We start from the raw sequence: 57,120 nt of genomic DNA on the forward strand, positions 1-57,120 counted from the left end.
GGGCCGCAACAGCCTCAAGGCGCGCGACCAGAAAGAATTATGGGATTTGGACTGTTGCTCGGGTCTAGACGGACTACTACCGTCGTCTGACGAGGAAGAGTCCGAACTATCCTTGCCCTCGCGGGCAGCATTGCTCGATAAATCGTTCATAAAATCCACACTACACTATCGGGTCTTGCCCCGCATAGGGGTCAGATAGGCCGAGACCAGCCAAAATACGAGTCTCCAGCGCTTCCATCTCTTCCGCTTCGTCGGTTTCCATATGGTCGTAACCGAACAGATGCAGGAAGCCGTGAACCAGAAGATGCGTCAGATGATCGTCGAAACTCTTGTCAAGATCAACCGCTTCACGCTCGACGGTCTCGCGGGCGATGACGATATCGCCCAGCATCGGGCCGGGCAAACCGCCCGGTTCCAGCGGAAAAGCCGGGAAAGACAAGACGTTGGTCGGTTTGTCCTTGCCGCGCCACTCGGCGTTGATTTCTTTGATCGCTTCGTCGTTGGTGAAGACGAGCGAAAGTTCCGGCGCCATTTCCGGGAAGGGTTGTTCCTCTTCCTTCGCCAGGAATTCTGCCGCGGCACCGAGCACTTTTTCGCTCAAGGCCAATAGGGCCGGCTCATCGGGCCAGCCCTCGTCTTCCACGCTGATCTGTATGTCGAGTTGGGGCATGAGGTTAAAAACGACCGGCGATTACCGGTCGGTTTCCTCGCTTTCCTCATGGACGGCATATTGCGCGTCATAGGCACGGACGATGCGGCCGACCAGCGGATGGCGCACGACATCGGTATCCTTGAAGCGGATCACCGAAATGCCTTCGACGCCCTTAAGGATCTGCAGCGCTTCCACCAGGCCGGATTTGACGCCGCGCGGCAGGTCCACCTGGCTCGGGTCGCCGGTGATGATCATCCGGCCGTTTTCGCCAAGGCGGGTCAGGAACATCTTCATCTGCATCGATGTCGTGTTCTGCGCCTCGTCGAGAATGATCGCTGCATTCGAAAGCGTGCGGCCACGCATGAAGGCGAGTGGCGCGATTTCGATAACGCCGGCGGTGATCGCTCTGTCCACCTTGTCGGCGGGGATCATGTCGTAAAGCGCATCGTAGAGCGGGCGCAGATACGGATCGACCTTCTCCTTCATATCGCCAGGCAGGAAGCCGAGGCGCTCGCCGGCTTCGACGGCCGGACGGGAAAGGATGATCTTGTCGACCGCGCCGCGCTCCAGAAGGGCGGCGGCATGAGCGCAGGCGAGATAGGTCTTGCCGGTACCGGCCGGACCAACGCCGAACACGAGTTCGGCGCGATCAAGCGCCCGCATGTAGGCGTCCTGCGTCGGGGTGCGGGCCTGGATCGTCTTCTTGCGGGTGGAAATCTGGTTCATGGAAAGCTTGGCTTTCTTTTCCATGGTCGGCAGCTGCAGCTGGTCGTCCGCCGCCTGCGCCATGCGGATGGCGCCCTCGACATCCGACGCTTCGATAGCGCCGCCCTTCTGAAGCCGTTCGTAGAGAAAATCGAGCGCCCGGCGCGCCTGGTTCGTCGCGACGAGTTCGCCGGAAATGCTGACCGAGTTTCCGCGAGCCGTAGCGTCAATGTGAAGACGCTGCTCCAGCAATTTCAGGTTTTGATCGAATTGACCGAAAAGCTCGCTGGCGAACCTATTGTTCTCGAACGTCAGGACAAAATGATTGGCGTCGGTCGCTGCGGTTTTGGGTTGGCGCGCGGATGAAGAAACCAATTCACGTCCGTTCAAGTAGGCATGCTCCCGATGTTTCAGGCCCCTATTAAACTCTCTGCCGGTTCGGCAAACAAGCTGTTCGGGCCGGTTCCGATGATTCGTACCTGGATAATGTCACCGATTTGCGATGTTTTTGCATCAACATTCACAGATTGCAGCCAGGGCGAACGGCCGATGACCTGTCCTGGCATGCGGCCGGGCTTTTCCAGCAACAGGTCGATGACCTTTCCGACGCAGGATTTGGCGAAGTCGGTCTGCTGTTTCAAGAGCAGTGCCTGAAGTCTTTCCAAGCGCTCGGCCTTCACCTCTTCGGCCACCTGATCGCCGAGATCGGCGCCGGGCGTGCCGGGACGGGTCGAATATTTGAACGAATAGGCCGAAGCGTAGTTCACCTCTTCGACGATACGCAGCGTATCCTCGAAATCCTGATCCGTCTCGCCCGGGAAACCGACGATGAAATCGCCGGACATGGCGATATCGCCCCGCATCGAGCGGATACGCTCGATCAGGCGGATATATTCCGCAGCCGTGTGGCGACGGTTCATCGCCTTCAGGATGCGGTCGGAGCCTGACTGGACCGGCAAATGCAGATAAGGCATCAAGGAGCGTAGGTCGCGATGCGCCTCGATCAGCCTGTCGTCCATGTCGCGCGGATGGCTGGTCGTATAACGCAGCCGGGCAAGTCCCGGAATTTCCGCCAGCCGGTAGAGCAGATCGCCGAGCCCCCATTCGCCGCCATTACGGCCTCTTGGCGGCCCCTCGGCCTGCCAGGCGTTGACGTTCTGGCCCAGCAGCGTGATTTCGCGCACGCCGGCATCGACCAGGCGCTCGGCCTCATCGATGATCTGCTGGACGGGACGGGAGACCTCCGAACCACGCGTGTAAGGCACAACGCAGAAGGTGCAGAACTTGTCGCAGCCTTCCTGCACGGTCAGGAACGAGGTGACGCCACGGGCGCGGACTTTGGCCTTTTCGACCGCCGGCAGGTGGGCGAACTTGTCCTCGACCGCATATTCCGTATCGACCACCCGCTTGCCGGTCCGCGCCTGTTTCAGCGCATCGGGAAGGCGGTGATAGGTCTGCGGGCCGATGACGACATCGACGGCCGGCTCGCGACGGGCGATTTCCTCGCCCTCGGCCTGCGCCACGCAGCCGGCAACGCCGATCATGAATTCGCGGCCTTCGGCAGCCCGCTTCTTTTTCATCTCGCGCAGACGGCCAAGCGCCGAATAGACCTTGTCGGCCGCCTTTTCGCGGATGTGACAGGTGTTGAGCAGGACGAGATCCGCCTCACCCATCTCTTCGGTCGTCTCATACCCCTCGCTCGCCAGCGCATCGCCCATGCGGGTCGAGTCGTAGACGTTCATCTGACAGCCGTAGGTCTTGATGAAGACTTTGCGGGTGTTTGAGCGCTGGATCGGCTCTTCGATGGGGGCGGAAAGGGAGACATGTTCGTTCATGGGCGTTTCCATAACGCAAGAAGGGCTGGAAATGAAGCGTTTCGTGATGGTGGGTGTGAGAGGCAGATACTGAAGGCAGCGAGTGTGGCCCCTCACCCGGCCTCCGGAGACGCTGCGGCAGCTTCCCTTCTCCCCTCGGGGAGAAGGTGCCGGCAGGCGGATGAGGGGGCTACATGGGATGACGTCAACGACGACCCAACTCAGCCGTCACCTCAAACCTCCTCATAATCCCTTCCGCGCAAATGCTTTACCAGCATCTGCCGCATCTGGCCGGTGACGTTCTGGCTCAAGATCTTGCGATTGTCGCCAGCGCGGAATTCCACCGTCTGACCGAAGGACACGATCACATCCAGCGCCCCTTCTTTCAGCACTCCGAGAAGATGCGGGCCGAGCGGGATATCTCCCGGCCAGGCGGCAATCGGGCGGTGGTAGTGGCCCATCGACATGCCATGAACCCGCGTATAGGCGATCGCCACCGGCTGGACATGCACGACACCGTCCGGCGTATGCGGCACGGCCGCCGCCGCGGCGCCGAACAGCGAGGATTTGACGTCGAGGATGCGGTTGCCATCAGACGTCGTGCCCTCCGGAAACAGCACCACGATTTCGCCGCCGGTCATGCGTTCGGCAATCTCGTTCACCTGGTCGCCGGTGCGGCGTTTCTGTTCGCGGGCAACGAAAATCGTCTTCTGCAGCTTGGCGAGAATGCCGAAGATCGGCCAGTTCGCCACTTCCGCCTTGGCGATATAGGCGACATCGGCAACCGCGCCGAGGACCATGATGTCCTTCCAGGAGACGTGGTTGGAAGCGAGCATCAACGGGCGGCGACGGTCGAGCTTGCCGTGAACATGGACGCGAATGCCCATCAGCCAACAGGCGGTGCGATGCCAGTAACGCGGAATATGGCGGCGGATTTTCAGGTCGAAGGCGAGGCCGACGAGCTGGAACGGCAAGAGGATCAGCGTAACTGCGACAAGGGTGAAAACGATAAAGCCGATCCGCAGCCAGGTGATCACTTATCAACCTTGCCGGTCTGAACTGCCTTACCAATCGCATCGCTTGGGGGCACATCGCTTTCGGGAGCGGGATCGTCCTTGTCGAGCGGAATGCCGTAAAGCTCCAGTCGATGTCCGACGAGGCGGAAGCCGTGCTCGCGGGCGATCCGCTCCTGCAGCGCCTCGATTTCCGCCGAGCGGAATTCGATGACGGTGCCGCTCGAGACGTCGATCATGTGATCATGGTGCTCTTCCGGCACCGTCTCGTAGCGCGAGCGGCCATCGCGGAAATCATGTTTTTCGATGATCCCCTCGTCCTCGAACAGTTTCACCGTGCGGTAGACGGTGGAAATCGAGATGCGCGGATCCACTTTGGAAGAGCGGCGGTAAAGCTCCTCGACATCCGGATGATCATCGGAATCCTGCAGAATGCGGGCAATCACGCGACGCTGATCGGTCATGCGCATGCCTTTTTCGGCACACAGCTCCTCCAGCGTTTTGGAAAGGTCTGTCATGTCGCTTTGGCCTTCGAAACATTACCGTAGAAATTCATCTGCTAGCGAAGATCGCGGCTCATGACAAGCGCGGCCGAACGACGCCCGTCAGTGCCTGCATAATAGGCCGGTCTTTCCCCGACTTTCCGAAACCCGAGTTTGCGGTAGAGATCAACGGCCGGGCGGTTTTCCGCCTCGACCTCGAGAAACATCTTTTCGCCCCCGCGCGACAGGGCCTCACGAAGGGCGGCCTGCATCAGCCGCCAGCCAAGCCCCTGCCGGCCGAATTTCTCGTTGACCGCCACCGTCAGGATTTCCGCCTCGCCGGCGACTTCGCGCGACAGAACAAAACCGCCAAGCGGCTTGGAAAAGAACGCGTTGGTCTGACGCGCCACGAAACCAAAGACATTGCCCTGCAAAAGCAGGTTCTGGAATTCGCCGTCACTCCACTGGCGCGGGAAACGCAGGCCATGCAGTTCAGAAATATCGATACAGTCGGCGAGTTCCATCGGCACGACTTCGAAAAAAGGCTTCCAGCTGAGGTAATCGTCGAACATCTATCTTCACGAACGGCGGTTGTTATTCAACATCCGCGAACCGGTCACGGCGCGCGGCGCTCCAAAGCGAATCCGGTCTGTGGTTTCGCATCAGGACCACGAAGATACAATGGTTTAGGGCGTTCCGCACCAACGACTTTTTCTGCGCCAATTCTTGCAACCATGGCGATGTCGAACCGGTCGCGATCGGCGAACTCGTCGGCTGCTCCGCCGGCGGAATGGTCGACCCACGAACCGGTCGCGGTGGCCGAAAGGCGCTCGATCAGAGACGATGCCTCTTCCGGAGAAAGCGCTGCCGGTTCCGTCAAGGACTTGCCGTCGGCCGAAAATGCCTGAGTGTAGACTTCGTTGCGCTTGGCATCCATAGCGGCCACGACGGATCTGCCCGAATGCTCGGCGAGACAGCTGCGGGCCAAGGTTTCGAGCGTCGTCACACCGATCGCTTCCCGGCCAAGCGCCAGAGCGAGACCCCGGGCTGCGGCGACGCCGACGCGGATGCCGGTGAAAGAGCCGGGGCCGATGACGACGGCAATCCGGTCGATCGCCTGAAGCTGCAGGCCGGCGTTCTCCAGGGCCTCGTCGACGATCGACATCAGTCGCTCGGCATGACCCTTGCCAATGGTCTCGGAAACTGCGGACAAGACTTTTCCCGCCGCGCTGTCATAAAGCGCAACGGAACAGTCCACTCCGGCGGTATCGATGGCGAGAACGATCATGAGCTTGGGTCGAACCGGGGCTCAGAGTGCTTCGACGGCCTGAACTTCCGGCACGAAATGCTTGAGGAGGTTCTGCACGCCGTGCTTCAGCGTCGCCGTTGACGACGGGCAGCCGGAGCATGCGCCCTTCATGTTGAGATAAACGGTGCCGTCGCGGAAACCCTTGAAGGTGATGTCGCCGCCATCCTGGGCCACGGCCGGGCGGACGCGGGTTTCGAGCAGTTCCTTGATCGTCGCGACCAGGGTTTCGTCGTCGGCATCGAAGAATTCGCCTTCTTCGTCGGACGCTTCAGCCAGGGTGGAATGTCCACCCATGACCGGCTGGCCGGACATAAAATGCTCCATGATCGAACCGAGGATCGCCGGCTTCAGGTGCTGCCATTCGGCGCTTTCCTTGGTGACGGTGATGAAGTCGTAGCCGAAATAAACGCCGGTAACGCCGGAAATGCCGAACAGGCGCTCCGCCAGCGGCGATGCTTCCGCTTCGCCGACATTGCGGAAATCCGCGGTGCCCTTGTCCATGACGACCTTACCCGGCAGGAACTTCAGGGTCGCCGGATTGGGCGTGGCTTCCGTCTGAATGAACATCGCGTCTCTCCTGGGGGTACATGACCCCACAAATTTAGAACTCTTCAAAAGAAGATAAGCTTTCTCAGCTTATCCTTCAAGTGCGCCTTTGCCGCATCCAGGTCAAGTGCAGGAAAAGGGCTCAAGCCAGCGCGTCGATTTCCTCGTCCGTCAGCGTATCAGGCAGGACGGTGACGGGGATGGGAAACATCGCGCCGCGGCCGGCGACGGCAGAAACCAACGGCCCCGGCCCTTCCTTGTTGGAACCTGCGGCAAGCACGAGGACGGCGATGTCACGGTCTTCGTCGACAAGCAGATTGATCTGTTCCGTCGCCATCCCCTCGCGGATCACGATTTCCGGATCGATGCCGGCCGTTTCGCGCACCTTCTGGGCAGCCTTGGCCATGATCGCCTCCGCCTCTTCACGGGCTTCGGCGCGCATGATCTGCTCGACACCCAGCCATTGCTGGAAATCGCCGTCCGGGATGACGAAAAGAAGCACCAGGCCCCCATTGGAATTCTTGGCGCGGCGGGCGGAGTAATGCACCGCCTTCTCGCATTCCGGCGTGCCATCGATGATCGCCATGAATTTGCGCCGATGTCCCTCAAGCCGCGAAAGTCGTTTCGAAACCATGCCGCCCCCATCTTTTCAACATGCCGACCGAACAGGTCGTGAAGCGGAACTTAGTGCCTCGCGGGACAAATGAAAACCCGCCACGGATGCCGTGGCGGGTATGCGAATTTTGCTTGGATGGGTTGTCCAGGTGGCCACCCCTCATCTGCCTGCCGGCACCTTCTCCCCGTTCGCGGGGAGAAGGACACGGGTTGCAACGTCTCCCAAATTTTCGGCCGTCGAACAGGGCACGTCCCCTCTCCCCGTTTACGGGGAGAGGGTTAGGGTGAGGGGCAACCTTTCAGCGCAGAAAGCCGACGATGTCGAACACTTCGCCCATGACCTTTTCGGCGCGGGCTCGAGCCCGCTCGCCGCCGTCGCGCAGGATGGCGTCGATATGGGTGGTGTCATCCATCAGGCGGCGCATTTCGGTGGTGATCGGCGCCAGGACATGCACGGCGAGGTCGGCAAGCGCCGGCTTGAAGACCGAGAACTGCTGGCCACCGAATTCGGCGATCACCTGCTCCTTGGTCTTGTCGGCCAGAGCTGCATAGATGCCGACGAGGTTGTCGGCTTCCGGACGGCCTTTCAGGCCTTCGACATCGCTCGGCAGGCCTTCAGGATCGGTCTTGGCCTTGCGGATCTTTTTCAGGATCTCGTCCTGATCGTCCATCAGGTTGATGCGCGACAGGTCCGACGGATCGGATTTCGACATCTTCTTGGTGCCGTCACGCAGCGACATGACGCGCGGTGCCGGGCCATCGATCAGCGGCTCGACCAGCGGGAAATAACCGTGGATCGGCTCTTCGCCAACGACCATATCGACGCCGGTATCGGTCAAGCGGATCTTGTCCTGGAAGTCGATGTTGAACTTCTGGGCGATGTCGCGGGCGAGTTCCAGATGCTGTTTCTGGTCGTCGCCGACCGGCACGTGGGTGGCGCGATAGACGAGAATGTCGGCGGCCATCAGGCTCGGATAGGCGAGCAGGCCGAGTGAGGCGTTCTCGCGGTCCTTGCCGGCCTTGTCCTTGAACTGGGTCATGCGGTTCATCCAGCCGATGCGGGCGACGCAGTTGAAGACCCAGGCGAGTTCCGCATGCTGCGGCACGGCCGACTGGTTGAAGACGATATGTTTCTTCGGGTCGATGCCCGAAGCGATGAAGGCTGCGGCAATCGAGCGGATCTGGCCGCGCAGATCGTCATGCACGAGCTGCGCGGTGATCGCATGCAGGTCGACGACGCAATAGATGCAGTCGTTGTTTTCCTGCAGCGCCACGAACTTGCGGATCGCGCCGAGATAATTGCCGAGATGCAGATTGCCGGTCGGCTGAACGCCGGAAAAGACAAGCGGTTTGAAGGTGTTCATATCGTCCTCGATAGGCTGGTGGAAGGCCTCCAGGCCCTGGATTCCGCGTCTCCGGAAGGTGTGAGATCCCCGGTGAACGCGGCCCGCGGGCCATGGTGCTAACGGGCGGGCTTATGCACGGCTCGTTCTTTGGGATCAAGGCCTCAACGTGCCGCGCGCTCAATCAAATCCAAGGTGTTGCCGTAGGATTTACAGAAATATACCGCCCGGAAAGCCGTCCTGAATTTACCCCGGAGATTGAAATGCAAATCAAGAATGAAGCTTGAATCTTATTTCCCAACCTTTTGAATTTATGTCTGAAATCATAGAAATTAAATATATTCTCGCTTCCTATTTCAAATATCTCCGTTCTTCATCTATGTTGCATTCAGTAATCTAGGCAATTTTCGGGAGGGGATTGATGTCTGGACGTCGGGGTATAGCTAAACTTATCGAGGTTTTATTCGGTATTCGCGGAATTAAGATATCAAAATATATCGCCTTACGATTAAAGACAATTTCAGGCAAAGCTCCTTATACGGCGCTGAACGATCTCGATAAGAAGATCATCCCGTATCTTCCAGAGAAAGGCTTTTTCATTGAAGCAGGCGGCAACGACGGCGTAGATCAGTCGAACACTTACTTTCTCGAAAAAAGAAAAGGATGGGATGGCGTTCTCATAGAGCCATTCCGGCCTCTGTCCGAATTATCCAAGGCGTTTCGGAGTGCCACCACCATCTGTGCAGCGCTGGGGCCTCCGGAAAATGAAGGCAGCGAAATACAGATGGATTTTCGTGATCTTCAATCATCCATGGTTTCCGACGTCGAAGCGCAATTCCGCTGGGGCGGCTGGCTCGGTTCAAATCCTTCGCAGGTGACGGCGCCGGTGCGGACGCTGTCGAGTATTCTGGATGACATTCGCGCTCCGCAGGTCACTCTTTTAAGCCTTGATGTCGAGGGCTTCGAGCTGGACGCCCTTCGCGGCCTGGATCTGACGCGCCACCGTCCGAGTTTCGTTCTGATCGAAACCAAGCAGATAGAAGAAGTCATCAAGGTCATCGGTCCGGAATATGTCATCGAAGGCAAACTATCGCACCATGATTACCTGCTGAGGGACACCGCCCCGATAAAAAGGGCTGCATAGCGACGGCGAACCGCGACATCCGGTCGGAAAGATTAACCCGCCTTAACCAATAGGGCACAACAAATCCCAATTTGGAGCAATTTACTCCTTATTCACGTCACTTTTAGAAACGAAATGCTCACCCTGAACCAGATGGCCCGCCATGACGGCAGGTCCTTCCTCGGGGGATACCCAAATGCGCATCATTTTTCGCGTCGCGCTCGCCTGCCTCATGACAGCCAGCATCGCTTTCCAGACAAACGCCGCGGAGGCCCAGAAACGCCGCGGCACGTCTTTCAAGCACGACTACTCCGCCTTCTATACCGTCCAGCGCATCAGCGTGCGCACCAGCTGTTTTCCCGAAAAGCTCGGGGCGATCCTTGCCCATATCGCCAAGGAAACCGGGCGCAAGCCGATGGTGACCTCCGGTCACCGTCCGCATTCGGGCGGTTCGCAGCACAGCCATTGTTATGCCGCCGATATCCGCGTGCCGGGCGTTTCCGAAAAGGCAGTTCTGGCTGCCGCAGCCAGCGCGCCGGGCATCGGTGGTATCGGCCGCTATTGCAACGGCATCGTACATGTGGATGTCGGGCCGAAGCGGGAATGGAATTATTGCGGCAAGGGCAAAGCCAAAGGCAGCCTTGCCAGTTTCAAACGCCATTCTTGAAATAGGGAAGCCTGATGCCGTTGCCGGCGCAGACAAGCTCATAGTGCGTTTGAACCTCTGTAAGCCGGGTTTTCATGTCATCGATCGCAATTGCGAGCTCCATGCCTTCGCTCTCGTCCAGCAGCCTTTTCATCTCGGTCAGATCGGTAATGAAGCTATGAAGGGTGTCACCCTGCATCACGACACCCGGATAAGCGCGGCCCGGCAATTGAACAACCGCGAAATTCTTCGGTTCGCTGAGGAGTTTTACATCGTCCTGCATGTCACTTCTGAGCCTTCGCTTTGCGCTTCAGGTTTCGCCGGATCATGCCGAGATCGGCGCCGCCGATGAGGAAAGCCGCAGCGAAATAAACGACGATCGCAACTGCCAGCAACGCGCCAAGCGCCAGCACCTGGTGCAGGATATGCGAACCCGGTGATAGCCATGGGCTGGCATAGGGCAGCGCATAGATGAGCGCCGCAGACATGATGGCGGTTGCGACGAGCAGCAGGGCCGTGCGTTTGGCCATTGTCCATTCCCAGACGAGATCGCCCCGCCAGACCAGCGTCGTGAACAGCAGAAACGTGTTCGTCCAGCCGGCGGCGGCTTCGGCGGTGGCGATGCCGCGTTCGGCGATCAGCGGGAAAAGCGAGATGGCGAGGCCGGAATTGATGACCACAGAGATCATCGTAAAGCGCATCGGCGTCTTGGTGTCTTCGCGAGCGTAAAAGCCCGGCTGCAGCGCCTTGATCAGCACGAAACCCGGAAGGCCGATGCCGTAAATGGCAAGGATCGAGGCAACGACTGCGGTGTTTTCGGCTGAGAAGGCGCCACGCTCGTAAAGCACGCGGATGATGGCGTCCGACAGGATCCAGAGGCCGGCTGCGGCCGGCAGGGTCAGGAACAGCACGAATTCGATCGAGCGGTTCTGGATATTGGCGGCCTCCCTGGCGTAACCGCCCTTTAGCGCGCGGGCGAGTTCCGGCAGCAGCACGACGCCCACCGCGACGCCGACGACGCCGAGCGGCAGCTGATAGATGCGGTCGGCATATTGCAGGGCGGCGATGGCGCCTTCCTTGCCCGATGCGATCGCCTGGCCGATGATCTGGTTGATCTGGGTAATGCCGCCGGTGACCGCAGCAGGCACGGCCAGCAGAAGCAGCCGCTTGACGTTCGGCGTCATGCGCGGGCGGCGAAAGCCGATATTGATGCCGGCGGCACGCACGCCGATATAAACGACGAGAAGCTGCAACAGGCCGGCAACCAGCACGCTCCACGACAGATACCAGGCGATCACCCGCGGCTCGGCGCCGATATAAAGGCCATAGAATAGTGCGGCGATCATCACCACGTTGAGGAAAACCGGGGCGATGGCGGCTGCGAAGAAATGGTGCAGCGAGTTCAGCATGCCCGACAGCATCGCCGTCAGCGACATGCACATCAGGTAGGGGAACATCACCGCCGCCATGCGGATGGTGAGCGAGGTCTTTTCCGCATCGTCGGCGAAGCCCGGCGCGATGACCCACTCGACCAGCCACGGCATCATCAGTTCCATGATGATGGTGATGATCAGCAGAGCGGAGAACAGGACCCCGAAGACCTCCTCCGAAAACCGCTTGGCGCCCTCGACGCCGTTGGCCTCGATCTCCTTGGAGAACAGCGGCACGAAGGCTGCGTTGAACGCGCCCTCGGCGAAAAGGCGGCGGAAGAGGTTGGGGAAACGGAAGGCGGCGTAGAAGACGTCCGCCATCGGGCCGGTGCCGAGTGCCGCGGCCATGAAGGTTTCGCGCGCGAAACCGAAGATGCGGCTGCCGAGGGTCGCGCCGCCGACGGTGGCGAATTTTTTGACGAGGCTCATGGGGTCGGCTCCGGCGCAAGATAGGTAATTGGCGGAGCGGCAAGACGCTTACCCCCCTCTGCCCTGCCGGGCATCTCCCCCTCAAGGGGGGAGATTGGCAAGACGGACCGACTTTCCCTGAAACGCGACGTTGGCGATGGGGGATAGGTCGCCTCGATTCGATCTCCCCCCTTGAGGGGGAGATGCCCGGCAGGGCAGAGGGGGGTACCCACAGACGCAAATCCGCTCATGAGAAACGTTCTCACACCCCGGCCCTGCTCTTGCGCGGCGTGACCTGCTCCGGGCTCGGCGCCGGTGCGATCATGCCGGCCGGCATGCCGGTTCTGAGCTCGTCTTCCTGTTCCGCCATGACAGCCTTCAGCCGCGCGGTGATATTGCCCTGACGGTGCTCGTTGGTCACCTTGTGGCCGAGGAGATCGGTGACGTAAAACGTATCGATGACCTTTTCGCCGAACGTGGTGATATGCGCCGAGTGGATGTCGAGCGACAGGTCGGCAAGCACGGCGGTGACTTCCGCCAGAAGGCCGGTGCGGTCCAGGCATTCCACCTCGATGACGGTGAACTTGTTGGACAGCGTGTTCGATATCGTCACCGAAGGCGGCAGGACAAAGGTCTTGTTGCGCTTGCGGGATTTGGCGCGCGTCGCGATGACTTCCGGCAGGCGTTTCTTGCCGGATAGCACGTCCTCGATCATCCGGCTGATCGTGCCGCCGCGGCGAAGCTCGTCTTCGTCCACCGGGAATTCGCGATTGACCAGGATCGAGTCGAGCGCCCGGCCGTCCGAAGTCGTGAAGATCTGCGCGTCGGCGATGTTGGCGCCGGCGGCGGCGCAGGCGCCGGCGATGATCGACAGGAGACGCGGATGGTCAGGTGCCAGAACGGTGATCTCGGTGATCGCGTGGAAACTGTCGGTGCGCACCATGGTGGCAAGCGCCTGGCCTGCCTTGTCGGCATCGCGGATGAATTTCGCATGCCGCACCTGGTCGTCGACCGAGACCGACAGGAGATATGGCTGGTAGTGCAGCTTCGAATAGACGCGGCGTTCCTTCTGGCTGAAGTTTTCCAGCGCCGCATAAAGCGCCTCTTCCGCCACCTTGGCGCGCTCCTTGCGCGACACTTCCGAGAACCCGCCTGACAATAGCAGCTCAGTCTCGTAATAGAGCGTGCGCAGCAGCTGGCCCTTCCAGCCGTTCCAGACGCCCGGACCGACGGCACGGATATCGCAGACGGTCAGCACCAGAAGCAGCTTCAGCCGGTCCATCGACTGCACCTTTTCGGCAAAGTCGGTGATTGTCTTGCGGTCGTGCAGGTCGCGGGTCTGGGCCGTCATCGACATGATCAGGTGTTCCTCGATCAGCCAGACGACCAGCTCGGTCTGTTTCGCGTTGAGGCCGAGCCTCGGGCAAAGTTTTCGGGCGATGCGGGCGCCGGCGATCGAATGATCCTCCTGGCGACCCTTGGCGATGTCGTGGATGAGGACCGCGACATAAAGCGCGGTGCGCTCCTCGATATTCGGCATCAGCGCGTTGGACAGCGGATGGATATCTGCCGCCTTGCCCTGGTCGAGTTCGGCCAGCGTCTCCACCGAGCGGATCAGGTGCTCGTCGACCGTATAGTGATGATACATGTTGAACTGCATCATCGCCACAACCTTGCCGAATTCCGGAATGAAGCGGCCGAGCACGCCCGCCTCGTTCATCCGCCGCAGCATCAGGCCCGGATCGCGACGCGAGGTGAGCATGGAGAGGAAAAGCCGGTTGGCCTCCTCGTTTTCGCGCACGTCGTTGTCGATCAACGCCAGCGAGCGGGTCATACGCTTCAGGGCGTCCGGATGCAGTTCCAGGCCGTTGATATCGGAAAGGTGGAAAAAGCGGATGATATTGATCGGATCGCGCTTGAAGACGTCCGGATCGGCAAGCGTGATGCGGCCGCGATCCTCGACGAAATCCAGCGTGCCGGGGATTTTGTGCAGCCGCTTGGTGAAGCGCGAGATGACGCGGCGGGTCAGCCCCGGAGCCGCCTTCGCCTGCTGCTCTTCGAGAGCCGCGCAGAGAATGCGGGTCAGGTCGCCGACATTCTTGGAGACGAGGAAATAGTGCTTCATGAAGCGCTCGACGGCCGAGAGGCCGGGGCGCGAATTATAGCCGAGGCTTTCGGCGATCTCCCGCTGGATATCGAAGGACAGCCGCTCTTCTGCCTTGTTGGTCAGGAAATGCATGTGGCAGCGCACGGCCCAGAGGAAATCGTCGGCCTTTTCGAAAGACCGCGCTTCTTCCTTCGACAAAACGTTGAGCTTCACCAGTTCGGTCGTCTCGCGCACCCGGTAGTAATATTTGGCGATCCAGAACAGCGTGTGCAGATCGCGCAGCCCGCCCTTGCCTTCCTTGACATTGGGTTCGACGAGATAACGCGTGTCGCCGGCCTTCTGATGACGGGTGTCGCGTTCGGCAAGCTTGGCAGCGATGAATTCGGGGCCTGTATCGGCGACAATTTCCTTGTCGAAGCGGCTTTCCAGGTCCTTCACCAGCTGCGCCTTGCCGCAGATATAGCGGCTTTCGAGGATGGCGGTGCGGATGGTGAAATCGGTCTTGGAAAGGCGGATACATTCCTCGACGGTACGGGTGGCGTGGCCGACCTTGAAGCCCAGATCCCACAATACGTAAAGCAGGAACTCGACGGCCTTGCGCATCGGGTCGGTATTCTTTTCCGGCAGCAGGAAAAGCAGGTCGATATCCGAGCCCGGCGCCAGCGTATCGCGCCCGTAACCGCCGACCGCGGCAATCGCGATATCCTTGCCTTCCAGCTGGATGCCGGCAACGATCGTTTCATACAGAACCGCGATGATCTGGTCCTGCAGCCAGGAAATCCGGCGGGCGCAGGCAAGACCGCTGCCGTCCTTTGCCAGCAGCGCGCGGGCTTTTTCGCGACCTTCGACGCTGGCGCGGCGCAAGACTGGCAGAAGGGCAGCGCGCAATTCCAGCTGCGGGCGATCACTGTCCGCGGTGATTGCCCTACAATCCGCTTTGAGACGGGAAACGTCGAGAATTTCGGAAAAATCGATGTCGTGTCTGGCCATGTTATCCTGCCGGTGCCGGCATGCCGGAGAGGCTATAGCGGTTGTGGGCTATAGCGCGTTTGGGCACCTTGACCAACGATTATCGCCGCTCAACGTTTCAAAGTTGTTGCATTGCGAGGCAAAGTTCAAGCCCGCGCTTTCGGCGCGGAGCCTTCCTGCCCGGCTCTCGCCCTGGCGCGGTATTGCGCCGGGCTGACGGCTGCGACGCGGCGGAATTCGCGGTTGAAATTCGACTTCGTGGCAAAACCCGATTCCAGCATGATGGCGGTGACCGTCTTTTCCGTATCGGCCAGCAGCCGGCGGGCCTCGGCCACCCGCCGATTATTCACATATTGCGATACGTTGAGGCCCGTCGCCCGGTTGATCGCCGCCGACACCTCACGGGCAGGCAGCCCGACTTTGCGGGCGAGCTTGGCAAGGCTCAGGTCTTCGTTCTTGTAAAGCTCGCGCTCGTCCAGCGCAGCCGCAATGCGGGCAAGGTTTGTCGTATCCGCATTGCTCGTCACGGCTTGGGACACGGCGGAGCCGGACGAGGTTACCGGTGCGAAATAATAGACAAGAACCGCGGCAATCGCCGCAATGTTCATGACGGTCACTGCCCTCGGCACCTCGCCTGCGCCATAAAACGCCGTATAGATGGCGATGGCCCAGTCGCTTGCGGCGAAAAAGAACATCAGCCCCGCCGTCAATCGCGCCGCTCGCAATGCCGGACGCATGCGCTGCAGCGAGGCCTCCGCCATCACATCGTCACCGCCGGACAGCGTCATCCGCCAGAGCGCGACGGCATATCCAAAGAAGACAAGGAACAACAGCAAATCGACCAGGTCGCGAAGAAAAGCCACGGCCAGAGCGACGGCAAGCGGCGCTGCAAGATGCAGCCAGGGTCTGCGCGGCACATCCGCCGTCAGGCCCCGAAACGCCAGAAAGGCGAGCGGCGGCATGAAGGACGCCGAGACCGGCAGAAACGGGATCAGTCCATCGACCCCGTAACCGAAACGCAGGCCGATGCCGATGCCCTGCAACGCATAAAGAATGAGGAATGCATGGAAATATCGCCGCGTCCCGGAAACCTCGACGCCTTTCAGGCTGTGATACAGCGTCAGCGCGAAAACGAGGCCGGCGAGGAATGGCAAGGGAACGGAGAGCACGGCGGGGTCCGGTGAAAACGATCACAAATTTTCGCGACGGATTTAGCATCTTCGCCGACAAAAGACATGGGATTTGCGGTCCGCGATCGTCTGAGAGGACGCTCTCTTTTCCCGGCTCAAGACGGTTCGTGCAGTTTTTCCGCCGAAAGCTGCGACAAGCAGGTTTCGTCTTCGCAAGGCATATTGACTGGAGCGTTGATATCCTTTGCGGTGGAAAACAGCGAATGGACCAGGACGTCCTTTCCGGTAAATTCCTCCGTCGATCGGCCACGAACGAACAGCAAGACGCGCCAGGCGCTTCGGCCTATGATCACCACAGTGATCTCCAGATGGGTATCGGCCACGTTGGTCTGAGTTGCCTTGGCTGTCGCAGCGGGGAAACCATCCACCATGACGGGCTTCCACTCGGAATCGACGGCGATATCCGTTGCAAGCGCTTCCTGAAGCGCCTCTCCGTAAACGACGGGATCCACACCGTTTTCCTCAAGCGGCTCGTAACCCAGCAAGGCTTCCACCAGAAGCTTGCTCGATTGGAAATAATAGAGCTTGCCAGCATCCGCCTTCCACTCTTCGGTCGCCCACATATTGGCGAATCTGGCTTGCTTGCCGGTTGCCGGATTGACCCAGGTCCGCACCTCCTGAGCCCTCGCCTCCTCGGCCTTATAGGCGATATTCCAGTAGGTCCCGATAGAGACGACGGCGATGGCGAAGAAGACGCCCACAGAATATTGAAGATCGGAGCTTTTGCGTCTGACGACCGCAAAACCGCGGTCGTATCCGGTTGATCCGGACTTGGAGAGCTTGGCCGCTTGCGTCGTGCCTGTCAGCAGATTGACCAGCGGAATCCCGAAACCCAGTCCGAATATCCACACCTTCAGTTCCCGCAGGAAATGGAATGCGACCGAACCTCTGCCCGAGATATTCTCGACCTTGATGCCGATTATGGCCTTGCCGATAGTCGTGCCGGTCACGCTCATCATGGCGGCGAAAACGAACATTGCAAAGGGCAGCACGACCACCTTTGAAATCAGCCCATCCAAAGCCGCCATGGTTCGCAAATAGAATGCAGGCGCATAAAGCGAAACGAGATAAGTAAAGCCAAATACCAACCCGTATGTGACGATATAGACATCGATCATGCGGGCCCATAAACGCGCCCACGGCCCCGCAAGCGTCGGATCACGCACCTCCACAGGCGCAACGGAAGGTGCCGTTGCAAGAGCTTCGGTCAGTTCAGCCGTTTCCGAAGCCTTTTGCCAATCACCAAGACCGAAATGCCAGAGCATCGTATCCGGCTTGATCGTGCCTGCCTTTGTCAGTTCTAAAAGCGTCTCGGTAGAAACAGGACCACCCTGTTTCTTGCCCAATCGATAATACCAATCAATCATTCAAATCCCCGGAACCCCGGTGACAGCTTCATGCATGAACGCGGAAATTGCAAATGCCAACTAGCGCCATTAAGGCCATAAGGGCAGTTGTCCGTTGATGATCGCCATCATGCAAAGCACCGCGACGCTCAGAAGCAGAAGAGCAGCCACCGCCAAGGCGAATCTCGAAGCCGAAGGCCTGCCTTCGACGACCGATGATTTTCCGTCGTAAATCGTCGGCTGGCCGAACCGCAGAAGAACATACTGCCTGCCAACCTGGAAAAGTGCGGTTGTGTGGAAGCCGAGGCAGATCACGAGCACCCAGATTTTCAACTCCCGCCGGAGATGCAATCGAAGCGGACTTTCATTCTTGAGACTGCGGACGTTCAGACCAAGGATCGCCTTGCCGGGGCTCGTTCCTGCGACGCCCATGCATAATGCCAACAGCAACTGCACGATCAGCCACATCAATGCGACCGGTCCGGCATAAACATAAAAAACGCGGACATAGGCTGCTGACGAGCCGAATACGTCCGCGGAAAAGATATCCTGGACGCCCGGCACTTCGACCATCAAGGTCATGCTCGCGGAGACGAGGATAACGTAATCGATCAATCTGGCGAGGAAGCGGGAATAAGGTCCCGCAAGCTTGGAATTGGCTTCTGCTCCGGCAAAAAAAACCGAGCCGACTTGCTCTTGGGAGGACGCCTCGGGCCGAGGACCAGTCGGGAAAAAATCCCGAACATGCTCGATCTCACAGGCGGGAAGCCAGCAGGACGCCCCTGGGAGAAGTATCAGCGTATTCGCGCGGATCTCGCCGGCTCGCGCCAGATCCCAGACCTTGCCCCAGGTGAGTGCCCCGCGCTTCCTGTCATCCGCAACAAAATATTGACCGGCCATTCGCCGCGACTTTCGGAAAGGCTTTATTTGGGAAGCTGCTTCTTCAGCGCATAAAGCGCGTCCAATGCCTCGCGCGGTGTCATATCGTCAGGGTTGAGGGTCTTCAAGGCCTCTTCAACCTTCGACGCGCCGGCCCGTTTTACTTCCTCCCTCCGCACTGCGACCTGGAAAAGCGGCAGGTCGTCGATCAGTTGGCTTGCGGGGTTCTTGCGGTCGGAGTCTTCGAGTTTGGTGAGCACGTCGCGGGCGCGGGCGACGACTGAATCCGGCAGGCCTGCAAGGCGGGCGACCTGGATGCCGTAGGAGCGGTCGGCGGCGCCGGGGCCGACTTCGTGGAGGAAGATCACCTCGCCGTCCCATTCCTTCACCTTCATCGTGGCGTTGGAAAGCCGGTTGAGCTTTTCCGAGAGCACGGTGAGTTCGTGGAAATGGGTTGCGAACAGGCCGCGGCAACGGTTGCCTTCGTGGAGATGTTCGACCGATGCCCAGGCGATCGACAGACCGTCGAACGTCGCGGTGCCGCGACCGATTTCGTCGAGGATGACCAGCGAGCGGTCGGTTGCCAGATTGAGGATCGCCGCCGTCTCGACCATTTCGACCATGAAAGTGGAGCGGCCCCGCGCCAGATCGTCGGAAGCGCCGACGCGGGAGAACAGACGGTCGACAATGCCGATATGGGCGGATGTCGCCGGCACGAACGAGCCCATCTGCGCAAGGATGGCGATCAGCGCGTTCTGGCGCAGGAAGGTCGACTTACCGCCCATGTTGGGGCCGGTGAGCAGCCAGAGGGCGCCGAATTCCGTTGTTCCCGCAGGACCGTCGATCGGCGAAAGGTCGCAATCGTTGGCGATGAACGGGCCAGACGACTGGCGGCGGAGCGCCTGTTCGACGACCGGATGGCGGCCGCCTTCAATGGCGAACATGCGCGACGCATCGACGGTCGGGCGACGGTAGTTCCATTCTTCGGCCAGCATGGCGAGGCCGGCGGCGACATCGATGATCGATAGGGCACGGGCGCCGGCCTTGATGGTTTCGGCTTCGGCGGTGACGGCCCTGACCATTCGGTCGAAGGCTTCGAGTTCGATCGTCAGGGCCTTGTCGGCGGCATTGGCGATGCGGCTTTCGAGGTCGGCAAGTTCGGTCGTCGTGAAGCGCATCGCATTCGCCATGGTCTGGCGGTGGATGAAGCGCGCCTTGCCTTCCGGCGTGTCGGTCATCGCGCCGGCATTGCCGGCCGTCACTTCGATGAAATAACCAAGCACGTTGTTGTGCTTGATCTTCAGCGACTTGATGGCCGTTTCGTCAGCATATTGCAGCTGCAGGCCGGCGATCACCTTGCGGGACTGGTCGCGCAATGCCCGAACCTCGTCCAGTTCGGCATTGGCGCCATCGGCGAGAAAACCGCCGTCACGCTTCAGGAGCGGCAGTTCAGGCGACAGCGTATTGCCGAGCAGGGATTCCAGAGCGAGCGGCAACGCCTTCAGGTCTCTCAGCGCATCGCCCAGTTCTTCCGGCAGCATTGCCGCTTCCAGAAAGGATGCGACGCCACGGGCGGCTTCCAGCCCCTGAAGGATGGCGCCGAGATCGCGCGGGCCGCCGCGATCGAGTGCCAGGCGCGAAAGGGCGCGCGGCATGTCCGGCACGTGTTTCAGGCTGGAGCGCAGGCCGGAGCAGAGATTGGGCTCTTCCATGAGGAAGGAGATGGAATCGAGGCGACGGGTGATGCGGTCGGGATCGGTCAGCGGCGACATCAGCCGTTCGGCCAGCAGACGGGCGCCGCCGCCGGTGACGGTGCGGTCGATCGCCTTCAGCAGCGTCCCGTCGCGCTCGCCGGACAGTGTGCGGGTGAGCTCGAGATTGCCGCGGGTGGCCGGATCAATGAAGAGGGTCGAGGCGCCACTTTCGCGTTCCGGCCGGCCAAGCGGCGGGCGTTCGGCGATCTGGGTCTTTTCGACATAAGCGACGGCGGCGGCAGCGGCGGCAAGCTCCGAGCGGGAAAAAGTGCCGAAGCCATCCAGCGTGCTGACGTTGAAATAGCGTGCTATGCGCCCTTCGGCGCTCGCGCTGTCGAACAGCACAGCCGGCTGTGGAACGGCAACCTTGCCCAGCACATCGAAGACCGGCTTCAGCTCAGCATCGTAGAAAGTGGTATCGGCCATGATCAGTTCGCGCGGATCGATGCGCAGGATATCGGCGAGCAGGCGCGTTTCGGTGGTCTCGGCCAGACGGAAGACGCCGGTGGAAATGTCGATCCAGGCCAGTGCCATCTGCGCTTCTGATGCGCCGCGAATACGGGCAAGCGTCATCAGATAGTTGGATTCGGAAGCGACGAGGAGTTTTTCCTCGGTGATTGTGCCGGGCGTCACTAGGCGCACGACGTCCCGCTTCACGACAGACTTCGAGCCGCGTTTCTTGGCCTCGGCCGGGTCTTCCACCTGTTCGCAGACGGCGACGCGGAAGCCGAGCGAGATCAGTTTCTGCAGATAGTCGTCGGCGGCATGCACCGGCACGCCGCACATCGGAATGTCCTGCCCCATATGCTGGCCGCGCTTGGTGAGCGTGATACCCAATGCACGCGATGCATCCACCGCATCCTCGAAGAACAGCTCGTAGAAATCGCCCATGCGGTAGAAGAGCAGCGAACCGGGGTTGGTCGCCTTGATCTCGATATACTGCTCCATCATCGGCGTCGCAGTTGCACGGCTTTCCTCTGAAGCAAGTTCAGCGGCACTCAGAGCGTCGCCCCTCTGAGACTGGGGGGAGAATCTTTCGAATTGGGTCACGGAACCGATTTTTTGTTGCGCGTAAGGATTGGCGACACTATCGATGAAGGTACCCGAAAGACAACATCTGCCGCGGCCTGGAGGAAGGCTGCCCACAAAAAGCTGGAGGACACATGCCTGCTAAGGACAAGGCCACGGAGAAGGCCGCACGCACGCGTGCTTCCGTCACCGAACAGGAAGCGCTCGATTTTCACTCGGAAGGCCGTCCCGGCAAGCTGGAAATCGTTCCCACCAAACCCATGGCGACGCAACGCGATCTGTCGCTCGCCTATTCGCCGGGCGTCGCGGTGCCGGTCCTGGCCATCGCCGCGAACCCGGATACCGCGTACGACTACACCACCCGCGGCAACATGGTCGCCGTCATTTCCAACGGCACGGCGATCCTCGGCCTCGGCAATCTCGGTGCGCTGGCCTCCAAGCCGGTGATGGAAGGCAAGTCCGTCCTCTTCAAGCGCTTTGCCGACGTGGACTCCATCGACCTTGAAGTCGATACGGAAAATGTCGACGAGTTCATCAACTGCGTTCGTTATCTAGGCCCTTCCTTCGGCGGCATCAATCTCGAGGACATCAAGGCGCCGGAATGTTTCATCATCGAAAGCCGCCTGCGCGAGCTTATGGACATCCCGGTCTTCCATGACGACCAGCACGGCACGGCGATCATCGCCGCCGCCGGCCTGATCAACGCGCTGGAACTGACCGGCCGCGATCTCAAGACCACCAAGCTTGTCTGCAACGGCGCCGGTGCCGCTGCTATCGCCTGCGTCGAACTCATCAAGGCGATGGGCTTCAACGGCGAGAACATCATTCTGGTCGATACCAAGGGCGTCATCTATCAGGGCCGCACCGAGGGCATGAACCAGTGGAAATCGGCGCATGCCTCCAAGACCAAGGTGCGGACGCTGGAAGAAGCCATGAAGGGCGCCGATGTCGTGTTCGGCCTGTCCCAGAAGGGCGCCTTCACCGAAGAGATGATCCGCTCGATGGCGGACAAGCCGATCATCTTCGCGATGGCCAACCCGGACCCGGAAATCACCCCGGAAGAAGTGGCCCGCGTCCGCGACGACGCGATCATGGCGACCGGCCGTTCGGACTATCCGAACCAGGTCAATAACGTGCTCGGTTTCCCCTATATCTTCCGCGGCGCGCTCGATGTGCGGGCCAGCCAGATCAACGATGCGATGAAAGTCGCCGCCGCCCAAGCGCTAGCCGATCTCGCCCGGGAAGACGTGCCGGATGACGTCGCCGCCGCCTATCAGGGCAACCGCCCGCGGTTCGGCGCGCAATATATCATCCCGGTCCCGTTCGACCCACGGCTGATCTCTGCGATTCCGGTCGCCGTTGCAAAGGCTGCGATGGAAAGCGGCGTTGCCCGCAAGGACATTCCCGATCTTGCCGCCTATGCCGCCGAGCTTTCTGCCCGCCGTGACCCGATCGCGGCAACGACGCAGGGCATCTACGAGCGCGTTCGCCGCTTCCCGAAGCGCGTCGTGTTCGCCGAAGCCGAGGAAGAGCAGGTCATGCGGGCGGCTGTCACCTTCACGCATCACAAGCTCGGCACAGCCATCCTTCTCGGCCGTGACGACGTGATCCGGGCGACCGCGGAAAAGGCCGGCATCGATCTCGACCGCCCCGGCATCGAGATCGTCAACGCCCGCCTTTCAACCCGCGTGGATGCCTATATCGACCACCTCTATGCCCGCCTGCAGCGCGAAGGCTTCCTGCATCGCGACGTGCAGCGCCTGATCCATAACGACCGCAACCACTTCGCCGCAACCATGGTGGCCGTCGGCGATGCGGATGCGATGGTGACTGGCACGACCCGCAACTATGCCACCGCACTCTCCGACGTGCGCCGCTGCATCGATGCGAAACCCGGCCATAAGGTGATCGGCGTTTCGATCGTCATCTCGCGCGGCCGGACGATCTTCGTCGCCGACACCGCGGTTCACGACATGCCGAATGCCGAGCAGATCGCCGATATCGCCGTGGAAGCGGCGCGTGTCGCCAAGCGGATGGGTTACGAGCCGCGCGTGGCATTGCTTGCCTATTCCACCTTCGGCCAGCCGATCGGCGAACGATCGGAGCGGGTGCGCGAGGCAGTGCGTATTCTCGACGGCCGCCGGGTCGATTTCGAATATGACGGGGAGATGGGGGCCGACGTGGCGCTCAATGCGCAGCGCATGGAGCAGTATCCGTTCTGCCGGCTTTCCGGCACCGCCAACGTGCTCGTCATGCCGGCCATCCATTCGGCCTCGATCTCGACCCGCATGCTGCAGGAAATCGGCGCTTCGACCGTGATCGGCCCGCTGCTTGTCGGCCTCGACAAGTCTGTCCAGATCACCCAGATGGGCGCCAAGGACAGTGACATCGTCAACATGGCGGCGATCGCGGCTTACAACGCCGGGACGTAATCCAGATTGAAAATATCGCTCGAGTGGACTAGGTTCAGTAAACTAAGTCCACTCGGGTGTTTTGTCATGAAGACCGTCAATATCCATGAAGCGAAGACCCATCTGTCGCGCCTCGTCGAGGATGCGGCGAAGGGGGAAGGTTTTGTCATCGCCAAGGCCGGCAAGCCGATGGTGAAGGTAGTGGCGCTGGAGGAAGCTCCGGCGGAGGAGCCGAAGAAGAAGCGCAGGATTGGTTTTCTCGACGGACAATTCTTTATTCCGGAAGACCTCGATAAGGCGCTCGATAAGGAAATCGAGGACCTCTTTTACGGCGAACACAAGTGAGAATCCTTTTGGATTCTCATCTTCTGATATGGCTTGTCGGTGCGTCCGACAGGCTTCCATCGGAAGCGCGAACGATGATCGAGAACCCGGAGAATGTCGTTTTCTTCAGTTCAGCCAGCATTTGGGAACTGTCGATCAAACATTCGACTGGGAGAGCCCGTCTGGCACTGCATCCGCAAGTTTTATACGAACAGCTGGTCAAGCATGAGTTTAACGAGATTCAGGTGACCGCCGCGCACGGACTGCTCGTTGCAAGTCTTGAGGCGATCCATAAAGATCCGTTCGACCGTATCCTGATCGCACAGAGCATAGCAGAAGGCATGCTTCTGCTCACGTCAGATGAAACGATCGGGCAATACAACGGGCCGATCCGGCTGATGAAATAGTTTCAGAGCCAGATGTCAGGAAAGGCGGTCCAAGCGCCTCTCCCTCTCAGACCACTCAGCTCCCAAACCGCCCAGCATCCGCACCGTAATAGTTCACATATCGGCTGGAGATCGAGGCGATCGGCAGGACCACCAGCACATCCGTCGTGTTGAACGCATGATCGACGACCGCGCCGTCGCCGATCATCGCGCCAAGGCGCAGATAACCCTTGATCAGCGGCGGAAGCGCGCTCAATGCTTGACGGGCATTGATGTCCTCGAAAGGCATCAGGTTCATGTTGGTGTAGAGTTCCCGCTTGGCGGAAACCGCCCACTCGTTCTTCACCGACACCGTGTGGTGCAGGAAGGACAGCGCTAGCGCATGTTCCTGCGGATCGACACCCGGGAAGGAGGCGCAGCCGAACATGGCGTTCATGCCGTGCTTAAGCGAATAGGCCCAGTTGCCCTGCCAGAGCAGCTCGACGGTGCGCTTGGTGCGATAGTCGGGCAGCACGCAGGAGCGGCCGAGCTCCATGAACTGCTTGTCCGGATGACGGGCGAGCAGCGGCTCGATGTCGAATTCGGATGCGGAATAGAAACCGCCATTGGCGAGCGCCACTTCCTGGCGCAGCAGCCGATAGGTGCCGACGATCTGGTCTTCGATCTCGCCCTCGATGGCGTTGTCGACGACGAGAAGATGGTCACAAATCGCGTCATAGGCATCGACGTCGCGCTGGATGCGCATCGCTTCTGGTGCGAGCGTCGCATTCATCTCTTCGACGAAGACACGGTAACGCACTGCCTGCGCGGCATCGATCTCGCGATCATTGCGGGCAAGACGCGTTTCGAGCGAACCGATCCGTCCGAACACATCGCCGACGATCTGGTCGCTTGCCGGGACTGGGGCCGGCGCCTGGGTTGTTTCAGAGGTCAATTCACGGTTCAGGAGTTCGATTGCCATGGTGATTTTGCCCGTACCGGTTCGATCACCGTCATAAATCACGTCTCTGCGACAAGAACGTGACATTTGCTGTCACAATAGGTTCCCGACGCGGCGCCGTCAACGGACCTGTTGTCGCCCCGAGACAAGTTCCGAAAGCGCCCTCACCTCTTCCAATAAGGTCAGCGGATCAACCGGTTTGCCAAGCACGAGGCTTGCCCCATTGAGCAGCGCTTCGCGGCGCATCGCCTCGCGCCCTTCGCCTGTTAGCACGATGACCGGCACTTTGGGACGGCCCGTGTCGCGTTCCGAACCTCTGAGTGCGGACAGCAGATCAAGTACGTTGCCGCCGGGCATATGCATGTCCGAGAGGATCATGTGAGGCTGCGCGCCGTCTTTCAGGGCAGCCGCCGTCAGCGTCGGGAAATCGTCGAACAGTCGCACCCTGTGGCCAGCCTTGGTCAGCATCGAGCGGATCAGCAGCGCGTTGACCGGATCGTCCTCACCAAGAAAGATATCCAGCCCGTCCTGTACCTTTTCCACGATCGGCGGAGGTGTCAGGTGCTGGTTATCGTTCAGCGCATCACGGGTTCCGAAGCCACGCAGGCGGCCGCTCAGGACGTCGATCAGGGATTTTTCGCGTAGCGGCCGGATGAGCCAGGCATCGAAGAAATCCTGCGGCTGCGAGGCGCGCTCCTCCGGGTTGACCAGGAGGATGCGATGCAACGGCGCATGCGCCTTTTCATTGGCATAGTCGGAGGCCAGCCGATGATCGACGATGAGATCGGTATAGGGAATGGCGCCGGTCTCGGCGCGATCGATCAGCATCTGTGCTTCGGCCGTGTTCCACACATGCCGGCAGCGGCCGCCAAGCGTTTCGATCGTCGCCACCGTCGCCCGTGCGGCGGGACCTTCCGGTGCCAGCAGCAGAACGCGAGACTTTGCCAGCAGCTGGTTGCGCTCTATATTTCCGGACAGAGCGGTCTCGGAAAGGTGCAGCGGGAAGCGGATGGTGAACGTGCTGCCGATTTCCTTGCGGCTTACGACGGACAGGGAGCCGCCGAATTCCGTCAGGATGCGGGATGCGATGCCGAGCCCAAGCCCGGTGCCTATGCTCCTCGCCTCTGCGGAGCCGGCCTGCTCGAATTCACCGAAAATACGCTCCTGCTCCTCGAGCGTCATGCCGGGGCCGGTATCGATGACGGCGATTGCCACATTGTCGTTTTCCAGAAAGGCGCGAACCAGCACGCCGCCTTCGGCGGTAAATTTTACCGCATTGCCGATGACGTTGAACAGAACCTGGCGTATGCGGGCCGGGTCGAAATCGAGAAGGTCCGGCAGGTCGGCGGCGACCGTGGCGGCGATCTCGATGCGTTTTTCATGGGCGCGGGGCGCCAGCATCTCAACGACGCTTTCGATCAGGTGGCGCAGGTGCTCGGCGCGATTGTTCAACCGGAACCGGCCGGCTTCCAACGTCGAATAATCGAGCAGGTCCTCGACCAGCTGCGCCAGCGCATAACCGGATTGGCGGATACCGCTCAGGTAATTCTGCTGTTCGGCCGTCAGCTTCGTCTGGCCGAGAAGATGGGTCATGCCGAGAATGCCGTTCAACGGCGTGCGGATTTCATGCACGACGGTGGCGATCTGGCGGGATTTTGCCGTACTTGCCGCTTCGGCATCCTTCCAGGCGCTGTAGAGTCTGGCCGTGGTGCGCCTGCTGCGCCATTCGCCGATCCGGGAAAACAGCGCCATCAGCGCATTGCGGGGCTTTGCCCCCTCCCCGCGCGACCTCAGCCCGAGCGCCGGCACGACATGTTCCACCGCCGGATCGGCGGTGTCAGCCGCTGGCTGCGGCGCGAACGCTTTGGAGATACGTTCATGTATTTCGGCGATATCGCGCATGCGGGAAAGACTAGCCGGGTTTCTTTCCCAATCCCTAGATCATTCGGGTAAAATTTTACTGATCGCTTGTTTTGGATTCGCTTTTTTTAGGCCCGAACAATTCGTCGAGGATCACAAAGCCGGCACCGACGGTAATAAAGCTGTCCGCCAGGTTAAAAACTGCGAAAGACCACGTCTCGGTGTGGAATAGAACATAGTCCACGACATGGCCGTAGATCAGGCCGTCGATCAGGTTGCCGATGGCACCGGCGATGATCAATGCGAAGCCGATATGGGCAAATGGCCGGTCTTTCGGCGTGCGGCGCCAGAGCCAGATCACGAAGGCGACGATGATCAGCCGCATGCCGATGATCCATTCCCGTTCCATGCCGGACAGGAGCGAGAAGGCGACGCCGAGATTATAGGTTCGATACAGCGCCAGAACCGGCAGGAGATGCACTGGCTCCTCCATCGGCAGGTAGTTCTCGACGGCGATCTTGACCGCCTGGTCGAGAAAAACGGCAATGATGATGACGATCACCGCCGTCAGGGGGCGCGAGAGAAACGCGGCGCGTCCGGTCATTTCTTTTCGTCCCCCGGTCATTTCTTTTCATCCAAGGTCAGGAGATGGCGGCGGGCTTCGAACAGCATCACGGCGGTGGCGACGGCGAGGTTGAGCGAATCCGCCCTGCCCTGCTGCGGAATGCGCACGGTGCGGTCGGCAGCCCTGGCAAGATTGTCCGGCAGGCCGGACTGTTCGTTGCCCATCAGGATGACGACCGGCTTCCTGGCATAATCCACGGTGCGGTAATCGACGGCGCCGGCGAGATGCGTGGCGACGACCGATACGCCGGAGCGTTTCTGCCAGGCGAGGAAGTCATCCGGGCTGCATTTGACGACCGGCATAGCGAAGACCGAACCCATCGTGGCGCGCACGGTTTCCAGCGAGAACGGATCAGTACAATCGCCGACGAGGATGACGCCGGAAGCGCCGGCCGCATCGGCGGTGCGAATGATCGTGCCGAGATTACCGGGATCGCGGACGCGGTCGAGCGCCACGAAGGTCTCATCCTTGCTCGGCTTCAGGTCGTCCAGCCTTTTCCAGCGCTGCTCGAAGATGCCGACCACCATTTGCGGATTGTCGCGGCGGGTGACGGAGGAGAGCACCTTTTCGCTGACTTCCAGCACCAGCCCGCCATGCGCGACGGTTTTTGCTGCCACCTGCTCGACAAGCGGCTTGCTTTTGGCGGCCTTGGCGTAAACCAGCGTGCGGATCGACCAGCCGAGTTCCAGCGCGTCGATGACCAGCTTCAGGCCTTCAGCCATGAAGGTGCTGGTCTCTTCACGGTGCTTCTTGTCTGTGAGGTTCTTGATATCCTTGATGATCGGATTGGAACGCGAGGTGACTTCCTTCACCTGGCCCACACGTCTTACTTCGGACCTATGGGGTCCTGATCTATTGTATTCGTCGGTCATGCCGGTACCCAGCGGGAGAAGAGGGAAGTGGAGAGAGCGCGGCCGGGGGTCTTGTTGTCCAGCCCGCCTTCGCGGATGACGAGTTCACCCGATTCCACCACGCCGCCTGCGCCGCGCATCGTTTCGCGCATCAGTTCATGGATGGAATAGAAGCTCGCCCGGATCGAATAGGCCGTCAGCACCAGGCCGATCGCCTTGGGAGACAAAAGCTCGCGGCAGATATCGAGCATCAGCGGCAGGTGATCGAACAGCTGCCAGACCTCGCCATTCGGGCCACGGCCGAATTTCGGCGGATCGGTGAGGATGATGTCGTATTTGCTGCCGCGACGTTCTTCGCGCAGGATGAACTTCATCGCGTCCTCGCGGATCCAGCGGATCGGCGCCTTGTCGAGCCTGGCCAGCGACTGGTTTTCGCGTGCCCAGCCGATCGCCTTTTTCGACGCATCGACATGGGTGACTTCGGCACCGGCGGCGGCGGCAACCAGCGAGGCGACGCCCGTATAACCGAACAGGTTAAGGACCCTGACCGGGCGTTTTGCATTTTCGACCTGGGTTTTCATCCAATCCCAGTGGACGATCTGTTCGGGGAAGACACCGACATGCCGGAACGCCGTGAAACGGCCGAGGAAATCGACACCGAGCAAGGACAGCGGCCAGGTTTCGCCGAGCGCGTCCTTGGAAAACCGCCAGCGGCCCATGCCGTCTTCGTCCGTATCGCCGGTAAAGACTGCGTCGGCATTATCCCAGACATGCCCGGGCAGCGAGGGACGCCAGAGTGCCTGGGCTTCCGGCCGCACGATGCGGTAGGGACCGTACTGCTCCAGCTTCAGCGCATTGCCGCTGTCGATCAGGTGAAAATCGCCGGCGCCGCTGGATTCCAGGATGACCGGAACGCGTTCGACCGGGCGATCGCCCTGCCGGGACAGAAGCGGGCGCGTCTCGACCGCGGGTGCCGGGGCAGCCGGTTTTTGAGCTCTTTCGGCGGCCCGCGATACAGGCTTTTCCGTCATGCGTGGGGCCGGTCGGGCCGTTTGCGCCGGTTTTGACGCTGCCGGTCGCGCGGGAGCACTCGCCCGGCCCGGCTTGCTGCCGGCCGGTGCCCGGCTCTTGTCGCCAGTTCTATCGCCAACCCTATCGCCCGACGAGCGCCTATCCTTGTTCTTCAATGCGTTTATCCGCCTGGGTTCTTATCTTTTTGCAGCAGATAACATCTGGCGGCCATTCTTCAAAGCGGCAGGAATCGACGAAAGCTGCGCTTTATTGTCTTGTCATACGATACTACATCGCTGTATTGTCCCTTCGCTTGTCCACCTTGGCAAACGAACCTGGCCTTGCGATAAGCCTGAGACACGCATTTTTCGGAGGATCATCACATGGATATGGGCGGCGAAGAGCGGATTGCGGCACCCCGCGAAGTGGTTTGGGCGGCCTTGAACGACCCGGAAATCCTCCGTCAGTGCATTCCCGGCTGCCAGACGCTGGAGCAGAAATCGCCGACCGAGCTTGCCGCAAGCGTCAAGCTGAAGATCGGTCCGGTTTCAGCAAGCTTTACCGGCGAAGTCACGCTTTCAGACATCAACCCGCCGGAAAGCTACATGATTTCGGGCGAAGGCAAGGGCGGCATTGCCGGTTTCGCCAAGGGTTCGGCGACGGTGACGCTGGTGGAAGACGGCAGCGATACGTTGCTCAGATATTCGACCAAGGCGCAGGTCGGCGGCAAGCTCGCGCAGCTTGGCTCGCGATTGATCGATTCGACCTCGCAGAAACTTGCCGGCCAGTTCTTTGCCGATTTCAACAAGGCCGTGGTCGCCAAGGCCAGCCAGAGCTGATCCGCGTCATTCCGATCGATAAGGCGCCGGCAGAACCAGGACATGGTTTTGCCGGCGTTTATCTGTCCGCGTTGTCTTTATTTCGTGACGAGTTGGGTCGAAGCAGGCCGTCCGCCGACCACTGCCTTATGCTCGTTCTTCCACTTCACCGCCTCGCGCGCCTCGATGCGGGCCTGTTTGCGATGGCGGCCCTGACCCCACCAGGTGACGGCGGCGCCGATCAGCATGCCGAAAAGCACGGCGCTGAACAGAAACAGGAACAATGGCGCGCTGATCGCCAGCAGGCTGTCTTCCGGGCGAAACGGGTTGAGCGCCAAGGTCACGGTCTGGCGATTGGCGACCGCCAGCACGATCAGCACGATGCCGAGCGGCACGAAAACCACGAGGCTGACGATCCTTTTGAGCTTGTCCATGTCCATCTCCCCGTTGATCTTCCAGGCAATCTCCGGCAACCAGATAATCGCCGCTTTTACAGCTTCTGTTGCAGAATAGGCGCGGTTTGAGAGGATTCAAGGGCGCGGAACGCCGCGGGCGTCAGATCAATCGTCTTCGTCGGCGAGGCCCGGGTTCAGGCGCTCGCGCAGTTCCTTGCCGGTCTTGAAGAAGGGAACCCACTTTTCCTCGACAAAAACGCTTTCGCCGGTGCGCGGATTGCGGCCGGAGCGGGAGGGGCGATTCTTGACCGAAAATGCGCCGAAACCGCGCAATTCAACGCGGTTTCCACCTGCCAGGGCATCGGTGATCTCGTCGAGCACGGCATTGACGATGTTCTCGACGTCTCGGTGGTAAAGATGCGGATTGCGAGCTGCAACGATCTGAACCAGTTCTGACTTGATCACGATTGCCCCCAGAAAAAATTGATTTTTATCAGTGCCTAACCTGCCAAACGGAGACAAGACCGTCAAGGAACAACTTGTCTGCACCGAAGGCGCGAAGCGCATCCGGCGAGATTGCCTCGCCAAGCCCGACCTGCTTGAAAAACTCCGCTGCGGCGCTGGCGAACCAGAAGGAAGACGACGACTTGCGCTCCTTCCATTCGACGACCGGCAGATCCTTGGAAATGCCGCGGGTTTCCAGATAGGCGCGGATGTCGTCGTCGCCGCCAAGCTTGTCGACCAACTTGACGTTAAGCGCCTGGCGACCGGTGAAGATCGTGCCGTCGGCGAGTTTCAGCACCTCGTCACGCGGCATCTTGCGACGGTCGGCGACGAGATCGACGAACCAGGCATAGCTGTCCAGCACCATATTGCGGATCATGGTCTTGGCTTCTTCGCTGGCCGGATGGAAAGGCGACGGCTCGGCCTTCAGCGGTGCCGACTTGATCTCCTCCATCGAGATGCCGATCTTCTTCATCACCTCGTCGATCTGCGGATACTGGAAAATGACGCCGATCGAGCCGGTGATCGAGCTTTCGCCGGCGACGATCTGGTCGGCGGCGGTGGCGATCATGTAACCGGCGGAAGCCGCCAGCGTGCGCACGTCGGAGACGACCGGCTTCTTTTCGGCCACCTTGCGGATCGCCTTGAAAATGCGCTCGCCGCCATAGGTCGTGCCGCCGGGCGAATTGATCGAGACGATCAGCGCCTTCGCCTGGCTGCTTTCGGCAATGCGGTCGAGCCGCTCCAGAAGATCCTTGTCGTCCATGATCATGCCGGAGATTTCGATCCGGGCGACATGCGGCACTGCCGATCCACCACCCTCGCCGCCGACATAACGATACAGCGCGAAGCCGATGCCGACCAGGAAGACCAGTGCCACGACGCGCCAGAAGCTCAGCTTGCGACGCAGCGACCGCCGGTCCGCGATTGCCATTTGATCCATGGAGATGCCCTTAAAAATATGCCCGATCGTTGCTAAATAGGCTCTGTAGCGCGTTTTGCAGCGGGCGACATCACGTTTTTATGTTGCCCATTATTGTTTGTTGATGAATAAAAACCATATTGGCGGACAAGAGAATGCCAGAACACGCCCCGGCGCCCGCGAGTGCGGACCATGCCGGCCGGCTTGAACGGGCAAACAGGGACCGATCCGGCACTCATGCTGCAGTATATTCGAAACACGGCAGGCCTTGCGGCGGCGCTGCAGCCGAATACGGACGCCTATCAGGCGGCGCTCGGCCATTCGGCGCTGGTGCGCAAGCTGAAGATCCTGCTGCCGATCCTGGCCGCCGTCATTTCGGCCGCCTTTATCGTGGTTTCGATCATCCGCACCTACCTGCCGGAAAGCCTGTCGGTCGAAAGCGCCCGCATCGAAAACGGCAAGATCGTCATGGAACGACCGGCGATTTCCGGCCGCAACAAGGACGGCATCAACTATTCGATGATCGCCAACCGCGCGCTGCAAGACATCCAGAACCCGAACATGATCTCGCTCGAAGACGTCAAGGCAGCCGTGCCGATCAATGACGACGTGATCGCGCGCGTGACGGCGAGCGGCGCCGATTTCGACCGCGGCTCCGATATGCTCGACCTCATCAAGCCTTTCGACGTCAACCTGTCGAACGGCATTACCGCCCGCTTCAAGTCCGCCCATCTCGACATCAATGCCGGCGTCATGGATACGCGCGATCCGGTCGATATCTCGATGAAAGAAGGCTCGATTGTTGCAGAGTCTTTAAAGATAACGGATAAGGGTCGAACCATCACATTCCAGGGCAAGGTTCGCCTTCATCTTGAACCTTCCACCATCCGCAACCAGGGCAAATGAGCCAGGCCGCCATGACCTATAGCCGCTATCTTACCCGCAATACCGCAGTTCTGATCGCGGCAGGCTTCGTGTCCTGTCTCGCCGTTGCGACTTCGGCACATGCCCAGTCCACCAGCCAGCTGGAAGGCCTTAAGCTTTCAGGCGACAAGCCGATCCAGATTGCCAGCGACCAGCTGGAGATCAAGGAACAGGAAAAGAAGGCTTTCTTCACCGGCAACGTCCAGGTCGTGCAGGGCACGACGACGATGAAGGCCGGCAAGATGACCGTGCTCTATACCGGCGAAGGCACGTCGGTGACGGCGGGCAATGCCAATATCGACAAGATCTTCCTCGACGACACGGTCTTCCTGACCTCCGGTACCCAGCAGGCGACCGCCGACAAGGGCGAGTTCGACATGGCATCCCAGACCTTCGTCCTCTCCGGCAAGCAGGTCGTGCTGTCGGAAGGCCCGAACGTCTTCAAGGGCTGCAAGCTGACGGTGCAGATGGCGACGGGACAGGCCAAACTTGATCCCTGCAATACCGGCCGCATCGAAATTCTGCTCGACCCGAAGTCGCAACAGCAGAAACCGAAGCCTTAACGACAAGACCTCATTGCCCGTGAAAATACCCCTGCTCTCCAGTCTGACGGCGAAAAAGCCGGCCGCGCCCGAGCCTTTCGTTGCACGCGACAAGGCGCGCTACGAGGGAACGCTCGTGGCACATGGCCTGTCGAAGACCTATGACACGCGCCGCGTCGTCAACGGCGTCTCCCTCGTGGTGCGCCGCGGCGAGGCCGTCGGCCTGCTCGGACCGAACGGCGCGGGCAAGACGACCTGCTTCTATATGATTACAGGCCTAGTACCGGTCGATGAAGGCATGATCGCCATCAACGGCAACGAGGTGACCCGCATGCCGATGTATCGGCGGGCACGTCTCGGCGTCGGTTACCTGCCGCAAGAAGCCTCGATCTTCCGCGGCCTGACGGTGGAAGAAAACATCCGTGCCGTCCTGGAAGTCCACCAGCCCGACAGAGACAAGCGCGAGAGCAAGCTCGACGAACTGCTGGAAGAATTCCACATCAGCCAGCTCCGGAAATCTGCGGCAGTCGCACTTTCCGGTGGCGAGCGCCGCCGGCTTGAAATCGCCCGCGCGCTGGCGACCGACCCGGCCTTCATGCTGCTTGACGAACCGTTTGCCGGTGTCGATCCGATCTCGGTCTCGGATATCCAGAACCTCGTTCGCCACTTGACGGCGCGCGGGATCGGCGTTCTGATAACCGACCATAACGTCCGCGAAACGCTCGGCCTGATCGACCGGGCCTATATCATCCACGCGGGCGAAGTGCTGACCCATGGCCGGGCCGATGATATCGTCAACAACCCGGACGTCCGCCGTCTCTATCTCGGCGACAAGTTCAGCCTGTAGCCGTATCGCAATGCGGCGAAGAAGTTTACCTTCCCCGCATTGCAGCGCTTGACCAAATCTTTCAAAAAAGCAATTCTTGTGCCAGTTGCGAATTCAACTGGTCATAACCAGGCGAATTCGTGCGTTGTCACCTCATGACCGAGGTGGACCGCAGAGGAGTTTTGCGTCTGACATGGGTTTATCCGCCAGCCTTTTTTTAAAGCAGACCCAGTCGCTGGTAATGACCCCGCAGCTGATGCAATCCATCCAGCTGCTGCAGATGACGCATTTCGAGCTTAACCAGTTCATTGCCCAGGAAGTCGAAAAGAACCCGCTGCTGGAAATAGCGTCAGGTGACGCGGAAAGTGGCGCCGAACAGGGCTTCGACGCGGAAGAGTCCTATGGCGACGAACTGGCAAGCCGCTCAGAGACGGCGGCCGCATCCGCGGAAACCGAATGGTATGAACACCCCTCTTCGATGACCGCCGAAAGCCTCGGCGAAGGGCTGGATACCGGCTTCGACAATGTTTTCCCGGATGATGGTCCGGCCAAACGCGCCGATGCGCCGGAACTGCTCAGCCAGTGGAAATCCATGCCGGGCGGTGAAGGCGGCGAGGATTACGATCTCGATGATTTTGTCGCCGGTCAGGTGACGTTGCGCGACCACCTGAACCAACAGATACCCTTCCTTTTCAATACTGCCGCCGATCGCCTCGTCGCCCAGCATCTCGTCGATCAACTCGACGATGCGGGTTATCTGCAAGGCGATATCGGCGAGACCGCCGAACGCCTCGGCAAGCGCGCTGCAGATGTCGAAACTATTCTTCGGGCGCTGCAGACGCTCGATCCGCCGGGTGTGTTCGCCCGTTCACTCGCCGAATGCCTGGCGATCCAGCTGCGCCAGAAGGACAGGCTGGATCCCGCCATGGAGGCGCTGGTCGCGCATCTCGAACTGCTCGCCAAGCGTGATTTCGCCTCGCTGCGCAAGATCTGCGGCGTCGACGACGAGGACCTTCTCGACATGCTGGCGGAAATCCGCATGCTCAACCCCAAGCCGGGCACCGGCTTCGAGGGCGGCATGTCGGAAACGATTTCGCCGGATATCGTTGTGCGCGCAGCACCCGACGGAAGCTGGATGATCGAGCTCAACCCGGACACGCTGCCACGGGTTCTGGTCAACCAGACCTATTTTCAGACCGTTTCGAAGTCGGTTTCCAAGACCGGGCCGAAGGGCGGCGAAGATCACAACTTTCTGGCCGAATGCATGCAGAACGCCAGCTGGCTGACCCGCAGCCTCGACCAGCGGGCCAAAACGATTATGAAGGTAGCGACCGAGATCGTCCGCCAGCAGGATGCGTTCCTGCTGCATGGCGTCGATCACCTGCGGCCGCTGAACCTGAAGACGGTGGCGGAAGCCATCAAGATGCATGAATCGACGGTGAGCCGCGTCACCTCCAACAAATACATGCTGACGCCGCGCGGCCTTTTCGAGCTCAAATATTTCTTCACCGTGTCGATCGGCTCGGCGGAGGAAGGCGGCGATACCCATTCGGCCGAAGCCGTGCGCCATCGCATCCGCCAGATGATCACCCAGGAGACGCCGGATGCCGTGCTTTCCGACGACGACATCGTCGACAGCCTGAAGCGCGGCGGGGTTGAACTGGCCCGCCGGACGGTCGCGAAATACCGCGAGGCGATGAACATCCCCTCCTCCGTGCAGCGCCGTCGCGAGAAGCGCGCTCTCGCCAAAGTAGCGGCTTTTTGACGTCTGCCGCCTGTTTCCACAGGCCTACGTAGAAACCACAGCCCCTGCGACCGTTGACATTTAAAGCATCCGAAGCTAGAAGCCCGCCGCAACTGCAGGGGCAAGGCTTTAAAAACCTGCCTCACCACCGAGACAGGCATGACCGCGCAGCAATTTGAACCTGCTTTGCGCGAATGGCTTGGATGAGGGGGCGGCTTGGCGTAGACTGGAACACGCAAGTCACGACAAGAAGGAAACAATTCCATGAGTGTGCGTGTATCCGGTAAACAAATGGAGATCGGTGAATCGTTCCGCCAGCGGATCGAGGACCACATCGGTGAAGCGGTTACGAAATACTTCGATGGAGGGTATTCGAGCCAGGTCATCGTGGAAAAGGCGGGTTCACGTTTCTCGGCAGACTGCAAGGTGCATCTCGATACAGGGATCGTCCTGCATGCGGCCGGTGAAGCAAATGATCCTCAGGCCAGTTTCGATGCCGCAGCACAACGGATCGAAAAGCGCCTGCGCCGCTACAAGCGGCGTCTGAAGGACCACCACGCCGGCAACCATGCGAATGGCTCTGCCGAGGTCGCCTATACCGTCATGGACAGCGTACCGGATGAGGATGAGGAAATTGCCGAGGATTTCGCGCCGACGATCGTCGCGGAAAGCTCCAAGCAGCTGAAGACCATGTCAGTCGCGACCGCCGTGATGGCCTTGGACATGACCGACGAACCGGTTCTCTTGTTCCGTAGCCCGGGCAAGGAACAACTGAATATCGTGTACCGCCGCAACGACGGCAATATTGGATGGATCGACTCCACCAATATAAAGAATTAACACTCTACGGGAGAGCGTCGGCAACGGCGCTCCCTCCGCCTGGAGCAAAAGCTCTGCCGGCACAAAGGATGACGAGAAATGGCGTTGGCAGATTTGCTGCAGCAAGATGCGATTATTCCTGCCCTCAAGGTGAATTCCAAAAAGCAGCTTCTGCAGGAACTGGCGGCCAAGGCCTCCAAGCTCACCGGAGTTGCGGAACGGGAAATCTTCGACGTCATCTTGCAGCGGGAACGCCTCGGCTCGACCGGCGTCGGTCACGGCATCGCCATCCCGCATGGCAAGCTCACCAGCATTTCCTCAATCAAGGGCATTTTTGCCCGCCTGGAATCACCGGTCGATTTCGAGGCGCTCGATGACGAGCCTGTCGATCTGGTCTTCCTGCTGCTCGCGCCTGAAGGTGCAGGCGCCGATCACCTGAAGGCCCTGTCTCGCATCGCCCGCGTTCTGCGCGACCAGGACCTTGTGGCGAAACTGCGCAAGACCGATTCGGCCACAGCCATTTACGCATTCCTGAACGAGCAGCAGGCCAATCACGCCGCCTGACGCATCCGATCATTTCGTGGGGACGAAACGAAGCCGCCCGGCCGCTGAATGAGCGCCGGGCGGTTTTGTTTTGGTGCTCAGGCAAGCGTCAACACAACCATGGACTGCCTTGCCTCCCGGAAAGCTCGGGCTCTGAACGAACCGGATGGCTATCGATCCGATTGTTCGCCTTGCGAATTGCGCTCTATCAATCTGGTTGGCGGCGCCGAACGCGCATGCCTTGGCGACATGCCGTACTGCGTCTTGAATGCCCGGCTGAAAGCCGCCTCGGAATCGTAACCGACATGGCGAGCAATATCTCCGATGCGCAGGTTTGACTTGCGCAGCAGATCCGACGCGACAGCCAGTCTCCAACCGTGAACATATCGCAGAGGTGGCTCACCGACGGCAGCCAGGAATACCTCCGCGAACCGGGAACGGGACATTCCCGCAATCGACGCCAAATCTCCTACCGACCAGGGCCGGCTGGGGTTTCGATGAACCGCGGAGAGTGCCCGGCTTACCCTCGCATCTGCCAATGCGCCGATCCAGCCCTGTTTCCCTCCCTGCAATTTTGACCAGGTCCGGATCGACCGGATGATCAGAATATCGATGACGCGGGAGATCATCAGGGCGGCTCCCGGCTCTTGCGCCTTTTTCTCGTAAACCAGAAACTGAGCGACGTCGCGGATGAGGACGGCGGACTGATCGCTGTCTCTCTCGATATGGATATAGTTCGGCAACAGGCTCAGGGCGGGCTGCAGGCCGCTGCTGTTTTCGAATTGAAACGTCGCGCTGAGCGTCCTTGCGACAACCTCACCGGTGCCGTCCCGAAGCACATCCAGCTTTATACCCGTTCCGTCGATTTCAAGTTGGTGTCGGGTCTGCTGCCAGCTCTTGCCGGGGCAAGCCAGGACATATCTGATGGGATGCGGCAGTACAAAAACGTCGCCTCTAGACAATCTTAGAGGCGGGTCGTCTTCGATGTAGATGTCGATCTCGCCTTCCTGGATGACATGGATACATGCTGAACTGGGTTGAAAAACAATATTGAACCCATCCGCGCATTCCGTCGTGAAAACCCGCTCGCCTCTCAGTTGCACGAAACGCAGAACATCCGACAACAGGTCTGTTGGTGCCTGATTATCGGACGCTGGAGCAAAAACTCCGTTGTTGCTGTCATGGGGTTCCAACGCTGTTTCCTCTAGTTTCCACTGCAAGCGATACAACGAAATTGCTTCCGATATCAGTCATTTAAGCCGACGATATCGGATTTGGCAACCGGCCATAACGGCGAAATCGCGAATTTGCTCAAACGCCCGTTTCCGTTCTGGAAGCGTGCATCGGTATATTCCTTGAGGAGAAATTGGAAATGCGTTCTCTCATCATGACAGCTGCCGCAACCTTGCTGGCCAGCGTTGCTTTTGCCGCCTCTGCCAATGCAGAAGTTCCGAAAGGGGTGGCACAGAATATCGTCCTCGTTCATGGCGCCTTCGTCGATCAGACGAGCTGGCAGCCTGTTGCGGATATCCTGACCGCCAAGGGCTACAAGGTAACCCTGGTGGAAAACCCGCTCACCTCGCTTGCCGCCGACGTTGCAGCGACCAAGAAGGCGCTGGCGGCGCAGATTGGCCCGACCGTTCTCGTCGGCCACTCATGGGGCGGCGTCGTCATCACCGAAGCCGGCAACGATCCCAAAGTAAAGTCGCTGGTGTTCGTCTCGGCGTTTGCGCCTGATGTCGGCGAGTCCCTCGCAGCGCTTGCCAAGTCCGGCCCGGCCACCGACGGCGCGAAGTCCATTCATCCCGACGACAAGGGCAACCTCTATCTCGACCAGAAGACCTTCCCGGAATTCGTCGCCCCTGAACTGCCGCTGAAAATTGCCGAGAAGCTTGCGGCCAATCAGCTGCCTCTGAACCACACGGCGTTCGAAGCTCCGGTCACTACGGCCGCCTGGCACGTCAAGCCGAACTATTTCGTCATCAGCACGAAGGACCGCGTCAATGCGCCGGAAGCTCAGCAGATGATGGCAGCACGGATCAAGGCCAAGGTCACCGAAGTCCCGGGCAGCCATGCGTCTCTGGTCGTGTTTGCCAAGGATGTCGCGGCCGTCATCGAAGAAGCCGCACTCGCCAAGTAGCGTCGAGCCCCCGAGGCCGTCCATCCGGTCGGGCAGCCTTATAGTCTCGCGCCGCAATCCCGGGCCACAGAACATAAAAAAAGCGGGCGAAGATCGCCCGCTTTCGTGTTTGCATTTCCTGCGATCAGGCGTTCTTTTCGCCTGCCGCCTCGGCCGAAACATCCTTCGGGCCGCCCTTGGCGACGCCGACCATGGCCGGGCGCAGGACGCGCTCGCCGATGGTGAAGCCGGCCTGGACGACCTGCACAACGGTGTTGTTCGGAACGTTCGGGTTCGGGATTTCGAACATGGCCTGGTGGAAGTTCGGATCGAACTTCTGGCCTTCGGCCTCGATCTTCTTGACGCCGTGGCGATCCAGGGCCGAAAGCATGGCACGTTCGGTCATTTCGACGCCCTCGAGCAGGGTTTCGAGCGTTGCTTCGGCGCCTGCCCGCTTTTCGGTCGGCACGGCATCCAGTGCACGGCGCAGGTTGTCGGATACGGCCAGCATGTCGCGCGCAAACCCGGCGACGGAATAGGACTTGGCATCCTTGACGTCGCGCTCGGTGCGGCGGCGCAGGTTGTCCATTTCAGCGGCAAGCCGCAGGAAGCGGTCGCGCAACTCGTTGTTTTCGTTCTTCAGGACTTCGAGCGCATCGGGCTCGGCAGCATTCTGGGTGGCCGCGTCCTCGAAAGCGGACGCTACGGCTTCCGCCGCGTCATCGGCGGTCGCGTCAGGTCCGTTCTTCTTGGTTTCGTCGGTCATGACGGTCTCCGGTTATGGTCGTGGGATTGTCAGAGCCGGTTTCCCTGGCCCTGGATTTGTGCCCGATATCGAGGTTTAAGCCGAAAAAATCAAGGCTTGGAAGGAAACTAGCGCGAGAAGCGTGACGATGGATTAACGCGACAGCCTCGCCAGAAGCTGGGCGGTGTAATCCACCATCGGCACGATGCGGGAATAATTGAGCCTTGTCGGCCCGATGACGCCCACCGCACCGACGATCCGGTCCTCGCCGTCGCGATAGGGTGCAACGATCAGCGACGAACCGGACAGCGAAAACAGCTTGTTTTCCGAGCCTATGAAGATGCGTACGCCCGGTCCTCGCTCGGCAAGTTCCATGATTTCGATCAGGCTGTCCTTCTTTTCGAGATCGTCGAACAGAAGCCTGAGGCGATCGAGATCGGTGACATCCGCGAGGCCCTGCAGAAGGTTGGCGCGGCCGCGCACGATCAATTGGCTGGGCTTGCCCTCTTCCGCATCGCCCGACCAGACCGCAAGGCCACGCTCCACGAGATCCTGCGACAGCGTGTAGAGTTCGACCGCGACCTGATCCTTGAGCTTCTTCAGCTCGTTGCGGAATTCCGGCAGGGTCTGGCCGGCCAGATGTGCATTGAGGAAATTGGCGGCCTCCGTTAGCTGCGAGGAGGTGACGCCGGCCGGTAGTTCGATGATGCGGTTTTCCACCTGGTTATGGTCGCCGACCAGCACGGCGAGCGCCTTGGTGGGCTCCAGGCGGATGAATTCCACATGTTTCAGCACCGGGTCGCTTTTGGCGGTGATGACGATGCCGGCGCCGCGCGAGACGCCGGACAGCATCAGGCTTGCCTCGGACATCAGCGTTTCGAGCGGCTGGTCGCGGTCGATGGGCCGGATCTGCCGGTCGATATTGGCGCGCTCTTCTTCCGACAGATTGCCGACCTGCATGAAGGCATCGACGAAAAAGCGCAGGCCCGTCTGGGTCGGCAGGCGGCCGGCGCTGATATGCGGCGAATAGATGAGGCCAAGCTCTTCGAGATCGCTCATGACATTGCGCACCGAGGCGGGCGACAGCGACATGGGCAGGATGCGCGACAGGTTGCGGGAGCCGAGCGGCTCGCCGGTTTCCAGATAGCTTTCGACGATGCGGCGGAAAATTTCGCGCGAACGGTCGTCGAGCACCGAATTGCTATCCCTGACCGGTCCCGAAAAATTCACCAATTCCCTCACCGCTTCGTTGATCATCGACGAGAAAATATAGTCATTCCGCCGCCCGGCGCAAAAGGGAAAATCGCGTGAGCCGCCGGCAGACAGCCGCAACAAGCCGCTTTCCCTTTGCAAAACCCCGGCCACCGTCCTAGAAGGACGCAAACATATATTAGGGAGCACGACATGCGGCCTTCAGGCAGACAGCTAAACCAGATGCGTAAGGTTTCTTTCGAGCGCAACTTCTCGAAGCACGCGGAAGGCTCCTGCCTTGTGAAGTTCGGCGATACGCATGTGCTCTGCACCGCAAGCCTTGAAGAAAAGACGCCGCCGTGGCTGCGCAATTCCGGCAAGGGCTGGGTCACCGCCGAATACGGCATGCTGCCGCGTGCCACCGGCGACCGCATGAAGCGCGAAGCCGCCGCCGGCAAACAGGGCGGCCGCACTCAGGAAATCCAGCGCCTGATCGGCCGCTCGCTGCGGGCCGTCGTCGATCTCGGAGCACTCGGCGAAAAGCAGATCACCGTCGACTGCGACGTCATCCAGGCGGATGGCGGCACCCGCACCGCCGCGATTACCGGCGGCTGGATCGCGCTTTACGATTGCCTGAAGTGGATGGAAGCCCGCTCGATGACCAAGGTCGAGAAGGTGCTGAAGGATCATGTCGCGGCGATTTCCTGCGGCATCTTCGCCAACCAGCCGGTGATCGACCTCGACTATCTCGAAGACTCGGCTGCCGAGACCGACGCCAATTTCGTGATGACCGGCTCGGGCGGCATCGTCGAGGTTCAGGGCACGGCGGAAGGTGCGCCGTTCAGCCAGGAAGAGTTCCTAAAGCTGCTCGCGCTGGCGCAGGATGGCACGCGGGAGCTGGTGGCGATGCAGAAGCAGGCGATCGGCGGCTGATAGCTCGACTTTTTATCTAAAGGCAGCCCCTCATCCGGCTGCCGCTACCTTCTCCCCGCTCGCGGGGAGAAGGACATGTGCCGCACCGGCCACCTCAACCACGAACGTCGCATAGGGCACGTCCCCTCGCCCCGTTTACGGGGAGAGGGTTAGGGTGAGGGGCACCTTTGAAAGATCAAATATGATCGAAGGCATTCTCGAAACCGCGCTCTACGTCGACGATATCAATGCCGCCGAAGCCTTCTACGGCAAAATCCTCGGCCTCGAAAAAGTCCTGCGTGCGGGCAACCGGCATGCATTCTTCCGCTGCGGCCTCGGCATTCTGCTGATCTTCAATCCCACCGAGACCATCAAACCACCCTCCTCCGATGCCCTGCCCGTGCCGCCGCATGGCGCGACCGGCCCCGGGCACGCCTGTTTCCGCATGAGCGGCGAGGCGATTGACAGGATGGTGGAAAAGCTCAACAAGGCGGGCATACCAATCGAAAGCGATTTTCGCTGGTCGAACGGCGCGCGGTCCATTTATTTCCGCGACCCCGCCGGCAACAGCCTCGAATGCGCAGAGCCGAAACTCTGGAATATCGAATAGGAATTTTCATGCGCAAGCTCGATACCAAGACCATCGTCGTTGCCAGCCACAATGCCGGGAAAATCCGCGAGATCGCCGAACTGATCGGCCCCTTCGGCTTTTCGGCGAAATCCGCCGCCGAACTGAAGTTCGAGGAGCCGGACGAGACGGGTACGACATTCGAGGAAAACGCCGCGATCAAGGCTCTTGCCTCCGCCAAGGCCTCCGGCATGCCGGCGCTGTCAGACGATTCAGGCATCGTCATCGATGCGCTGGACGGCGCGCCGGGCGTCTATACTGCCAACTGGGCGGAGCGCGAGGACGGCAGCCGCGATTTCCAGATGGCGATGGAAAAGGTCGAAAAGGCGCTGCAGGACAAGGGTGCGACCAAGCCGGAGCAGCGCACCTGCCGCTTCGTCAGCGTGCTCTGCCTCGCCTGGCCGGACGGCCATACGGAAATGTTCCGCGGCGAGGTCGAAGGCACATTCGCCTGGCCGCCGCGCGGAACCGAGGGTTTCGGTTACGATCCTATCTTTCAGCCGGTGGGTTATGATACTACCTTCGGCGAAATGAGCAGCGATCAGAAACACGGCTGGAAGCCGGGCGATGCGGAAGCACTTTCCCACCGCGCCCGCGCCTTTAAACGTTTCGTGGAAACATGCTTGGAAGCGTGACTTAGAGAAGCGTGAGTTAGACTTGAACCCCGCCGCACCCCTTCTGCCAGATACCGGAGAACCCGGGTTCGGCGTCTACGTTCATTGGCCCTTCTGTGCGGCCAAGTGTCCGTATTGCGATTTCAACAGCCATGTCCGCCATCAGCCGGTAGACCAGCCGCGCTTCACCGCCGCCTTCCTCAAGGAGATGGACGTGATGCGGAAGATGAGCGGGCCGAAGACGGTAACCAGCGTCTTCCTCGGCGGCGGCACACCTTCGCTGATGGACCCGGCCACCGTCGCGGCGATCCTCGACGGCATTGCCAGCCGCTGGCATATGCCGGATGGCATCGAGATCACCATGGAAGCCAACCCTTCCAGCGTCGAGGCAACCCGTTTCCGCGGTTATCGCGATGCCGGCGTCAATCGCGTGTCGCTCGGCGTGCAGGCGCTGAACGATCCGGACCTCAAGTTTCTCGGTCGATTGCATGACGTCGCCGATGCATTGAAGGCGATTAAACTGGCGCGCGACATCTTTCCGCGCATGTCCTTCGACCTCATCTATGCCCGGCCGAACCAGACGGTGGCGGCCTGGGAAGCGGAGCTGAAAGAGGCGATCTCCTATGCCGTCGATCATCTGTCGCTCTATCAGCTGACGATCGAGGAAGGCACGCCCTTTTTCGGCCTGCACAAGGCGGGAAAGCTGATCGTGCCGGATGGCGACCAATCGGCGGAACTCTACGAGGCGACGCAGGAGATCACCGCACAGCACGGCATGCCGGCCTATGAGGTTTCCAACCATGCGGTGCCCGGCGCCGAAAGCCGCCATAACCTGACCTATTGGCGTTACGGCGATTATGCCGGCATCGGCCCCGGCGCTCACGGCCGGCTGACGCGCGGATCAAGCAAGCTCGCCACCTCGACCGAACGGCGACCGGAAACCTGGCTCGAACAGGTGGAACGCATCGGCCACGGCATGCTGGAAGAGGAAGTGCTGGGCTATGAGGAACAGGCAGACGAATTGCTGCTGATGGGGCTTCGGCTGCGCGAAGGCGTCGATCTCGCCCGCTGGCAACAGCTTTCAGGTCGCGATCCGGACCCGATCCGCGAGGAGCGGCTCTTGGATCACGGGTTCATCGAGCGGCTGGGGAATTCCCGGCTGCGGTGCACGCCGTCGGGCATGCTGATCCTCGATGCGGTGGTGGCCGATCTGGCTTGTTGATAGGTGGCGCCGCATCCTCCTTTCTCCCCCCTTGCGGGGAGATGTCGCCAGAGGCGACAGAGGGGGGTGGTTCAGCAATCTCTACCGTCGGGTTCGTGGCACCACCCCCATCCGTCAGCTCCGCTGACATCTTCCCCGCAAGGGGGGAAGATGGGTGGGTGACGTACCGTGCCCCTTAATCCCTGACGCCGCGTGAGGCACATCCCCTCTCCCCATCAAAACAGGAAGAGGGTGAAGGGCGATCTCCCAACGGAGAGCTACTTCACCGCAATCACATGCAGCCAGTCGGTCGGGCGCTTATCGTAACCGCTGCCCTTGTCCTCGTCGATTTCGATCGAACCCCAGGGCATCGCCTCGTAAGCCGCCTGCAGCCAGTCCTTCGACGGATAGTTGAAGAACCGCCCGAGGCCATCATGACCTTCCGCCTCACCGGCCTTGAAGCTGGCATAAAACACGCCGCCGGGCCGTAACGCCGTGTGGATCTTGGCTAGAATGCCGCCGAGATCGGATCGCGGCACATGCAGAAGGCAGGCATTGGCCCAGACACCGTCGAAGGCTGCGACCATGTCGATATCCTCGAACCGCAGCACGCCGACCGGGATGCCGAGGCGTTTCGAAGCCTCCTCCGTCATCTCCGGCGTGCCGTCGGTCGGCGCGGCGCGTAAGCCGCGGGCGATCATTTCGGCGCTGTCGCGGCCATTGCCGCAGCCAAGTTCAAGCACTTCGGCGCCCGGCTGAAGCCTTGTCAGAAACCGGTCGAGCCGCATCAGGCTCGCTCCGGAAAGGGCATCGGCATAGGTGACAGCATTGTCGGAATAGAATTTTGCGGTGGCGTTTTCGTCGATGCTCATGATCTTACCTCTGTGAAAGGAGCAGCTTGGTGCCGAAGCCGACAAAGATCATGCCGACGCCGAGATCGATCTTGCTCTTGGCCTTGAGATAGGCGGCCGCCACCGTGCGGTGGGTGATGAGGCCGATCAGGACGGTGTAGTAGAGCGTGGAGACCGTCATCATCACGGCGATTGCCGCAAGCCCGTAAAAGAACGGCGTGCCGACCGGCATGGTCGCGGCAAACAGCGAGGCGACGAACAGCGCCGATTTCGGGTTGGCGAGATTGGTCGCCAGACCCATGCGGTAGGCCGTCTTCAGGGGGATATCGACCTTGGCGGCGGTCAGATCCGTCACTTGCCGTGCCTTGCGCAGGTCGAAGAAAATCTTGGCGCCGAGCCAGACGAGATAAAGCCCGCCGACGATCTTCAGCGCCAGGAAGGCGAAGGGTGCCGCCTGAAAAAGCACGTTGATGCCGAGCCAGCCGGCGAGGCCCCAGCAAAGCGTGCCGGTGATCGTGCCGGCAGCTGCCACCAGCGCCACCTTGCGCGGCGCCGTCAGGCAATACCGCATGATCAGCAGCGTATTGGGACCCGGCGTGATGCAGGCCACGCCCCAGATCATCGCGACCGACAGAAGAAACATGGCAGGCTCTCCAAAGGCTTTGTCGGCGCGTTGATGAGCCTGCCCGGCCTGCCGGTCAAGAAAAATCGCGCGGACATGGAAGCGCAAACCGAAAAGGCGCCGCAACCGTCAGGTCGCAGCGCCTTTGCCATTCATGAAGATCCGTAACAGGCCGCCGCTTACGGCAGCCCGCAGCCTTGATCAGGCGTTGTTTTCGTTGATCAGACGCTTCAGAAGCTCAACCTCGTGGCTGAGCTTGGTGTCGCCGGAGATCAGTTCCTCGATCTTGCGGACCGCATGCAGGACCGTCGTGTGGTCACGACCGCCGAAACGCCGGCCGATTTCCGGGAAGGAACGCGGCGTCATGGTCTTCGACAGATACATGGCGACCTGGCGCGGCTTGACGATGACGCGGGTGCGGCGGTTCGACACCAGTTCCTGGCGCGAAACATTGTAATGACGGGCGACGACGCGCTGGATGTCCTCGATGCGGACACGCTTGGCTTCGCCTGCACCCACCAGATGGGCAAGCAGTTCGTCCACACGGTCGATCGACAGCGACGGCTCGAACGAGCGGCGGAACAGCAGCTGATTGAAGGCCCCTTCCAGTTCGCGACCGCTGGCGGTGACGTTGCGCGCTACGTGGTTGAGGATATCGGCCGGGATATCCAGCGACGGGTCGTCCTGGCGGGCGGTCGCGAGACGGCCCTTCAGCATTTCCAGACGCATTTCATAATCCGGCGCCTCGACCTCGATCGCCACGCCGCCCTGCAGGCGGGAACGAACGCGCGGATCGAGCGATTCCAGCTCCCAAGGCGCGCGGTCGGCGGCAACGACGACCTGCTTGGCGCTGTCGAGCAGCATGTTCAGGAGATGGCAGAACTCGTTCTGGATCATCTTGCCCTGCAGGAACTGCATGTCGTCGATGATCAGCAGGTCGATATTGCGCAGGCTATCCTTCAGCGTCAGCGCGTCATTGTCGCGGATCGCGGTTGCGAAACGCCACATGAAATATTCCGCCGTCAGATAGACCACGCGCGGCATGCGATCGCTGCTGACCGCCGCATTGGCGATCGCCTGCAGAAGATGCGTCTTGCCGAGACCGACACCCGAATGGATGAAGAGCGGATTGAAGCGCACGGCACCGGCACCAGCTTCGGCAATCGTCTTGGCTGCAGCGAGAGCCACGCGGTTGGACGGACCTTCAATGAAGGTGTCGAAGGTGAAGCGGCTATCGAGCGGCGAGCCGAACAGCGGGCTTGCAGACGATGCCGGACGAGCCGGGGCTGCAGAGGGCGTCGGGAACGTGGCGATCTTGCCGATTTCGCGCGGGCCCGTTTCACGGGCTGCATCGCGGCGCGGGAAAGACTGCGACGAAACGTGCTCCGCCACGGCGCCACGTTCTTCAGGCGCTCGGGTGACGTTGCGGCTGGCGCTGCGCACCAGGATTTCCACCTTCAGGATTTCGGAATCTTCCGCCTGGAATATGGTCGTGATGAGATCGAGATAGCGGTTGTTGATCCAGGACTTCAGAAAAGTCGTCGGCACCGTAAGGCGAACAACGCTTTTCGAAACGGAATGCAGCTTCAAACGCCCGAACCAGCTTGCATAAACGTCCTGGCCGACCTGTGCTTTCAAACGTGCGCTAAACCGCTCAAAAAGAGCATCATGCTTCATTTCCGATGTTTCCCCTGCCGCCTGGGAGTAAACTGAATCGAGTGCCTGCCGCGCGTGGTCCCCATTACCCGCACGTGCCGAACCGGTATTGATATGCATTATTGTCGCCGCCTTCCAAATCGTAGCCTGGCGGTTCTCGTTCACGCCGCCAGAACAAACTTCGTTTTACGGCAAAGCAAAACCATTCCCAGTAACTGAGAACCTTCGCCGCCCGTCCCCTTTTTCAGAAACTTTCGTTCGCCTCGTCGCAATCGAAAGCCTCACCCCAGCTTCGCCTCGTAAACGACGCCAGGTCCACGGAAGCCACTCCGCAATCAGAAGTCCCATCCTCGTCATGGGCCACCCGAGCTTCTTCCCTCTCGTTCGTCCGATGCTGCGCACCGGCTTCGATTGGACAAAACCACCCTGCTCCGGAAACTGCCAATTTCCGGCGCACAACCGATGGTTATTTGGAAAACGGGCACGATCGTCCCGTTGCAAGGGGCAGAAAGTCTCCGCGCCGTCCTGAAGTGAACAGCTGTCGGCAGCCCTCTGAAGTATTCCCCGCGCCCCTTGCTGAAAACCATTTAGGCAGGATCAAATGGCAAGATCAATGATGAATTTTACGCAAAATTAAGAGCCGGCCGTTGACTCTGCGAACGTGGTTTGAATGTCACAGAGGCCTTCATGGAGAATCGCTTTTGAATCAATGGGATTCATTTTTGGCATACAGTGTCGGCGATTGTTCACAGAAAAAATAAAAATCTGCTTGACTCACTTTGAGGCCTTTTGACTCCGGCAAAAGTCACGCACTGAGCCATGAACCTCCCGCAAACATTTGTTTTAAATGATTTTTTTCTGTCACGCCCCCGACACGAAAGTGTTATTGAGCCGGATAAATATAAGGACGCCTGAGAGAAACACAAAAAGCCCGGTCCAAGGACCAGGCTTCATTTTGAAACAGTTTTTGGTGACTATTAGGCCTGAAGGGCCTTCACACGTGCAGCAAGACGGGACACCTTGCGGGATGCCGTATTGCTGTGGAGCACGCCCTTGGTAGCGGCGCGAGCGATTTCCGGCTGGGCAGCCTTCAGGGCTTCGGCAGCGACTGCAACGTCACCCGTTGCGATGGCTTCTTCGACCCTGCGGATGAAGCCACGAACGCGCGAACGACGCGACTTGTTGACGGCGGTCTGGCGAGCGATCTTGCGGGTCGCCTTTTTCGCCGAAGTTGTATTGGCCATTTATGCCTCTCTACGAATTCGAACCAAAACTCCACCGTTGCCGCATCGGTCCTGCGACCCTCAATCCAGCAAATGGGGAGCAATAGAGGAAGCCGTTGATCAGGCTTTCCCAACTGTGGGCGGGCATATAGCCGGAATAGCCGCCCCCGTCAACGCGGATTCTGCCCAAGTACGAAGTAAGTGTGACGCCGTTTTCAGCGGTTTTCGAATTGCGGTTTCCGCTTTTCGACAAAGGCGGCCATGCCTTCCTTCTGATCGGCGGTGGCAAAAAGCGAGTGGAAAAGCCGCCGCTCGAACCGCAACCCTTCGCCAAGCGTCGCCTCGAAGGAGCGGGCGACCGCCTCCTTGGCCATCAGCACGGCAGCGCGCGGGAAGGAGGCGATCTTTGCGGCCGCCTCGACCGCCTCGTCCAGGAGACGTTCCGGCGCCACGATGCGCGAGACGAGGCCGGCACGTTCGGCTTCCGCCGCATCCATCATCCGGCCGGTCAGGACGAGGTCCATGGCTTTCGCCTTGCCGACGGCGCGGGTCAGGCGCTGCGATCCGCCCATGCCGGGGATGACACCGAGGGTGATTTCCGGCTGGCCGAATTTCGCGGTGTCCGATGCGATGATGAAATCGCACATCATGGCAAGCTCGCAGCCGCCGCCGAGCGCAAAGCCGGATACAGCGGCGATCATCGGCTTGCGGGTGCTGGCGATGGCTTCCCAGCCTGAAATGAAGTCGTTGACGTAAGCTTCGACGAAATCGATGCCCTGCATTTCCTTGATGTCGGCACCGGCCGCGAAGGCCTTTTCAGAACCGGTCAGCACGATCGCGCCCACTGCAGCATCCTTGCCGAAACCGGCCAATGCGTCAGTCAGTTCGGCCATGACCGTCGAATTCAGCGCGTTCAGCGCCTTCGGCCGGTTGAGCGTGATGACCGCGACGGCGCCGCGGGTTTCGGTCAGCAGGGTCTCGTAGCTCATCATTGTCTCCTCTCGGCTTATTTCTGGCAGGTAGCGCAATAAAAGGTGGAGCGCCCCGCCTGGGTGATGCGCTCGACGGTACCGCCGCAACCCGGCGTGCGGCAAGGCTCACCTTCCCGATCATAGACCGAGAACGAATGCTGGAAATAACCAAGCGAACCGTCGGTCTGGATATGGTCCTTCAAGGACGAGCCGCCGGCGGCGATCGCATCGGCGATCACCTCGCGGATCGACTGGTTGAGAAGGGTCAGCTCCTTCTTCGGCTTGCCGGTCGGCGTCACGACGCTGCCCGACGCCCGTTTCGGCGACAGGTGGGAGCGCCAGAGCGCCTCGCAGACATAGATATTGCCGAGGCCAGCGATCACCGTCTGGTCGAGCAGCGTGCCTTTCAGCGGCTGCGCCTTGTTCGCAAAGCGGGTGGCGAGATAATCCGCATCCAGCGCGTTGCCCGTCGGTTCGGGCCCGAGTTCGGCAAAGGCCGGGTATAGATCGAGTTCGCTGCGCTTCCACAGATGCATGAAACCGAAACGGCGCGGGTCATTATAGATGACGCGCAACGGCCGCTTGTCTCGCTTCAGGTGGAAGACGACGTGGTCGTGCTTTGCATCCTTGGAACGGGGATGATGGAACTCCCCCAGCGTCTCCTCCTCGATGCGAAACGAGCCGGACATGCCGAGATGGCTGATGACGGTGAGGTCGTCTTCAAGATCAATCAGCAGATATTTGGCGCGGCGGCCGAGCGAGACGATCTGCCGCTCCTGAACCTTCTGCGCGAAATTTTCCGGCAGCGGAAAGCGCAGATCCGGGCGATTGAGCTCAAGCTTTGCGATGATCGCGCCTTCCATGGCAGGCGCCAGACCGCGACGGACGGTTTCCACCTCTGGCAATTCAGGCATGATCTCCCTAACTTCCTGTTCCAACGGCGGGGCTGCTGCTCTATAGAGCGGGCCAATTGCCGCATTCAATTCGAATTGGGTTCGCCACAGATAGAGAAGTCGACGCGATTTCGCTATGGTCCGCCCGAATGGAATAAGGAGTTCACCGATGACCGAAGCCCGCACCAGCGCCGATGGCGGCATGGAAACGTCCTACGGCTTCCGCCAGGTGGCCGACGGCGAAAAGCAGGGTCTCGTCAACGACGTGTTCCACAAGGTCGCCAAGCGCTACGACATCATGAACGACGTGATGTCGGCCGGCATGCACCGCGTCTGGAAGGACGCGATGATCAATGCGCTCAACCCGCGAAAAGACGCCGGCTACAAAACCCTGGATGTGGCGGGCGGCACCGGCGACATCGCGTTTCGCATCGTCGAGGCCTCCGGCCGCAAGGCGCATACGACCGTGCTCGACATCAACGGCTCGATGCTGGCGGTCGGCGCCGAGCGTGCTGAGAAGAAGAAACTCTCCGCCAATCTCGATTTCGTCGAGGCGAATGCGGAAGCCCTGCCCTTCGAGGCGAATTGCTTCGACGCCTATACGATCGCGTTCGGCATTCGCAACGTGCCGCGCATCGATGTGGCACTCACCGAAGCCTATCGGGTGCTGAAGCGCGGCGGCCGGTTGCTCGTTCTGGAATTCTCCGAGGTGGAAATGCCGCTTCTGGAGCGTTTCTATGAAGAATGGTCGTTCAAGGCGATCCCGCAATTCGGCAAGATGATCACCGGCGAGGCCGAGCCCTATCAATATCTGGTGGAATCGATCCGCAAATTCCCGAACCAGGAAAACTTCGCGGCGATGATCCGCAATGCCGGTTTTTCGCGCGTGACCTATACGAATTATACCGGCGGCATCGCGGCGCTGCATTCCGGCTGGAAGCTCTGACCGCATGAGCACGATTGGCGCTTATTTCCGGCTTGCCCGGGTCGGCTGGGTTCTCGTGCGCGAAGGCGTGGTGTCTGCCCTGCCGACGCAGGACATGCCGCCTGCCGTTGGGCTGATCAAATCGCTGGTCGAGCCTCTGGCGCGGTTCCGCGCCAAGAAACAGGCCCGCAGCGAGCGGCTGACACGCGCCGTCGACCGGCTCGGGCCGTCCTATGTCAAGATCGGCCAGTTCTTGGCGACACGGCCGGACGTGGTCGGTGTCGACTGGTCCGTCGATCTTGCCATGTTGCAGGACAGGATGGCGTTTTTCCCGACGGCGGTCGCAAAATCGGCGATCGAAGGTTCGCTCGGCCGGCCGATCGGCGATCTCTATACGTCGTTCGGCGAACCGATCGCCGCCGCTTCCATCGCCCAGGTGCATCCGGCCGAGGTGAACGGCAAGACGATGGCCGTCAAGGTGGTGCGCCCCGGCGTGCGCCAGCGGTTCGCGCATGACATCGAGAGCATGTATGTGCTCGCCCGCATGCAGGAACGCCTGATGCCGTCGAGCCGGCGCCTGCGGCCGGTCGAGGTGACGCGCACACTCGAACAGACGACCAAGATGGAAATGGACCTGCGCCTCGAGGCCGCCGCCCTTTCCGAGATCGCCGAGAACACCAAGGACGACCCCGGTTTCCGCGTGCCGACGATTGATTGGGAACGCACCGGCCGCGACGTCATGACCATGGAGTGGATCGACGGCGTCAAGATGTCGGACGTGGTCGCACTGCGTGCCGCCGGACACGATCTCGAAAAGCTGGCCGAAGTGCTGATCCAGTCCTTCCTGCGCCACACATTGCGCGACGGTTTCTTCCACGCCGACATGCATCCCGGCAATCTGTTCGTCGATGCCTCGGGCATGATCGTTGCGGTCGACATGGGCATCGTCGGGCGGCTGGGAAAGAAGGAACGCCGGTTCCTGGCGGAAATACTGTTCGGCTTCATCACCCGCGATTACATGCGTGTCGCCGAGGTGCATTTCGAGGCGGGTTACGTTCCGGCCCATCACGACGTCGCGGCGTTCGCCCAGGCAATCCGGGCGATCGGTGAACCGATCCATGGCCAACCGGCCGAAACGATCTCGATGGCGCGGCTGCTGGCGCTGCTTTTCGAAGTCACCGACCTTTTCGAAATGCAGACACGGCCGGAACTGATCCTCCTGCAGAAGACCATGGTCGTCGTCGAGGGCGTATCGCGTATGCTGAACCCACGGTTCAATATGTGGAAGGCGTCCGAACCCGTGGTCGGCGACTGGATCCGCGACAATCTTGGTCCGAAACGCATCGTTTCCGATCTCAAGGATGGCGTGAAGGCCGCGGTGAAACTATCCCAGGCCCTGCCGGAAATCGCCTCCAAGACCGAGACGTTGCACAAGGAACTCGTGCATATGAGCGAGCACGGGCTGCGCTTCGATCCGGAAACGGCGGAAGCGATCGGCAAATCCGAGGCCCGTCACAACCGCTCCGGCCGCGTCGCGTTGTGGATCATTGCCGCATCGCTCGTTTATCTGGCCTTCCACCTGGGCTGATATCGGTTGCGACATCGGATGTCCTGGATTTGGGATATTCCTCAAGCCGGACATTCCGCTAGTCTAGCGGCAATGGAGGCCTGATGCCCGAGACAAGACCAACCATCGAACTCAACGGACAACCGATCGGTTTTGCCGAATTGATGCTGATCGGCAAAGGCAAGGCACGCGTCACCGCAGAGGCCGCAGGCCTTGCGCGCGTGCAGGCGGCCCGCGATATCCTGGAACGGGCGATCGCCGAGGGCACGCCCGTCTATGGCGCGACCACCGGCGTCGGGGCGATGAAGGATGTTGCCTGGTCGAGCGATGAACTGGATGCCTTCAATCTTGGCCTGGTGCGCGCCCACCATTTCGGCACCGGCGATCCGTTCCCCGTCTGCGTCGTGCGCAATGCCATGGCGCTGCGCGTCAACACGGCCCTGACCGGTTATGTCGGTTGCTCCACCGATCTCGTGCATGCCTATCTCGATCTTCTCGCCGCGGACGTGGTGCCGGTGGTGCGCCGCACCGGCTCGATAGGCTGCGCCGATATCGGCCTGATGGGCCAGATCGGCGCCGTTTTGACCGGCGTCGGCGAGGCCGTTTTCCAGGGCGAACGCCTGCCGGCGGCGGAGGCCTTCCGCCGCGCCGGGCTTCAGCCCTCCCGCATGGCGCCGCGCGACAGCCTGGCCTCGCTCAGCGTCAATTCGGTGAGTTTTGCCGCAGCCGCCGAGGCCACCCGCAACGCGGCCGCAGCCCTGCGCACGCTGCTCGCCACGGGGCTGACGGCGGCCGGCGCCATGGGCGCCTCGCGCGATCCGTGGATTGCCGTCACCCATGTGGGCACTCCCCGCGAGGCGATGATCGGCAAATGGCTTTGCAACGCTTCGGAAGGCTGGGACTGGCCGGACGCCACGCATGTACAGGATCCGTTGAGCCTGCGCATGGTGCCGCAGGTGTTCGGTGCGGTCTTCGAGAGCGTGCTGACGGCCGGCCACAAGGTTCTGGCCGCAACCGGCCGCTCCGATGACAATCCAGTCATCGCCGACGGCCGGGTGCTGACCTCAGGTGGTTCGTTGCCGCTCGATGTCACCGTGCTTCTGGAATCCGCCTCGCTCTGCATGGCGCATGCCGCACGCAACGCCTTCAACCGCTGCGTCCTGCTCGGCAACGGCCAAAGGCGCGGCCTGCCGATCAATCTCGTCCCCGAAGGGGCGATCGCCACCGGGTTCGGGCCGATCATCAAGCTTGCCGGCGAAATCTTTTCCCGCGTTCTGTCGATGACCAATCCCGTCTCGGCGCAGTCGCTGGTCGTGGCCGGCGGCATGGAAGACGAGGCCGCGTTCCTGCCGCTCGTCATCGAGCGTTTCGAGCGGCAGATGCAGGCCTTGAAGCGCCTCGCGGCGCTGGAAGCGCTGCTGGCGGCGCAGGCCATGGACATCCAGGGCGACGAACCGGGCGGCGCTGTGAAACTGGTCTACGACGTGGTGCGTCGGCATGCGGCCTTCTATCGCGTCGATCGGCCGCTCTCCTCGGAAGTAGAGGCGATCGAAGCGGAGCTTGCCTCGGAAAGCTTCCTGCAACAGCTGATCGCCCTGTCACCGATCCATGCAATCGACGACTTTTTCGCGCTGGGCGGGCTCGGCATGCAGGGTATTCAGCGGAAGATGACAGCCTGACGTCGCAAAAGGCCTGCATCTGACGGGCTGCCGCTTCGATGCAACCCTTGAGCGGCCTTTATTCCGCCCGGTTCTTCATTCTCTGTTAAGGAATACATTCCTTTTCCGACATCCGCTCTTTCCGGAGAAACCGTATGGCGCTCGGCGCATCCAGACGATTGCAGGACGGCGTCGCGGCCGTGGAGACCATGACCCGTTTTGCGCTCGCCGTGCTGGCGCTCGCATCCGGCGTCTATACCTATCTCGGCGCCCGGACGATCCTCGACGGATCGCCGACCGCGGTATTCTTCGCCGCCGTTATCTATTCGGCCTCGGTCTCGGTCGGCATCTATGCCTTCTGGTCCTATATGGCGCGGTTTTATCCGCATGTGACGAGCCGGACGGGACGCACCGGATTGCTGTTCGTCATGGCGGTCGGTGCTGCGATGATCATGGCCATGTCGAGCTGGCTGAATGCGGCCGCACTGGCCGGCTCCGCCGCCGTCGAAAAACATCTGGCCGAGACCGTTGAAGACTACACCGCCGATCTCGACCGGGCGCACCGGAATGCGCTTGCCGCGCAAAGCCTGCTGCCGGATATCCAGCGTGCCTCCGAACGGTTCGCTCAGCTGGCCGGCGTCGAGCGGCAATCCGGCTCGCTGACCGGCACGACCGGCTCCGGCAGCGTCGTGCAGCTTCTCTCGCAAATGTCGGCGCAGATGAAGTCGCTCGCTGCGGGTATCGAAGCCTCGCGCGAACAGGTGACCGGCCTTTTCGAACAGGGGCAGAAGCGGCTCGAGACGATGCGCTCGCTGGTCTCCGCGCCGGGCACGATCGAACCGCGCGCCGACCAGTTTTCGACCGAAGCCGTGGCGCTGACCGGCGTCATCACCTCGCTGGCGCAGACTTCGATCGCCCCGTCGATCCGCCGTGCGGCGGACGATCTTTCGATCGGCTTCATCGCTCCAGTCCCGGATGGCGGCGCGGCCGATCTCGTCAACCGCCAGAACCAGGTGATGGATACGGTGCGCGGTTCCGTCACGGCGCAATCCAAGGCGCTCGCCAAGGCCGCCGAAGAAATCCTCTCGCGCCCGCCGGTGCAGGAGCGCCGCTTCGTACCGATGTCGCCGGCCGAGGCCGTGCTGTTTTATGCGCAGGATTTCATTCCGGCCTGGGCAGGCGCGATCTCCATCGACCTTCTGCCGGGCGTGATGGTGTTCATTCTCGCCATCGTGCATGGCGCGATCCGTAGGCAGGACGAAAACCTGCCGTTTGCCGAACGGATCACGGCCGCCGAACTGCTGCATGCCCTGGAAGTGCAGCGTGCGGTGGCGGCGAGCGGGGTCAATGTCGAGCGGGCGGTTTCGAAACCGGAAAGGGACCGGGAAGCAGCCGAGGCCGCACCGGAGCATGATGTGAAGTCCGAACCGGAGCCGCATTCGGAGGCGAAAACGGCCTCCGGAGAGGCCGAGGCGAACAATATCACCAGTCTCGACCAGAGAACGCGCAGGGACCGCACTCATGAGGATCGGTGAGGCA

The 57,120-nt window shown here is 60.6% G+C and carries 56 protein-coding genes and 1 pseudogene (2 of these 57 running past the window's edge); 22 read left to right on the forward strand and 35 right to left on the reverse strand.

Annotated elements, in window-relative coordinates; genetic code table 11:
* The 11 genes and pseudogenes from KX729_RS17895 to trpS form a co-directional block, all read right to left on the reverse strand.
* On the reverse strand, positions 1–150 hold the start of the coding sequence (locus KX729_RS17895) for a hemolysin family protein (protein WP_219743849.1). It extends 1,050 nt beyond the left edge of the window; only the first 150 of its 1,200 coding nucleotides appear in the window; the start codon lies at positions 148–150; its stop codon lies beyond the left edge, outside the window.
* A 10-nt stretch (positions 151–160) separates the two neighbouring features.
* A complete protein-coding gene (gene ybeY / locus KX729_RS17900; RefSeq protein ID WP_219743850.1) occupies positions 161–670 on the reverse strand; it encodes an rRNA maturation RNase YbeY in 510 nt (169 codons plus the stop codon).
* Between the two features lie 21 nt (positions 671–691).
* Positions 692–1,747, reverse strand: a complete 1,056-nt coding sequence (locus KX729_RS17905) for a PhoH family protein (protein ID WP_219743851.1) — start codon at positions 1,745–1,747, stop codon at positions 692–694.
* A 20-nt stretch (positions 1,748–1,767) separates the two neighbouring features.
* Positions 1,768–3,192 (reverse strand): tRNA (N6-isopentenyl adenosine(37)-C2)-methylthiotransferase MiaB, encoded by a 1,425-nt coding sequence (gene miaB / locus KX729_RS17910; protein ID WP_219743852.1) that lies wholly within the window; start codon positions 3,190–3,192, stop codon positions 1,768–1,770.
* Positions 3,193–3,404: 212 nt separating this feature from the next.
* Positions 3,405–4,208 (reverse strand): lyso-ornithine lipid O-acyltransferase, encoded by an 804-nt coding sequence (gene olsA, locus KX729_RS17915; protein WP_312991169.1) that lies wholly within the window; start codon positions 4,206–4,208, stop codon positions 3,405–3,407.
* Positions 4,209–4,279: 71 nt separating this feature from the next.
* A pseudogene (locus KX729_RS17920) lies at positions 4,280–4,702 on the reverse strand (Fur family transcriptional regulator); the annotation flags it as partial.
* 41 nt (positions 4,703–4,743) lie between these two features.
* Positions 4,744–5,238, reverse strand: coding sequence for a GNAT family N-acetyltransferase (locus tag KX729_RS17925; RefSeq protein WP_219743853.1), 495 nt, complete (start codon positions 5,236–5,238; stop codon positions 4,744–4,746).
* 44 nt (positions 5,239–5,282) lie between these two features.
* Positions 5,283–5,954, reverse strand: coding sequence for a tRNA (adenosine(37)-N6)-threonylcarbamoyltransferase complex dimerization subunit type 1 TsaB (tsaB, locus tag KX729_RS17930; protein WP_219743854.1), 672 nt, complete (start codon positions 5,952–5,954; stop codon positions 5,283–5,285).
* 21 nt (positions 5,955–5,975) lie between these two features.
* A complete protein-coding gene (locus KX729_RS17935) occupies positions 5,976–6,542 on the reverse strand; it encodes a NifU family protein (RefSeq protein ID WP_219743855.1) in 567 nt (188 codons plus the stop codon).
* Between the two features lie 121 nt (positions 6,543–6,663).
* Positions 6,664–7,155, reverse strand: a complete 492-nt coding sequence (locus KX729_RS17940; RefSeq protein ID WP_219743856.1) for a universal stress protein — start codon at positions 7,153–7,155, stop codon at positions 6,664–6,666.
* Positions 7,156–7,435: 280 nt separating this feature from the next.
* Entirely contained in the window at positions 7,436–8,500 is a 1,065-nt protein-coding gene (trpS, locus tag KX729_RS17945; RefSeq protein WP_219743857.1) for a tryptophan--tRNA ligase, read from the reverse strand.
* 400 nt (positions 8,501–8,900) lie between these two features.
* On the opposite strand from trpS, the gene KX729_RS17950 reads away from it, so the two are divergent.
* On the forward strand, positions 8,901–9,623 hold the full coding sequence (locus KX729_RS17950) for an FkbM family methyltransferase (RefSeq protein ID WP_219743858.1): 723 nt from the start codon (positions 8,901–8,903) through the stop codon (positions 9,621–9,623).
* A gap of 175 nt (positions 9,624–9,798) precedes the next feature.
* Positions 9,799–10,269 (forward strand): peptidoglycan L,D-endopeptidase MepK, encoded by a 471-nt coding sequence (locus tag KX729_RS17955; RefSeq protein WP_219743859.1) that lies wholly within the window; start codon positions 9,799–9,801, stop codon positions 10,267–10,269.
* Here KX729_RS17955 and KX729_RS17960 read toward each other — a convergent pair.
* The 7 genes from KX729_RS17960 to mutS all read right to left on the reverse strand — a co-directional run bounded on the left by KX729_RS17960 (position 10,253) and on the right by mutS (position 21,282).
* The gene (locus KX729_RS17960; RefSeq protein WP_219743860.1) at positions 10,253–10,531 is read right to left on the reverse strand and encodes a DUF6959 family protein; all 279 of its coding nucleotides are present in this window, start codon (positions 10,529–10,531) and stop codon (positions 10,253–10,255) included. The two genes, KX729_RS17955 and KX729_RS17960, sit on opposite strands and share 17 nt — an antisense overlap.
* A gap of 1 nt (position 10,532) precedes the next feature.
* Positions 10,533–12,107 carry a murein biosynthesis integral membrane protein MurJ gene (gene murJ, locus KX729_RS17965; RefSeq protein ID WP_219743861.1) on the reverse strand — a complete coding sequence of 525 codons (1,575 nt, stop codon included), beginning with the start codon at positions 12,105–12,107 and terminating at the stop codon, positions 10,533–10,535.
* A 241-nt stretch (positions 12,108–12,348) separates the two neighbouring features.
* The gene (locus KX729_RS17970; protein WP_219743862.1) at positions 12,349–15,183 is read right to left on the reverse strand and encodes a [protein-PII] uridylyltransferase; all 2,835 of its coding nucleotides are present in this window, start codon (positions 15,181–15,183) and stop codon (positions 12,349–12,351) included.
* Positions 15,184–15,308: 125 nt separating this feature from the next.
* Positions 15,309–16,331 (reverse strand): helix-turn-helix domain-containing protein, encoded by a 1,023-nt coding sequence (locus KX729_RS34405; protein ID WP_219743863.1) that lies wholly within the window; start codon positions 16,329–16,331, stop codon positions 15,309–15,311.
* A 116-nt stretch (positions 16,332–16,447) separates the two neighbouring features.
* Positions 16,448–17,719, reverse strand: coding sequence for an RDD family protein (locus KX729_RS17980; protein WP_219743864.1), 1,272 nt, complete (start codon positions 17,717–17,719; stop codon positions 16,448–16,450).
* 69 nt (positions 17,720–17,788) lie between these two features.
* Entirely contained in the window at positions 17,789–18,598 is an 810-nt protein-coding gene (locus KX729_RS17985) for an RDD family protein (protein ID WP_219743865.1), read from the reverse strand.
* Between the two features lie 23 nt (positions 18,599–18,621).
* Positions 18,622–21,282 (reverse strand): DNA mismatch repair protein MutS, encoded by a 2,661-nt coding sequence (gene mutS / locus KX729_RS17990; RefSeq protein WP_246617683.1) that lies wholly within the window; start codon positions 21,280–21,282, stop codon positions 18,622–18,624.
* A gap of 212 nt (positions 21,283–21,494) precedes the next feature.
* Between mutS and KX729_RS17995 the strand changes: the two genes are divergently transcribed.
* From KX729_RS17995 to KX729_RS18005, 3 genes are all read left to right on the forward strand, one after another.
* Positions 21,495–23,792, forward strand: a complete 2,298-nt coding sequence (locus KX729_RS17995; protein WP_219743867.1) for an NADP-dependent malic enzyme — start codon at positions 21,495–21,497, stop codon at positions 23,790–23,792.
* A gap of 66 nt (positions 23,793–23,858) precedes the next feature.
* Positions 23,859–24,116 (forward strand): type II toxin-antitoxin system Phd/YefM family antitoxin, encoded by a 258-nt coding sequence (locus KX729_RS18000; RefSeq protein WP_219743868.1) that lies wholly within the window; start codon positions 23,859–23,861, stop codon positions 24,114–24,116.
* Complete coding sequence (locus tag KX729_RS18005; protein ID WP_219743869.1) at positions 24,113–24,502, forward strand: type II toxin-antitoxin system VapC family toxin; 390 nt, start codon at positions 24,113–24,115, stop codon at positions 24,500–24,502. The genes KX729_RS18000 and KX729_RS18005 overlap by 4 nt, the downstream gene beginning before the upstream one ends.
* Positions 24,503–24,557: 55 nt before the next feature.
* Here KX729_RS18005 and olsB read toward each other — a convergent pair whose 3' ends face one another.
* The 5 genes from olsB to KX729_RS18030 form a co-directional block, all read right to left on the reverse strand.
* Positions 24,558–25,442, reverse strand: a complete 885-nt coding sequence (gene olsB, locus KX729_RS18010) for a l-ornithine N(alpha)-acyltransferase (protein WP_219743870.1) — start codon at positions 25,440–25,442, stop codon at positions 24,558–24,560.
* Between the two features lie 99 nt (positions 25,443–25,541).
* A complete protein-coding gene (locus KX729_RS18015) occupies positions 25,542–27,323 on the reverse strand; it encodes a hybrid sensor histidine kinase/response regulator (RefSeq protein ID WP_219743871.1) in 1,782 nt (593 codons plus the stop codon).
* 55 nt (positions 27,324–27,378) lie between these two features.
* Positions 27,379–27,885: a signal peptidase II gene (gene lspA, locus KX729_RS18020; protein ID WP_219743872.1), complete on the reverse strand. Its 507-nt coding sequence runs from the start codon at positions 27,883–27,885 to the stop codon at positions 27,379–27,381.
* A 17-nt stretch (positions 27,886–27,902) separates the two neighbouring features.
* Positions 27,903–28,778, reverse strand: a complete 876-nt coding sequence (locus KX729_RS18025; RefSeq protein WP_219743873.1) for a TrmH family RNA methyltransferase — start codon at positions 28,776–28,778, stop codon at positions 27,903–27,905.
* The gene (locus KX729_RS18030) at positions 28,775–29,944 is read right to left on the reverse strand and encodes a class I SAM-dependent methyltransferase (protein WP_246617685.1); all 1,170 of its coding nucleotides are present in this window, start codon (positions 29,942–29,944) and stop codon (positions 28,775–28,777) included. The genes KX729_RS18025 and KX729_RS18030 overlap by 4 nt, the downstream gene beginning before the upstream one ends.
* A 207-nt stretch (positions 29,945–30,151) precedes the next feature.
* Between KX729_RS18030 and KX729_RS18035 the strand changes: the two genes are divergently transcribed.
* Positions 30,152–30,607 carry an SRPBCC family protein gene (locus tag KX729_RS18035; protein ID WP_219743874.1) on the forward strand — a complete coding sequence of 152 codons (456 nt, stop codon included), beginning with the start codon at positions 30,152–30,154 and terminating at the stop codon, positions 30,605–30,607.
* Positions 30,608–30,684: 77 nt separating this feature from the next.
* On the opposite strand, the gene KX729_RS18040 is transcribed toward KX729_RS18035, so the two are convergent.
* The 3 genes from KX729_RS18040 to sppA form a co-directional block, all read right to left on the reverse strand.
* On the reverse strand, positions 30,685–31,020 hold the full coding sequence (locus KX729_RS18040) for a LapA family protein (protein WP_219743875.1): 336 nt from the start codon (positions 31,018–31,020) through the stop codon (positions 30,685–30,687).
* Between the two features lie 126 nt (positions 31,021–31,146).
* A complete protein-coding gene (locus KX729_RS18045; protein WP_219743876.1) occupies positions 31,147–31,446 on the reverse strand; it encodes an integration host factor subunit beta in 300 nt (99 codons plus the stop codon).
* Between the two features lie 28 nt (positions 31,447–31,474).
* Positions 31,475–32,428 (reverse strand): signal peptide peptidase SppA, encoded by a 954-nt coding sequence (gene sppA, locus KX729_RS18050; protein WP_219743877.1) that lies wholly within the window; start codon positions 32,426–32,428, stop codon positions 31,475–31,477.
* A 216-nt stretch (positions 32,429–32,644) separates the two neighbouring features.
* Between sppA and lptC the strand changes: the two genes are divergently transcribed.
* From lptC to ptsN, 6 genes are all read left to right on the forward strand, one after another.
* Entirely contained in the window at positions 32,645–33,313 is a 669-nt protein-coding gene (lptC, locus tag KX729_RS18055) for an LPS export ABC transporter periplasmic protein LptC (protein WP_219743878.1), read from the forward strand.
* Between the two features lie 11 nt (positions 33,314–33,324).
* Positions 33,325–33,894, forward strand: a complete 570-nt coding sequence (locus tag KX729_RS18060) for an LptA/OstA family protein (RefSeq protein ID WP_025603196.1) — start codon at positions 33,325–33,327, stop codon at positions 33,892–33,894.
* A gap of 43 nt (positions 33,895–33,937) precedes the next feature.
* Positions 33,938–34,720, forward strand: a complete 783-nt coding sequence (gene lptB, locus KX729_RS18065; RefSeq protein WP_219744255.1) for an LPS export ABC transporter ATP-binding protein — start codon at positions 33,938–33,940, stop codon at positions 34,718–34,720.
* 220 nt (positions 34,721–34,940) lie between these two features.
* Positions 34,941–36,464, forward strand: coding sequence for an RNA polymerase factor sigma-54 (rpoN, locus tag KX729_RS18070; protein ID WP_376776025.1), 1,524 nt, complete (start codon positions 34,941–34,943; stop codon positions 36,462–36,464).
* A gap of 243 nt (positions 36,465–36,707) precedes the next feature.
* On the forward strand, positions 36,708–37,283 hold the full coding sequence (hpf, locus tag KX729_RS18075) for a ribosome hibernation-promoting factor, HPF/YfiA family (RefSeq protein WP_025603193.1): 576 nt from the start codon (positions 36,708–36,710) through the stop codon (positions 37,281–37,283).
* Between the two features lie 78 nt (positions 37,284–37,361).
* Positions 37,362–37,826, forward strand: coding sequence for a PTS IIA-like nitrogen regulatory protein PtsN (ptsN, locus tag KX729_RS18080; RefSeq protein ID WP_025603192.1), 465 nt, complete (start codon positions 37,362–37,364; stop codon positions 37,824–37,826).
* Positions 37,827–37,975: 149 nt separating this feature from the next.
* On the opposite strand, the gene KX729_RS18085 is transcribed toward ptsN, so the two are convergent.
* A complete protein-coding gene (locus KX729_RS18085; protein ID WP_219743880.1) occupies positions 37,976–38,998 on the reverse strand; it encodes an AraC family transcriptional regulator in 1,023 nt (340 codons plus the stop codon).
* 179 nt (positions 38,999–39,177) lie between these two features.
* Here KX729_RS18085 and KX729_RS18090 point away from each other — a divergent pair, with 179 nt between their 5' ends.
* Positions 39,178–39,945 (forward strand): alpha/beta fold hydrolase, encoded by a 768-nt coding sequence (locus KX729_RS18090; RefSeq protein ID WP_219743881.1) that lies wholly within the window; start codon positions 39,178–39,180, stop codon positions 39,943–39,945.
* Between the two features lie 124 nt (positions 39,946–40,069).
* Here KX729_RS18090 and grpE read toward each other — a convergent pair whose 3' ends face one another.
* Entirely contained in the window at positions 40,070–40,690 is a 621-nt protein-coding gene (gene grpE / locus KX729_RS18095; protein WP_219743882.1) for a nucleotide exchange factor GrpE, read from the reverse strand.
* A 132-nt stretch (positions 40,691–40,822) separates the two neighbouring features.
* A complete protein-coding gene (gene hrcA / locus KX729_RS18100; protein ID WP_219744256.1) occupies positions 40,823–41,926 on the reverse strand; it encodes a heat-inducible transcriptional repressor HrcA in 1,104 nt (367 codons plus the stop codon).
* 147 nt (positions 41,927–42,073) lie between these two features.
* Between hrcA and rph the strand changes: the two genes are divergently transcribed.
* From rph to hemW, 4 genes are all read left to right on the forward strand, one after another.
* On the forward strand, positions 42,074–42,793 hold the full coding sequence (rph, locus tag KX729_RS18105; RefSeq protein WP_219743883.1) for a ribonuclease PH: 720 nt from the start codon (positions 42,074–42,076) through the stop codon (positions 42,791–42,793).
* Between the two features lie 181 nt (positions 42,794–42,974).
* On the forward strand, positions 42,975–43,382 hold the full coding sequence (locus KX729_RS18110; protein WP_219743884.1) for a VOC family protein: 408 nt from the start codon (positions 42,975–42,977) through the stop codon (positions 43,380–43,382).
* 8 nt (positions 43,383–43,390) lie between these two features.
* Positions 43,391–44,035 (forward strand): RdgB/HAM1 family non-canonical purine NTP pyrophosphatase, encoded by a 645-nt coding sequence (gene rdgB, locus KX729_RS18115; protein WP_219743885.1) that lies wholly within the window; start codon positions 43,391–43,393, stop codon positions 44,033–44,035.
* Between the two features lie 22 nt (positions 44,036–44,057).
* Positions 44,058–45,236, forward strand: a complete 1,179-nt coding sequence (hemW, locus tag KX729_RS18120; RefSeq protein WP_219743886.1) for a radical SAM family heme chaperone HemW — start codon at positions 44,058–44,060, stop codon at positions 45,234–45,236.
* Between the two features lie 257 nt (positions 45,237–45,493).
* Here the strand turns inward: hemW and KX729_RS18125 are convergent, their stop codons facing one another.
* From KX729_RS18125 to mutM, 6 genes are all read right to left on the reverse strand, one after another.
* Positions 45,494–46,087, reverse strand: coding sequence for a class I SAM-dependent methyltransferase (locus KX729_RS18125; protein WP_219743887.1), 594 nt, complete (start codon positions 46,085–46,087; stop codon positions 45,494–45,496).
* A gap of 4 nt (positions 46,088–46,091) precedes the next feature.
* Positions 46,092–46,709, reverse strand: a complete 618-nt coding sequence (locus KX729_RS18130; protein ID WP_219743888.1) for a LysE family translocator — start codon at positions 46,707–46,709, stop codon at positions 46,092–46,094.
* A 180-nt stretch (positions 46,710–46,889) separates the two neighbouring features.
* Positions 46,890–48,464 (reverse strand): chromosomal replication initiator protein DnaA, encoded by a 1,575-nt coding sequence (gene dnaA / locus KX729_RS18135; protein ID WP_219743889.1) that lies wholly within the window; start codon positions 48,462–48,464, stop codon positions 46,890–46,892.
* 857 nt (positions 48,465–49,321) lie between these two features.
* Entirely contained in the window at positions 49,322–49,588 is a 267-nt protein-coding gene (gene rpsT, locus KX729_RS18140) for a 30S ribosomal protein S20 (RefSeq protein WP_219743890.1), read from the reverse strand.
* A gap of 194 nt (positions 49,589–49,782) precedes the next feature.
* Complete coding sequence (locus tag KX729_RS18145) at positions 49,783–50,556, reverse strand: enoyl-CoA hydratase (protein WP_219743891.1); 774 nt, start codon at positions 50,554–50,556, stop codon at positions 49,783–49,785.
* 17 nt (positions 50,557–50,573) lie between these two features.
* A complete protein-coding gene (mutM, locus tag KX729_RS18150; RefSeq protein WP_219743892.1) occupies positions 50,574–51,452 on the reverse strand; it encodes a bifunctional DNA-formamidopyrimidine glycosylase/DNA-(apurinic or apyrimidinic site) lyase in 879 nt (292 codons plus the stop codon).
* Between the two features lie 148 nt (positions 51,453–51,600).
* On the opposite strand from mutM, the gene ubiE reads away from it, so the two are divergent.
* From ubiE to KX729_RS18175, 5 genes are all read left to right on the forward strand, one after another.
* Positions 51,601–52,377, forward strand: coding sequence for a bifunctional demethylmenaquinone methyltransferase/2-methoxy-6-polyprenyl-1,4-benzoquinol methylase UbiE (gene ubiE, locus KX729_RS18155; protein ID WP_219743893.1), 777 nt, complete (start codon positions 51,601–51,603; stop codon positions 52,375–52,377).
* Positions 52,378–52,381: 4 nt separating this feature from the next.
* Positions 52,382–53,944: a 2-polyprenylphenol 6-hydroxylase gene (gene ubiB / locus KX729_RS18160; protein ID WP_219743894.1), complete on the forward strand. Its 1,563-nt coding sequence runs from the start codon at positions 52,382–52,384 to the stop codon at positions 53,942–53,944.
* Positions 53,945–54,027: 83 nt separating this feature from the next.
* A complete protein-coding gene (locus tag KX729_RS18165) occupies positions 54,028–55,602 on the forward strand; it encodes an aromatic amino acid lyase (RefSeq protein ID WP_219743895.1) in 1,575 nt (524 codons plus the stop codon).
* A 134-nt stretch (positions 55,603–55,736) separates the two neighbouring features.
* The gene (locus KX729_RS18170) at positions 55,737–57,116 is read left to right on the forward strand and encodes a hypothetical protein (RefSeq protein WP_219743896.1); all 1,380 of its coding nucleotides are present in this window, start codon (positions 55,737–55,739) and stop codon (positions 57,114–57,116) included.
* Positions 57,103–57,120 carry the start of a COG3904 family protein gene (locus KX729_RS18175; RefSeq protein WP_219743897.1) on the forward strand. 765 nt of this gene lie beyond the right edge of the window, so 18 of the gene's 783 nt are visible here — the first part of the coding sequence; the start codon lies at positions 57,103–57,105; its stop codon lies beyond the right edge, outside the window. Before KX729_RS18170 ends, KX729_RS18175 begins: the two co-directional genes overlap by 14 nt.

The sequence above is a fragment of the Neorhizobium populisoli genome (assembly GCF_019430945.1).
GTDB classification, from domain to species: domain Bacteria; phylum Pseudomonadota; class Alphaproteobacteria; order Rhizobiales; family Rhizobiaceae; genus Neorhizobium; species Neorhizobium populisoli.

Coding starts and splice junctions, on each gene's coding strand:
- KX729_RS18060 (WP_025603196.1), top strand. CDS start 33,325: ATGACCTATAGCCGCTATCTTACCCGCAATACCGCAGTTCTGATCGCG.
- KX729_RS18110 (WP_219743884.1), top strand. CDS start 42,975: ATGATCGAAGGCATTCTCGAAACCGCGCTCTACGTCGACGATATCAAT.
- KX729_RS18000 (WP_219743868.1), top strand. CDS start 23,859: ATGAAGACCGTCAATATCCATGAAGCGAAGACCCATCTGTCGCGCCTC.
- mutM (WP_219743892.1), bottom strand. CDS start 51,452: ATGCCTGAATTGCCAGAGGTGGAAACCGTCCGTCGCGGTCTGGCGCCT.
- KX729_RS18035 (WP_219743874.1), top strand. CDS start 30,152: ATGGATATGGGCGGCGAAGAGCGGATTGCGGCACCCCGCGAAGTGGTT.
- murJ (WP_219743861.1), bottom strand. CDS start 12,107: ATGAGCCTCGTCAAAAAATTCGCCACCGTCGGCGGCGCGACCCTCGGC.
- KX729_RS18090 (WP_219743881.1), top strand. CDS start 39,178: ATGCGTTCTCTCATCATGACAGCTGCCGCAACCTTGCTGGCCAGCGTT.
- tsaB (WP_219743854.1), bottom strand. CDS start 5,954: ATGATCGTTCTCGCCATCGATACCGCCGGAGTGGACTGTTCCGTTGCG.
- lptC (WP_219743878.1), top strand. CDS start 32,645: ATGCTGCAGTATATTCGAAACACGGCAGGCCTTGCGGCGGCGCTGCAG.
- hpf (WP_025603193.1), top strand. CDS start 36,708: ATGAGTGTGCGTGTATCCGGTAAACAAATGGAGATCGGTGAATCGTTC.
- KX729_RS17925 (WP_219743853.1), bottom strand. CDS start 5,238: ATGTTCGACGATTACCTCAGCTGGAAGCCTTTTTTCGAAGTCGTGCCG.
- olsB (WP_219743870.1), bottom strand. CDS start 25,442: ATGGCAATCGAACTCCTGAACCGTGAATTGACCTCTGAAACAACCCAG.
- KX729_RS17935 (WP_219743855.1), bottom strand. CDS start 6,542: ATGTTCATTCAGACGGAAGCCACGCCCAATCCGGCGACCCTGAAGTTC.
- trpS (WP_219743857.1), bottom strand. CDS start 8,500: ATGAACACCTTCAAACCGCTTGTCTTTTCCGGCGTTCAGCCGACCGGC.
- KX729_RS18170 (WP_219743896.1), top strand. CDS start 55,737: ATGGCGCTCGGCGCATCCAGACGATTGCAGGACGGCGTCGCGGCCGTG.
- KX729_RS17980 (WP_219743864.1), bottom strand. CDS start 17,719: ATGATTGATTGGTATTATCGATTGGGCAAGAAACAGGGTGGTCCTGTT.
- KX729_RS17940 (WP_219743856.1), bottom strand. CDS start 7,155: ATGGTTTCGAAACGACTTTCGCGGCTTGAGGGACATCGGCGCAAATTC.
- KX729_RS17950 (WP_219743858.1), top strand. CDS start 8,901: ATGTCTGGACGTCGGGGTATAGCTAAACTTATCGAGGTTTTATTCGGT.
- ubiE (WP_219743893.1), top strand. CDS start 51,601: ATGACCGAAGCCCGCACCAGCGCCGATGGCGGCATGGAAACGTCCTAC.
- KX729_RS17995 (WP_219743867.1), top strand. CDS start 21,495: ATGCCTGCTAAGGACAAGGCCACGGAGAAGGCCGCACGCACGCGTGCT.
- miaB (WP_219743852.1), bottom strand. CDS start 3,192: ATGAACGAACATGTCTCCCTTTCCGCCCCCATCGAAGAGCCGATCCAG.
- ptsN (WP_025603192.1), top strand. CDS start 37,362: ATGGCGTTGGCAGATTTGCTGCAGCAAGATGCGATTATTCCTGCCCTC.
- grpE (WP_219743882.1), bottom strand. CDS start 40,690: ATGACCGACGAAACCAAGAAGAACGGACCTGACGCGACCGCCGATGAC.
- KX729_RS17955 (WP_219743859.1), top strand. CDS start 9,799: ATGCGCATCATTTTTCGCGTCGCGCTCGCCTGCCTCATGACAGCCAGC.
- KX729_RS18130 (WP_219743888.1), bottom strand. CDS start 46,709: ATGTTTCTTCTGTCGGTCGCGATGATCTGGGGCGTGGCCTGCATCACG.
- rpsT (WP_219743890.1), bottom strand. CDS start 49,588: ATGGCCAATACAACTTCGGCGAAAAAGGCGACCCGCAAGATCGCTCGC.
- KX729_RS18025 (WP_219743873.1), bottom strand. CDS start 28,778: ATGACCGACGAATACAATAGATCAGGACCCCATAGGTCCGAAGTAAGA.
- KX729_RS18145 (WP_219743891.1), bottom strand. CDS start 50,556: ATGAGCTACGAGACCCTGCTGACCGAAACCCGCGGCGCCGTCGCGGTC.
- KX729_RS18015 (WP_219743871.1), bottom strand. CDS start 27,323: ATGCGCGATATCGCCGAAATACATGAACGTATCTCCAAAGCGTTCGCG.
- KX729_RS17960 (WP_219743860.1), bottom strand. CDS start 10,531: ATGCAGGACGATGTAAAACTCCTCAGCGAACCGAAGAATTTCGCGGTT.
- lspA (WP_219743872.1), bottom strand. CDS start 27,885: ATGACCGGACGCGCCGCGTTTCTCTCGCGCCCCCTGACGGCGGTGATC.
- hrcA (WP_219744256.1), bottom strand. CDS start 41,926: ATGATCAACGAAGCGGTGAGGGAATTGGTGAATTTTTCGGGACCGGTC.
- KX729_RS17985 (WP_219743865.1), bottom strand. CDS start 18,598: ATGGCCGGTCAATATTTTGTTGCGGATGACAGGAAGCGCGGGGCACTC.
- KX729_RS18040 (WP_219743875.1), bottom strand. CDS start 31,020: ATGGACAAGCTCAAAAGGATCGTCAGCCTCGTGGTTTTCGTGCCGCTC.
- dnaA (WP_219743889.1), bottom strand. CDS start 48,464: ATGCATATCAATACCGGTTCGGCACGTGCGGGTAATGGGGACCACGCG.
- rdgB (WP_219743885.1), top strand. CDS start 43,391: ATGCGCAAGCTCGATACCAAGACCATCGTCGTTGCCAGCCACAATGCC.
- sppA (WP_219743877.1), bottom strand. CDS start 32,428: ATGGATCAAATGGCAATCGCGGACCGGCGGTCGCTGCGTCGCAAGCTG.
- ybeY (WP_219743850.1), bottom strand. CDS start 670: ATGCCCCAACTCGACATACAGATCAGCGTGGAAGACGAGGGCTGGCCC.
- rpoN (WP_376776025.1), top strand. CDS start 34,941: ATGACCCCGCAGCTGATGCAATCCATCCAGCTGCTGCAGATGACGCAT.
- mutS (WP_246617683.1), bottom strand. CDS start 21,282: ATGATGGAGCAGTATATCGAGATCAAGGCGACCAACCCCGGTTCGCTG.
- KX729_RS18125 (WP_219743887.1), bottom strand. CDS start 46,087: ATGAGCATCGACGAAAACGCCACCGCAAAATTCTATTCCGACAATGCT.
- KX729_RS17970 (WP_219743862.1), bottom strand. CDS start 15,183: ATGGCCAGACACGACATCGATTTTTCCGAAATTCTCGACGTTTCCCGT.
- KX729_RS18165 (WP_219743895.1), top strand. CDS start 54,028: ATGCCCGAGACAAGACCAACCATCGAACTCAACGGACAACCGATCGGT.
- rph (WP_219743883.1), top strand. CDS start 42,074: ATGCGGCCTTCAGGCAGACAGCTAAACCAGATGCGTAAGGTTTCTTTC.
- ubiB (WP_219743894.1), top strand. CDS start 52,382: ATGAGCACGATTGGCGCTTATTTCCGGCTTGCCCGGGTCGGCTGGGTT.